Source organism: Enterobacter sp. WCHEn045836 (assembly GCF_003965585.1).
Classification (GTDB): domain Bacteria; phylum Pseudomonadota; class Gammaproteobacteria; order Enterobacterales; family Enterobacteriaceae; genus Enterobacter; species Enterobacter dissolvens.
The window spans coordinates 169,130-226,800 of sequence record NZ_RXPT01000010.1; the positions used below are offsets into that span (position 1 = coordinate 169,130).

The 57,671-nt window shown below is 52.5% G+C and carries 51 protein-coding genes, 1 pseudogene and 1 riboswitch (2 of these 53 running past the window's edge); of the genes and pseudogenes, 18 read left to right on the forward strand and 34 right to left on the reverse strand.

Annotated elements, in window-relative coordinates:
• From EKN38_RS15175 to tssB, 12 genes are all read right to left on the reverse strand, one after another.
• Positions 1-198 carry the start of a lysozyme inhibitor LprI family protein gene (locus EKN38_RS15175; protein WP_260480561.1) on the reverse strand. The gene continues 204 nt to the left of window position 1, outside the view, so 198 of the gene's 402 nt are visible here — the first part of the coding sequence; the start codon lies at positions 196-198; its stop codon lies beyond the left edge, outside the window.
• Positions 199-312: 114 nt separating this feature from the next.
• Entirely contained in the window at positions 313-741 is a 429-nt protein-coding gene (locus EKN38_RS15180; RefSeq protein WP_126522357.1) for a hypothetical protein, read from the reverse strand.
• Between the two features lies 1 nt (position 742).
• Entirely contained in the window at positions 743-1,099 is a 357-nt protein-coding gene (locus EKN38_RS15185) for a hypothetical protein (RefSeq protein WP_126522359.1), read from the reverse strand.
• Positions 1,089-3,437, reverse strand: a complete 2,349-nt coding sequence (locus EKN38_RS15190) for a hypothetical protein (protein WP_126522362.1) — start codon at positions 3,435-3,437, stop codon at positions 1,089-1,091. Before EKN38_RS15190 ends, EKN38_RS15185 begins: the two co-directional genes overlap by 11 nt.
• Before the next feature lie 15 nt (positions 3,438-3,452).
• Positions 3,453-5,810: a type VI secretion system Vgr family protein gene (locus EKN38_RS15195; RefSeq protein ID WP_126522365.1), complete on the reverse strand. Its 2,358-nt coding sequence runs from the start codon at positions 5,808-5,810 to the stop codon at positions 3,453-3,455.
• The gene (gene tssH / locus EKN38_RS15200; protein ID WP_126522367.1) at positions 5,807-8,479 is read right to left on the reverse strand and encodes a type VI secretion system ATPase TssH; all 2,673 of its coding nucleotides are present in this window, start codon (positions 8,477-8,479) and stop codon (positions 5,807-5,809) included. Before tssH ends, EKN38_RS15195 begins: the two co-directional genes overlap by 4 nt.
• A gap of 163 nt (positions 8,480-8,642) precedes the next feature.
• Positions 8,643-9,134: an Hcp family type VI secretion system effector gene (locus tag EKN38_RS15205; RefSeq protein WP_021241774.1), complete on the reverse strand. Its 492-nt coding sequence runs from the start codon at positions 9,132-9,134 to the stop codon at positions 8,643-8,645.
• A 3-nt stretch (positions 9,135-9,137) separates the two neighbouring features.
• Positions 9,138-10,817, reverse strand: a complete 1,680-nt coding sequence (locus EKN38_RS15210) for an OmpA family protein (RefSeq protein WP_126522370.1) — start codon at positions 10,815-10,817, stop codon at positions 9,138-9,140.
• Positions 10,817-11,506 carry a type VI secretion system protein TssL, short form gene (gene tssL, locus EKN38_RS15215; protein WP_126522372.1) on the reverse strand — a complete coding sequence of 230 codons (690 nt, stop codon included), beginning with the start codon at positions 11,504-11,506 and terminating at the stop codon, positions 10,817-10,819. The genes EKN38_RS15210 and tssL overlap by 1 nt, the downstream gene beginning before the upstream one ends.
• Positions 11,503-12,852 (reverse strand): type VI secretion system baseplate subunit TssK, encoded by a 1,350-nt coding sequence (gene tssK, locus EKN38_RS15220; protein WP_126522374.1) that lies wholly within the window; start codon positions 12,850-12,852, stop codon positions 11,503-11,505. The genes tssL and tssK overlap by 4 nt, the downstream gene beginning before the upstream one ends.
• A 12-nt stretch (positions 12,853-12,864) precedes the next feature.
• Positions 12,865-14,412, reverse strand: a complete 1,548-nt coding sequence (gene tssC / locus EKN38_RS15225) for a type VI secretion system contractile sheath large subunit (protein ID WP_180344331.1) — start codon at positions 14,410-14,412, stop codon at positions 12,865-12,867.
• Positions 14,413-14,447: 35 nt separating this feature from the next.
• A complete protein-coding gene (tssB, locus tag EKN38_RS15230) occupies positions 14,448-14,945 on the reverse strand; it encodes a type VI secretion system contractile sheath small subunit (protein ID WP_126522376.1) in 498 nt (165 codons plus the stop codon).
• A 526-nt stretch (positions 14,946-15,471) separates the two neighbouring features.
• On the opposite strand from tssB, the pseudogene EKN38_RS15235 reads away from it, so the two are divergent.
• Positions 15,472-15,806 (forward strand): annotated as a pseudogene (locus EKN38_RS15235) (transposase); the annotation flags it as partial.
• Between the two features lie 98 nt (positions 15,807-15,904).
• On the opposite strand, the gene EKN38_RS15240 reads toward EKN38_RS15235, so the two are convergent.
• The 8 genes from EKN38_RS15240 to EKN38_RS15275 form a co-directional block, all read right to left on the reverse strand.
• Positions 15,905-18,247, reverse strand: a complete 2,343-nt coding sequence (locus tag EKN38_RS15240; protein WP_260480562.1) for an AAA family ATPase — start codon at positions 18,245-18,247, stop codon at positions 15,905-15,907.
• Positions 18,225-18,884, reverse strand: coding sequence for an ABC-three component system middle component 1 (locus EKN38_RS15245; protein ID WP_126522378.1), 660 nt, complete (start codon positions 18,882-18,884; stop codon positions 18,225-18,227). The genes EKN38_RS15240 and EKN38_RS15245 overlap by 23 nt, the downstream gene beginning before the upstream one ends.
• Positions 18,881-20,107 (reverse strand): ABC-three component system protein, encoded by a 1,227-nt coding sequence (locus EKN38_RS15250; RefSeq protein WP_126522381.1) that lies wholly within the window; start codon positions 20,105-20,107, stop codon positions 18,881-18,883. The genes EKN38_RS15245 and EKN38_RS15250 overlap by 4 nt, the downstream gene beginning before the upstream one ends.
• 105 nt (positions 20,108-20,212) lie before the next feature.
• Positions 20,213-21,445, reverse strand: a complete 1,233-nt coding sequence (locus EKN38_RS15255) for a type II restriction endonuclease (protein WP_007374361.1) — start codon at positions 21,443-21,445, stop codon at positions 20,213-20,215.
• Positions 21,446-21,538: 93 nt separating this feature from the next.
• Complete coding sequence (locus EKN38_RS15260) at positions 21,539-22,975, reverse strand: DNA cytosine methyltransferase (RefSeq protein WP_126522384.1); 1,437 nt, start codon at positions 22,973-22,975, stop codon at positions 21,539-21,541.
• Between the two features lie 281 nt (positions 22,976-23,256).
• Complete coding sequence (locus EKN38_RS15265) at positions 23,257-23,622, reverse strand: plasmid partitioning/stability family protein (RefSeq protein ID WP_125311891.1); 366 nt, start codon at positions 23,620-23,622, stop codon at positions 23,257-23,259.
• A gap of 5 nt (positions 23,623-23,627) precedes the next feature.
• Complete coding sequence (gene parM / locus EKN38_RS15270; RefSeq protein WP_125311889.1) at positions 23,628-24,584, reverse strand: plasmid segregation protein ParM domain-containing protein; 957 nt, start codon at positions 24,582-24,584, stop codon at positions 23,628-23,630.
• Between the two features lie 471 nt (positions 24,585-25,055).
• Positions 25,056-25,274 carry an AlpA family phage regulatory protein gene (locus tag EKN38_RS15275; protein WP_125310828.1) on the reverse strand — a complete coding sequence of 73 codons (219 nt, stop codon included), beginning with the start codon at positions 25,272-25,274 and terminating at the stop codon, positions 25,056-25,058.
• Positions 25,275-25,434: 160 nt separating this feature from the next.
• Between EKN38_RS15275 and EKN38_RS15280 the strand changes: the two genes are divergently transcribed.
• On the forward strand, positions 25,435-26,667 hold the full coding sequence (locus EKN38_RS15280; RefSeq protein WP_126522386.1) for a hypothetical protein: 1,233 nt from the start codon (positions 25,435-25,437) through the stop codon (positions 26,665-26,667).
• Between the two features lie 157 nt (positions 26,668-26,824).
• Here EKN38_RS15280 and EKN38_RS15285 read toward each other — a convergent pair whose 3' ends face one another.
• The 6 genes from EKN38_RS15285 to efeU form a co-directional block, all read right to left on the reverse strand.
• A complete protein-coding gene (locus tag EKN38_RS15285) occupies positions 26,825-28,027 on the reverse strand; it encodes a phage integrase central domain-containing protein (protein WP_126522389.1) in 1,203 nt (400 codons plus the stop codon).
• Positions 28,028-28,414: 387 nt separating this feature from the next.
• On the reverse strand, positions 28,415-29,920 hold the full coding sequence (locus EKN38_RS15290) for an alanine/glycine:cation symporter family protein (RefSeq protein ID WP_014831398.1): 1,506 nt from the start codon (positions 29,918-29,920) through the stop codon (positions 28,415-28,417).
• A gap of 406 nt (positions 29,921-30,326) precedes the next feature.
• The gene (phoH, locus tag EKN38_RS15295; RefSeq protein WP_014831397.1) at positions 30,327-31,118 is read right to left on the reverse strand and encodes a phosphate starvation-inducible protein PhoH; all 792 of its coding nucleotides are present in this window, start codon (positions 31,116-31,118) and stop codon (positions 30,327-30,329) included.
• Positions 31,119-31,618: 500 nt separating this feature from the next.
• Positions 31,619-32,902 carry an iron uptake transporter deferrochelatase/peroxidase subunit gene (gene efeB / locus EKN38_RS15300; protein ID WP_014831396.1) on the reverse strand — a complete coding sequence of 428 codons (1,284 nt, stop codon included), beginning with the start codon at positions 32,900-32,902 and terminating at the stop codon, positions 31,619-31,621.
• 5 nt (positions 32,903-32,907) lie between these two features.
• Positions 32,908-34,035: an iron uptake system protein EfeO gene (efeO, locus tag EKN38_RS15305; protein ID WP_014831395.1), complete on the reverse strand. Its 1,128-nt coding sequence runs from the start codon at positions 34,033-34,035 to the stop codon at positions 32,908-32,910.
• Between the two features lie 43 nt (positions 34,036-34,078).
• The gene (gene efeU, locus EKN38_RS15310; RefSeq protein WP_013097186.1) at positions 34,079-34,912 is read right to left on the reverse strand and encodes an iron uptake transporter permease EfeU; all 834 of its coding nucleotides are present in this window, start codon (positions 34,910-34,912) and stop codon (positions 34,079-34,081) included.
• Positions 34,913-35,163: 251 nt separating this feature from the next.
• On the opposite strand from efeU, the gene EKN38_RS15320 reads away from it, so the two are divergent.
• The gene (locus EKN38_RS15320; RefSeq protein ID WP_014831394.1) at positions 35,164-36,348 is read left to right on the forward strand and encodes a NupC/NupG family nucleoside CNT transporter; all 1,185 of its coding nucleotides are present in this window, start codon (positions 35,164-35,166) and stop codon (positions 36,346-36,348) included.
• Between the two features lie 70 nt (positions 36,349-36,418).
• Here EKN38_RS15320 and EKN38_RS15325 read toward each other — a convergent pair whose 3' ends face one another.
• The gene (locus tag EKN38_RS15325) at positions 36,419-36,838 is read right to left on the reverse strand and encodes a DUF3574 domain-containing protein (RefSeq protein WP_014831393.1); all 420 of its coding nucleotides are present in this window, start codon (positions 36,836-36,838) and stop codon (positions 36,419-36,421) included.
• A 117-nt stretch (positions 36,839-36,955) separates the two neighbouring features.
• Complete coding sequence (putP, locus tag EKN38_RS15330) at positions 36,956-38,464, reverse strand: sodium/proline symporter PutP (protein ID WP_126522391.1); 1,509 nt, start codon at positions 38,462-38,464, stop codon at positions 36,956-36,958.
• A gap of 423 nt (positions 38,465-38,887) precedes the next feature.
• Between putP and putA the strand changes: the two genes are divergently transcribed.
• Entirely contained in the window at positions 38,888-42,850 is a 3,963-nt protein-coding gene (putA, locus tag EKN38_RS15335; RefSeq protein ID WP_014831391.1) for a trifunctional transcriptional regulator/proline dehydrogenase/L-glutamate gamma-semialdehyde dehydrogenase, read from the forward strand.
• Positions 42,851-42,901: 51 nt separating this feature from the next.
• Complete coding sequence (locus tag EKN38_RS15340; RefSeq protein WP_014831390.1) at positions 42,902-43,294, forward strand: lysozyme inhibitor LprI family protein; 393 nt, start codon at positions 42,902-42,904, stop codon at positions 43,292-43,294.
• 53 nt (positions 43,295-43,347) lie between these two features.
• Here the strand turns inward: EKN38_RS15340 and rutR are convergent, their stop codons facing one another.
• On the reverse strand, positions 43,348-43,986 hold the full coding sequence (gene rutR / locus EKN38_RS15345) for an HTH-type transcriptional regulator RutR (protein ID WP_014831389.1): 639 nt from the start codon (positions 43,984-43,986) through the stop codon (positions 43,348-43,350).
• A 242-nt stretch (positions 43,987-44,228) separates the two neighbouring features.
• Here rutR and rutA point away from each other — a divergent pair, with 242 nt between their 5' ends.
• From rutA to rutG, 7 genes are read left to right on the forward strand one after another with little or no spacing between them, the layout of a single operon-like run.
• On the forward strand, positions 44,229-45,320 hold the full coding sequence (rutA, locus tag EKN38_RS15350; RefSeq protein WP_014831388.1) for a pyrimidine utilization protein A: 1,092 nt from the start codon (positions 44,229-44,231) through the stop codon (positions 45,318-45,320).
• On the forward strand, positions 45,320-46,009 hold the full coding sequence (gene rutB / locus EKN38_RS15355; protein WP_014831387.1) for a pyrimidine utilization protein B: 690 nt from the start codon (positions 45,320-45,322) through the stop codon (positions 46,007-46,009). Before rutA ends, rutB begins: the two co-directional genes overlap by 1 nt.
• Positions 46,010-46,020: 11 nt before the next feature.
• Positions 46,021-46,407, forward strand: a complete 387-nt coding sequence (rutC, locus tag EKN38_RS15360; RefSeq protein ID WP_013097195.1) for a pyrimidine utilization protein C — start codon at positions 46,021-46,023, stop codon at positions 46,405-46,407.
• A gap of 7 nt (positions 46,408-46,414) precedes the next feature.
• Positions 46,415-47,215 (forward strand): pyrimidine utilization protein D, encoded by an 801-nt coding sequence (rutD, locus tag EKN38_RS15365; RefSeq protein ID WP_014831386.1) that lies wholly within the window; start codon positions 46,415-46,417, stop codon positions 47,213-47,215.
• 9 nt (positions 47,216-47,224) lie between these two features.
• A complete protein-coding gene (locus EKN38_RS15370) occupies positions 47,225-47,815 on the forward strand; it encodes a malonic semialdehyde reductase (RefSeq protein WP_014831385.1) in 591 nt (196 codons plus the stop codon).
• 9 nt (positions 47,816-47,824) lie between these two features.
• A complete protein-coding gene (gene rutF, locus EKN38_RS15375) occupies positions 47,825-48,319 on the forward strand; it encodes an NADH-dependent FMN reductase RutF (protein WP_014831384.1) in 495 nt (164 codons plus the stop codon).
• A gap of 21 nt (positions 48,320-48,340) precedes the next feature.
• Positions 48,341-49,669, forward strand: a complete 1,329-nt coding sequence (gene rutG / locus EKN38_RS15380) for a pyrimidine utilization transport protein G (RefSeq protein ID WP_014831383.1) — start codon at positions 48,341-48,343, stop codon at positions 49,667-49,669.
• A gap of 35 nt (positions 49,670-49,704) precedes the next feature.
• On the opposite strand, the gene EKN38_RS15385 is transcribed toward rutG, so the two are convergent.
• Positions 49,705-50,598 (reverse strand): DMT family transporter, encoded by an 894-nt coding sequence (locus EKN38_RS15385; RefSeq protein ID WP_014831382.1) that lies wholly within the window; start codon positions 50,596-50,598, stop codon positions 49,705-49,707.
• Positions 50,599-50,715: 117 nt separating this feature from the next.
• The gene (locus tag EKN38_RS15390) at positions 50,716-50,886 is read right to left on the reverse strand and encodes a general stress protein (protein WP_013097201.1); all 171 of its coding nucleotides are present in this window, start codon (positions 50,884-50,886) and stop codon (positions 50,716-50,718) included.
• A gap of 390 nt (positions 50,887-51,276) precedes the next feature.
• Here EKN38_RS15390 and wrbA point away from each other — a divergent pair, with 390 nt between their 5' ends.
• Both wrbA and EKN38_RS15400 read left to right on the forward strand, forming a co-directional pair.
• Positions 51,277-51,873, forward strand: a complete 597-nt coding sequence (gene wrbA / locus EKN38_RS15395; RefSeq protein WP_013097202.1) for an NAD(P)H:quinone oxidoreductase — start codon at positions 51,277-51,279, stop codon at positions 51,871-51,873.
• Positions 51,874-51,891: 18 nt separating this feature from the next.
• Entirely contained in the window at positions 51,892-52,119 is a 228-nt protein-coding gene (locus EKN38_RS15400; RefSeq protein ID WP_008499832.1) for a YccJ family protein, read from the forward strand.
• A gap of 32 nt (positions 52,120-52,151) precedes the next feature.
• On the opposite strand, the gene agp is transcribed toward EKN38_RS15400, so the two are convergent.
• On the reverse strand, positions 52,152-53,393 hold the full coding sequence (gene agp, locus EKN38_RS15405; protein WP_126522394.1) for a bifunctional glucose-1-phosphatase/inositol phosphatase: 1,242 nt from the start codon (positions 53,391-53,393) through the stop codon (positions 52,152-52,154).
• 152 nt (positions 53,394-53,545) lie between these two features.
• On the opposite strand from agp, the gene EKN38_RS15410 reads away from it, so the two are divergent.
• Positions 53,546-53,989 carry a winged helix-turn-helix transcriptional regulator gene (locus tag EKN38_RS15410; RefSeq protein ID WP_013097204.1) on the forward strand — a complete coding sequence of 148 codons (444 nt, stop codon included), beginning with the start codon at positions 53,546-53,548 and terminating at the stop codon, positions 53,987-53,989.
• Positions 53,990-54,114: 125 nt separating this feature from the next.
• Positions 54,115-54,909 (forward strand): SDR family NAD(P)-dependent oxidoreductase, encoded by a 795-nt coding sequence (locus EKN38_RS15415; protein WP_014831380.1) that lies wholly within the window; start codon positions 54,115-54,117, stop codon positions 54,907-54,909.
• A 1-nt stretch (position 54,910) separates the two neighbouring features.
• Here the strand turns inward: EKN38_RS15415 and EKN38_RS15420 are convergent, their stop codons facing one another.
• Positions 54,911-55,270, reverse strand: a complete 360-nt coding sequence (locus EKN38_RS15420) for a winged helix-turn-helix transcriptional regulator (RefSeq protein ID WP_014831379.1) — start codon at positions 55,268-55,270, stop codon at positions 54,911-54,913.
• Positions 55,271-55,370: 100 nt separating this feature from the next.
• On the opposite strand from EKN38_RS15420, the gene EKN38_RS15425 reads away from it, so the two are divergent.
• Complete coding sequence (locus EKN38_RS15425) at positions 55,371-56,120, forward strand: SDR family oxidoreductase (protein WP_014831378.1); 750 nt, start codon at positions 55,371-55,373, stop codon at positions 56,118-56,120.
• Position 56,121: 1 nt separating this feature from the next.
• Here the strand turns inward: EKN38_RS15425 and EKN38_RS15430 are convergent, their stop codons facing one another.
• Complete coding sequence (locus EKN38_RS15430; RefSeq protein ID WP_014831377.1) at positions 56,122-56,625, reverse strand: DedA family protein; 504 nt, start codon at positions 56,623-56,625, stop codon at positions 56,122-56,124.
• Between the two features lie 156 nt (positions 56,626-56,781).
• A riboswitch (M-box (ykoK) riboswitch) is annotated at positions 56,782-56,951 on the forward strand.
• A 59-nt stretch (positions 56,952-57,010) separates the two neighbouring features.
• Here EKN38_RS15430 and EKN38_RS15435 point away from each other — a divergent pair.
• Positions 57,011-57,671 carry the 5' portion of a magnesium transporter gene (locus EKN38_RS15435; protein WP_014831376.1) on the forward strand. 341 nt of this gene lie beyond the right edge of the window, so the window shows 661 of its 1,002 coding nt (coding positions 1-661); the start codon lies at positions 57,011-57,013; its stop codon lies beyond the right edge, outside the window.

A 57,671-nucleotide genomic window follows, 5' to 3' on the forward strand; every position in this document is an offset into this window, starting at 1 on the left:
TATTTTCTGGTAAACAATGTTCATGTCTTTTTTTGCGGCATCTGACGCTAGGTCGGCACAACCCATTACAACAGAGTTATTTATATCTTGATTCATTTTGCGACAATCAATTTCAATCCTGGAATAGTCGTTTAGTGCAGCATGTGAAATAAAAGGGAGTATTAGAAGTAAAGTCAGTGTTTTGTTCTTAATCTTCATTTTATTTGAACAATCCAGTGGAGGTACTGGTAATTTAACTTACCTATATGTGCCTGATTCTACAATTTAAAAGACCCATTCTGGACTCAATGGCATGTAAATGCTTTTGAATATTCATTCTGTATCATACTCCTCACCATTCCATCGCAAGATATATTTAGGTCCGCAAAAAATATCCTTTAGCCCTTTGTGAGATTTTTTTGATATTCCAATGGATGTACACATATATGCTGCATCTATTGATTTCCCATCATGCATTGTGATTTCGAATGTTAAAGTAGGAGAGTTGTCGAGATTAGACATACAGTCCGATTGATCACAAGTGCCTGGTGGTGTTGAACTCAGAAACGTATACTCGATGATATCTTTTTTACCGTCACCATTTGAGTCAGTAGTAACGCGACCTATTTGCCCATCGACAAAGCCAGAGTTTTTCAGCTTACTTGCCGTTACCAGCATATCAATATCTTTGGTTTGAGAACATTGCGCATATGTTGCCGATGCCATTATAATTAACATAGCCAAAGAGAGTTTTATGTTCATTTTAATAATTATCAACCGTCTTCATATAGGTTTTAATAAAATCATTTAGTTGCTCTACACCATCATATTCGCATTGGTTTTCTATCAAATCTGTTCGTTGACCTTCCATCGAGTTATATAAGCTGCATCGTTCAGAAATAGACTTCCGTTGACTATTATAAAACGCCATATCAATTGAATACTCCTTGCCAGATTTGGTAATAATCTCTTTAATGGAGTCCTCTGTTTTTTTTGTGCTGGTTTGTATGCAATCGATCATATCCGGATGAGATTGCATCGAGGAATTGCAAGTTTGTGGTTCTTTTGCAAAAGAAACAACAGGCAAACAAATAAGTAATGCAAGTAATTTAATCTTCATTTTTTAACTCCAGATTCAACTCATTTAACTTTAATAAATCTTTCTTCTCTGTCAGAGCTCGTGTTTTTAGATCGTCCCACCAAGTCGGGGATGAAGGGAAAAGATCTTCAACATGATTTATTTTATAGTCCTGAACAATAGTTATCACATCTGCATCTGTTAATGTTTCAAAATCCTTCCCTTTCAACGCTCTCGAAATTAAACCAGTTGTAGGGCCATATTGAACGGAAGTCGACCAAATCATATCATTGATTGCGGCACGAGAATGTGAGAAATTTAGCCCTTTAGATGCTAACAAGTCTATTTGTACTTGATAGTGTGTTTTTTCAATGAAAAGATGCTGATCCTGTGCAAATTCTTCTTTGTGATCGACCGCAATTTTTTTCCATACTTTATTGAATTCAGGTGTGGCAGGTACTTTACCTTCGAATAAATCTTGGTATTTTGACACAGCAATATATTTATTAACCGTTCCCATTTTAGAAGATAATTGATACATCCCATATGACACACCACCATGATCACCTTTTCCAGATGAAATTACACCAGGCCCCCTTCCTCCAGATTCATAACGCTCTGAAGTTTTCCCAAGCGGCCATGTTCCTGATGATTTTTTCATAAAGCCTAAGAACATAATCGGATGCATATGCCACAGTGAAGGTCCTAGTTTTTCGGATGTAACATCCTGCATCCATGCCATTTTATCGATAAAATCTTCACTGTATTTCTTCCATTCTGGCGCATCTTTTTTCAGCGCATTGAGGAAAGGTTGCCAGATAGCATCACCTTTTTTGAAGTACCAATCGCTGGGATGTTTTACGATTGTTTTCTGAATAACGTCACGATAGTCGGGATTATGAAGTGCTCTCCAGTACTCCATTGGCGAATATCGGTCACTTCCGCTGTCAATTTTATCCAGCAGGCGCTGATAATTATGCTTCACGAGAGCATGACTGGTTCGTGTATCATCTATCGCGGCCTGGTAGAGCGAATCGATGAGGTTACGGAAGAATCCAGTGGGCTGGTTTTTTCCATCCAGGTAATCAAAGCTGGCTGGTTCTGCGGTTTCAGTTCTGAAGCCCAGCTTTGCCAGATCATACTGCGACAAAAGTTGAGGTTCCGCCTGGCCTTTGGGGACGTAAGCATTTTCTGGTCGCAGCTGCCAGTATTCCTGTTTGGTCGACTTATCGACTTCCATTTGCACCTGACTCAGTGGAAGGGTCCCCGCTCTGGTTGTTACCCTTGTATCCTTTGTGAATGTTCCTGTTGCAACATCTTTTTTGTACAACGCAAGGCCCGGAGAGTACTTCAGCCAGATTGGATTTTTTTCTTCCACCTGCTCAGGGTTGGTCAGGAACTTTTCCAGATTATCATCCATACTCGTGCATTCGATATGAACCTGGTATCGCGCTTCATATCCTCCGTCCTTAGGTGCCTGATAATATCCCATATGGCCAACAGGATCACCGGCGCTGATAGCATAGGGCGTCGGGCATACTACCTGGTCAAATTTCATCGCTTCTTTTGCTGGTGGCATAAGTTTCTGCCACCAGGAAGGTTGTACCACCCCATCAGTGCCAGGAGACAGGTTGTTTTTGTCCACAAGCATCCAGTATTTCTGCCCTGGCTTCAGGGATGTTTTCTTACCCTTTTGCATTGCCTGTTCTGAGAGGCTGACAAATGTAACAAGGCCATACTCTCGCTTATTAAATGCAACGGTATGGAGGCCGCTGTCTGTTTTATCCCACTCAACAATAGATCCTTTTGGGATCGTGCCCTTGCGATAGCTTTCACTGGTACTTTTATTGTTGGTACTGGCGGTCATGACCCATTCTGGATCGTAGGCAGTAAGCGTATCCTGGACTGTCCACTTTGTTTCCGCCGGATTGACACTATAGGCTGAATAGGGAGCAAGGTGCATATACAGGGTATAGAAATGCAGCCCGCTGGATTCTTTTTCCCCCGGTTGAATAAAGTGTTTAACCAGAACAAACGAACCGGAAAAGCTAAGCGGGCCGGATTCCCACCCAAGCGTGAGATAATCCTTGCAGACACGATAAGCAACCACTTCACCGTCAGCCATGCATCGCACGGCCTGCTCACCTTTAAAGGGGACCGGGAAATCCAGTGCTTCAAGAGGAGACTTCCCACTAAGGGCACACCAAGGGGTCGTGGCTTCGGTGATATGGATCCCGCCATGCCACATGCCACTGCGGCCAATCATATACTGCCCGGTGGATTCCCCCCCGATATGAGAGAGGATCTCTTCCTGATTTTTGAACTCACTTCCCCGGTTATTGGAAGGGATCGGCCAGACAATTTTGGGTAAAACAGACACGATTCACACTCCCTGTCAGTCGTTAAATGACTTGCTGCTGATTTTGCTTTCCTGAGTGATATCCGTCAGGCTGAAATTGGGTGTTTCGTTGGGGAGATTTGCGCCTGAGCCTGGTACCAGATAGTCAGACGTCTTCATAATGAACTCACCAGATGAGCCGTGTTCAATGCCGTTCTTACTCAGCCTAAGGTAAGACCCGCCACCGTTCAGCGTCAGCGTTTCCGGGGTGCTGATAATAATTTCGTCTTCACTGCTCGTCACCGTCAGCTGCTTTTCAGAAAACAGGGCCATTGTGTTGTGCTGAGCCTGAATCTCGATGTCTCCCTGGTTGGCAACCAGCTTAGCCCCTTCTTTATGGACAAACATCCCCAGGGCTTTTTCTACCGTTACAGACAGATTCTTCATCGCGCCGATATCAAGATGTTGACCGGCATTGATCATGGTGTTGCGGGCGCTGCTGAGCTGAAGATGTTCACCTGAGGTAAATGCCACCCCGTGCGGCGCGCTACCCAGCAGCACCGCAGACTGGAGGTCCCTGATTTTGTCGGTCACAAAACTAATCTGGGTGTTGATGTCACTGACCAGGGCTCCGGCGGCTTCAGTTGCGCTGTTCAGCGCCTGCATCTGGCTGTTGGCCTGGTTAATCTGATTGATGGCAGGCGCCATTTCCAGTACCGGTCCCTGGGCTTTGGCCTGGGCATCAGCCGTCAGGAACAGCCCTTTTGCCGCACGTACTGCGCCATGCTCATCCGTTCGCAGTTCAAAACCAGCCCCGCGCTTTTCACGCTGGCTGTTGACGAGGTGTCCCAGGTTCAGCTGCGTTTTGCCGTATTCCGTCGCGAGCTTGATATGCTCTTCCTGGCGCTTATCCTCCATCCGCAGCTTATTGTTCGCCGGGGTACGCCACACGTTCCGCGTATGATTGTCACTGGTGACATGGTCCGGATGTTCTGAATCATGCAGGGCATAAGCGATGTAAGGACGATCCGGGTCTCCGCCGTCAAAAACGACGGCCACTTCCGTTCCGTCGATAAGTGGAGAGTGGAATCCGTACGTATCACCGGCATAGGGTTTAGCCAGTCGCAGCCATAAATAGGCATAACCCTGTTCAGGACTGTTGCGGTCAAAGTCCAGTTTTACCCGGTAGCGCCCGTCCGGGTCGAGCCAGGAATAGGTGTCGCCTTTCTGTGTGCTTTCCACCCGGGCTGGAAGCGATCCGGATATCACCGGGCGATTGAGCAGTGCCGGACGATAACAGACGGTTTCACTGTAGGGGATACCCTCGAACGTCAGCGTAAAGCTACTTTTGCGCGAACCGCTGGTGCGCACCGTGGTGATGACGATGCCTTCCCTGACGGCATCGGGAAGCGTTTCGTCCGTTTCCAGTACCTGACCCGGAGCCAGATGAGGGCTGGAGGAATGCCCGGTGACCTGATATTGCGCATTCAGAATGCGTTCGTGACGCAGACGGGCGAAGTATGCTCCGGTCTCTGTGCTTTCAGTATCACCTTCAGACAGGAAGGGTTCCGCATAATGGTACGTTTCTCCGGCGGTGATCCCTTCTTTGCTAAAAATGCTTTCAGTACTGTCCTGAGGTTTCAGCGCTTCGCGGTAGTTGTAGTCACGGGTGGCCACACTTCCGCTCACCACATTGTATGCGGTCTGAATATCCCAGATGCTCTCCTGCCCGCTGTCACTCATCCCGGCCTGGTTGCGTAACGGCAGCGTGACGCCAAACTCATACTGCTCCTGGCTGTCCTGAAAAATCACAACGTCCTGTTCAAGACGGCCGTCCATTTCATAGCGCCAGTAAATGCCCACCTCCGCCAGCAGACGCTGAACAAACTCAAGATCGGTTTCCCGCCACTGGGTGATGAGTTCCCGGGATGGATACTCCCGGGAGAGACGGAACTCAAAATCAGGCCCTTCCAGACCGTGTTTACGCAGCACCTGTTCAACCACCTCAATAACCGACTGATTGAGGTAGATCTCGCTCCCTTTCGTATAGCCCAGTAGAGCAATACGTGGAACGATAGTCAGCGCGTAATGGGTATCATCATTCGACGTAGATACGCGGCGGAACGACGCCACTACGCCAAAAACTGTCCGGACCGGCAGTGCCGGTGCCCCGTCAAACATTGGGGTCTGGAAGGTAAATGACGCGGGTTTCAGCAGTAACGTGTCACAGGCGATATCCTTAGAGGAGCAGGTGACCGCCACGTCATAGCGCCATGGCTGGCTAAGTGATTCAACCGCGCTGTAACGCAGAACATCAAGGAAATCGCTGCATTCATGCACATCAACCCGATAACGTGACTGCCCTAACAGCTGTTGCACCGCGTCGGTGGCCTTCCTGATAAGTGTTCCGCTCATGACGCCTCTCCTTCTGCCTCTTCATCAAATGCCAGCACAATGCCCTGTTCGTCATCCCAGGTCAGCTGTAGTGAAGACGGCTTTTGTTTTGCCGCCATATGGCTCAATAACTGCTGGCTCAGAACCGGCAGGATCTGCTGGTTAAGCAGACTGTCGACGTTACGGGCACCGGTATCCGGCAGCAGACAGGCTGTCGTCAGGGTGTCGATGAGACTTTCGCCAATGTGAGTTGAAATGCCGTAGTGGCGTTGCAGACGCTTGCTCACCTGTGCGAGCTTCATGCCGACGATGGTGCGCATGGCATCCATTGCCAGCGGCCGGTATATCACCGTCTGGAAGCGGGCCAGCAGCGCTGGCTGGAAATGATCGCGCAGGGTCGGACGTAACAATTCATGCAGATCGCTCTCCGTGGCTTCTGGTTGCTCGTCCAGCAGCTGCATCAACTGATCGCTGCCCAAGTTGGACGTCATCAGGATCACGGTATTGCGGAAATCGATTTCACGCCCTTCCCCGTCCCGCATAAAGCCCCGGTCAAAGACCTGATAAAACAGGTTCATCACATCCCGGTGGGCCTTCTCCACTTCATCGAGCAGCACCACGCTGTACGGCCGCTTACGGACCGCCTCGGTGAGAATACCGCCCTGACCATATCCGACATAGCCCGGAGGGGAGCCTTTCAACTGCGAGACCGTGTGCGGCTCCTGGTATTCAGACAGGTTGATGGTAATGAGCGATTTCTCGCCACCGTACATGACGTCAGCAAGTGCCAGCGCGGTCTCTGTTTTGCCCACCCCGCTTGGCCCCACCAGTAAAAACACGCCCTGTGGCCCGTTTTCCGGCGTGAGACCGGTTTTTGACGCTCTCAGTCGTTGCGCTATGGCATTCAGGGCAGGGCTCTGTCCGACGACACGGGTTGCCAGTTGTTCTTCCAGCGTCAGTAATTCGGTTTGCTCATCCTTCATCAGCGACGAGAGAGGAACCCCTGTCCAGTCGGCGATAACGGTCGCAACGGTGCGGACATCAACATCCAGACCCAGTAATGGGCTGTTATTCTGAATTTGGGAGAGCTCCTGCTGGAAACCGGAGACCTCCTTCTGGCGGCTGATATCTTCCCGGCAGGCTTTCAGCGAGTCGGTGAGCTGCTTTTCGATTTCATACTGTGACTGAAGGGCAGCTTTCTGCTGGTTGAGATCCAGAGTCAGTTGTTCGATCTGCGGCAGGCGGCTGGCATCAACGGTGTTACCCAGGGAAATATCTTCCAGTAACTCCTGCTGTTCCATGGCAAGCGCAGTCAGTTGCGCCTGCAACCGGGTCAGTTGTTCAGGCAGCGTATCCAGGCTCATCCGTACCCGGGCCGCTGCGGTATCCAGTAAGTCCACCGCTTTATCAGGTAACTGGCGATCGGTCAGATAGCGACGGGAAAGCGTCACCGCTGCACGGACGGCCTCGCCGGTAATATGCACACCATGGTGTTCGGCATAGCGGGATTTAAGGCCACGCAGCATCAGGCAGGCCGTATCATCATCAGGCTCATCAACCTTAACCATCTGGAAGCGGCGTTCAAGGGCTGCATCACGTTCGAAATATTGCTTGTATTCGCTCCACGTGGTGGCCGCAATGGTGCGCAGTTCGCCGCGTGCCAGAGCCGGTTTCAGCAGGTTGGCAGCATCCGCCCCGCCCGCCTGATTACCGGCCCCGATGATGGTATGAGCTTCATCGATAAAGAGCAGCACCGGCACAGGGGATTGCTGGACGGCGTCGATGATATTTTTCAGACGCTGCTCGAACTCCCCCTTTACACCGGCACCCGCCTGAAGCAAACCCAGATCCAGTGTCCTGACGATGACGGGCTTAAGACTTTCGGGCACATTGCCCTCAGCAATACGTAGCGCCAGGCCTTCAACCAGGGCCGTTTTGCCGACGCCTGGCTCACCTACCAGAATGGGGTTGTTCTTACGACGTCGGGAGAGAATATCCACCATCTGACGGATTTCGTTATCGCGACCAAAGACCGGGTCAATTTTTCCTCCCCGGGCACGGGCAGTCACATCAACCGTAAAACGATTGAGAACGGACTCTTCCTGCGAAACGGCAGGTTGTGGGCTTCCACCGTCACCAGGGTTTTGTGCTTCCTGCTTCAACGGCGCCGCCCGACCAATTATGGCGGCATTGCCAGTCTGTTCGCTGAGTGCAAGCTCATGCCGTTCATCTGACTGGGTTTCCAGTAAGGGGCGTAGCCTCTCAAGCTGGCTAGCGGTCAGGGTCATCAACGGCCAGAGGCCATCGCAGCGCGTCAGCCCTGACGTTTCAATCATGGCCGTAAGCAAATGTATGCTTCGGATCTGCTCATCTCCCGCGAGCGTGGCGGCAAGCCAGGCCTGTTTCAGAAGGGTCTGGAGGGAAGCAGAAAGCTCCGGGCGTGTGCGAACTGAACGAGGCTGTGCATCCAGCCAGCTCAGAAGTGACTGCCAGACGGCATCCATATCCCATTCATAGCGTCGGGCAAGAACGGTCAGGTCACCTTCCCCCTGCTCCAGCAGTTTCAGCAGCCAGTGCTCAGGCGTGATTTCTGCATGCGCACGGGTCTGACATAAAGAAGCCGCCCCCTCCAGTGCTCTGGCGCAATAAGGGTTAAGTCGTCGTAGCAGGACTGCTGAATGATGTTCCATGTCGTTCCCTCTTGTTCAGGCACGCTACCGCCCCTGGCCGTCAACCGATGCCCATAAGGTTCATGCCGATAAATTGTGAAACTGCTCTGCAAAGCGTCCGTCTGACAGGCGCTGTGCGGAGCAAAACAAAAAGGCGGACAGAAGGGATCTGCCCGCCAGAGTCTTATGCTGTGGTGCGTTCGTTCCAGGAATCGGAATGAATGATGTTGCCGTCTTTGTAGGTCCAGGTGATTTTTTCGTAGCGCAGCTCGATTTGCTCAAGGTGGTTATGCTTCTCGAAGGAGGCATCCTTGATGTCGTGCATTTTTGGTGCAACTTTCACCAGCTTGACGTTTTCCAGTTTGGTGTTGAAATACTCAACTTCCTGGCCTGCGTCGTTGATTTTGTACCACTTAAATTCAGCAGACTTCAGGGTCTGGCCCGTGGTCACGGCTTTGTAAAGGTACGGGCTGGAAGAGTCGATTTCTTTGGTAAACAGGAACGGTGTATGAATACGGGTGCCGGTCAGTTTGCCAGTATTGTTATCGGTCGGGATGTACAGGTTGTGTTCCTGAGCAACAACTTCGATGCTCCCTTCGCGATCTTTCACATCTACGGAACCCTTGATGTCAGCGCCGCCATCGTCTTTCAGCCACAGATAAACTGGGATTGCCATGTTTTACTTCTCCATTTCTTGAGTTGAAACGTCACGTACATCCTGTGACGCGTGTTTTGCGCCTGGCAGACGACAGGCGTCAGCCTGCGGTACCAGACTGATCTCGACACGCCGGTTATGCGCACGGCCATCAGGCGTGTCGTTTGATGCAATCGGTCGGCTGTCACCGTAACCCTGCACGGCAAAGCAACTTTCCGGTACGTCCCCGGTATCACGCATCCAGTTACGGACGGCCTCAGCTCGTTGTAAAGACAGGGTCTGGTTGAGCTGAACGCTACCGGTATTGTCTGTGTGGCCGCTGACCACGATGAGCCAGCCTGGTCTGGCTTTGATTCCGACCAGCGAGTTGACCAGCATTTTGGTGGAGCCCGGTTTCAGCACGGACTTACCGGAATCAAACAGCGACATGCTGTCGAGACGAACAATTTTCGGTACTGGTTTTGGTTTAGGTGCAGGTGGAGGCGTCCAGGTATCAATAGCCTGTTGCAAGGCCAGCCACAGTCGTTGGCCCGGATAATAGCCCAGGCTGTAACGCAAAGGCTCACCCTGGCGCTGCCAGCGTTCAAGCAGGAGGGCATCCTGCTTCAGGGCGGCCAGTGATTCTGCCTTAGGGCGATAGTGGTTCATCGGGATTGCATTCCAGCGCTGTAAATCGGTACTCACCTGACGGATAAGGTCACGGTTATTGAGCGCAGAAATACCCAATGCGGTCAGTGCACACAGCCACATCAGCAGGATCAGGCGACGGGTACGCTGGCCCCCCTGCACAGTTGAAGCAAAAGGTGCCAGCAGCGGCAGAACCGCATCCGGAAACAAACTTGCCGGGGCTGTCTGCCCTGGTTTTCTGAAAAACTGCAAACAGGTGCGGGTATATAGCCAGTCGGCCCAGACTGACTCAGTACCGGGAAGGACGGTACCGAGGCGCATTGCCACAGAGAATGCTCGTTCTGGAGGCGTTAACCGATCAGGCTTATCCAGCTCTTCAGCCAGCGTATTACGGATAAAGGAAAATGCCTCGCTGACGGCTGGCAGTGCCAGGATATTGTCTTCCGACTGCTGCCAGTCGATAAAAGCCTGCGGCGAATCATTTACCGGACAGACAATCGGTTTATCACCCCGAACGATTATCCAGGGCGTTTCTGGCCCGGAAAATTCTGCACTCAACACAACCGGCAGGGTGAAACCCGTCAGGGATTTAATCTGCTTACACTGCTGGCGGAGCGTTTTCAGTGCGGAACGAAGAACGGCTTCATCCTGATGATGGTCTGGAAGGCAGCGGTACATCACCGAAAGCTGACCAACCTGGCGCGGGAACTGCGTCTGGATACTGCGGACAACGTCAGTTAACCGGTTGACGTCACCCGCCCGCAGCCACCATCCCTGGGCTGTTTTACGCAGAGGACTCCCCTGAAATAACGCGTCCAGCATGTCACCGCACACCAGTACAACGGGACCCCGGGCGTCGGGTAAAGGCAGTTCAGCGGCCGGGAGGGTAACGTCGGATGTGAGCTCTTCGCTCCGACAGTTTTTAAAAACATACCAGCCTGCCAGAACGAGGATCAGCAGCGTGGACAGACCGTTAAAAACGTTGCCTGTCGGGATGAAATACCACAGCAACCATAACAACGTGGCAACGGCTGCCAGGGCGTGCAGGACTACCGGAATGATGACTGATCTACGCATTAGCCATGCAGCTCCGGTATTTGTGCTGACAAGAGTGCCTGGAGCCAGAGATGGCCCCCCCACCAGGTAACGCCCGTAAGAATGATGGCGAGCACTATCCAGAACCAGACTGAGCGCATCAGACTCCAGCGATGTTTACCCATCCGGTGAACAACCAGAGACAGGCCAGCATCAGGCGGAGAAACACGTTCAGAAAGGGTTTTCATTACCTCATCACGTTGCGACTGGCTGACCGCTTTCAGGCTGTATAACCCCTGAAAGCCCAGCGCTATCACCCGGTGATAGCAGGTTAAAACGGCCGGGTTTGGTGAGGGCTGACGCAGAACTTCTGCAATGCGATCCCATAGTGCTTCACCAGCCCGAAGTGAGCCAAAAAAACGGGCCTGAAGCGGCGCTTTACGCCAGGCCACCTGGCCTTCATCAACTTTCGGTTCCTCTCCTTCTTCGCTTTTTTCAGACTTACGGCTCATCACCGTTTCGTCCAGCAGGGCACATTGTGCGTAGGAAATATGCTCCACACTGGCGTCGTCATAACCGGCACGCTCTAGCGCTTCCCGCACAGTTTCAACCTGTTTAACGCATTTGTTGTAAAGCGCAGTGCCATCAAGCGTGACGGCACCTTTTTTAAGCATGGTGACGGTAAGCCAGGTCTCCGCCATCAGCTGGTCGATATCAATATCCTGTCTCATGAGCGCAATACCGCAAACAGTTCAAGTTCCAAGGCGCCAAGTAGCTCAGGCACATAGAACATACACACCCCCTGCTCCTGCATTTCATGTGCAGCGGGACTTTCCATATCAAGGGCGAAGTACTGGTTTTCCATGCGTACAGGCAATGCTGCCGGGACTCTGCTCACCGGGATCAAAGGGATCCCCTTGAGTGCCGCACCATAGATCTCGCGGACATCATCAGGTGAACCCGCCTGACAGAGTGCAGGGAATTTCTCGGCGACCTGCCAGGCCGGGATATCCGAGCGCACAGAGAGATAAAGGTCGGCCTCTTCACGCAGGCGGATATCGTGGAGGTTGGCCTTCCAGGTCTGTCCGTCCGGTCGGGACATTTCCAGAGCAATGACCCGGGATGGCAGACTTGCTTCCAGCAAACCCGTTATCAGGTCGAACAGCGGAGGAAATGCGTTGGCCGGTTCCTCGTGGTCATAGCCCGGTATGGCGTCAAGATCATGGTCCAGCGAAAAGGTCAGCATACTGCCTGCCAGACGAGCGAGCTCCGCCCACACCTGTTCTGGCGGACGGGAAGGAAAAAGTTCGTATTCCGTCAGCACCCTGGCGTGGGAATTCAGCGCATTCAGCAACCAGAAAAGGGATACATCGGCGACGGCAAAATCGGCGAGTCTTTCGTTACTTTCACGACGCATTGTCATCAGTCGCTGGCGTCGGGAGCGAAGCTGGCGATTGAGCAGCACCAGACGTTCGCGAAGGACCGGACTTGCCCCAAAAGATGCCACTGGAGGAATAAAAGACGGATCCTGTCTCCACGCATTTTGTCCATCCCGGATAAGCCTTGCTACCGGGCAGACTTTCCAGGAATCATTACTTTCATGAGCAAACCGGATAGTGAAGTTAAACCGGGCAACGGCCATAGATTCTTCTTCAGAGCCAAAGGCATCCTGCAAAGTCACCCATTCTTCACGATAGCGGAGCGGACGGTCTGGAGTGACGCCTTCCTGTTCCACGTTGGCAACACCTGGCTGCATGTGAGGCAGTGCGATAACGACGGTTACCGCATCACGACCTGCCAGCAGGCTGGCATCTAACTCACGTGGTGCCGGAGGCAGATCGCTCCTTTGTGCGTCAATCAGCGAACCATCTTCCAGCCAGAGACGTAACTGCGTAATCTGAATCAGACCGGACGACAGAAGACTGTCATTAAACTCAATCTTTTCCACGCCCCAAGGGAATGGGGATGCCAGTGCTGATGCACCGGCACTGCGAAAAGACTCCCATTCAGCCTGCTGCTGGAACTGTTGAGGGGACAGTAAAGCCCCCTCGTTCCACAGTGGACGATAAATTTTCATCCCTGCCCTGCCTTATGCTTTTGCTTTAGGCATCTGGGATACCAGCGACAGGTTGACGTCCATGCCTTCAACCTGGAAGTGAGGGACGGCAAAGAGTTTCACGCGGAAGAAACCCGGGTTATCCTCGATGTCTTCAACGATGACTTTGGCATCGCGAAGCGGGTGTGAAGCCTGGAGATCATCGCCCGGATCGGTCATCTCGGTCACAAGACCTTTCACCCAGGTATTGAGCTCCAGCTCAAGCAGGCGACGGTCTTTGGTGGTACCGATATTTTCACGCTGGATGAGCTTCAGGTAGTGCGCAATACGCGACAGCAGGAAGATATACGGCAGACGGGCATTGATGCGGCTGTTGGCGGTCGCATCCGCAGTGTCGTACAACGCAGGCTTCTGGGCGGAGTTTGCGCTAAAGAAACAGGAATAATCTCTGTTTTTATAATAGCTTAGCGGAATGAATCCCAGATTCGAGAATTCAAACTCGCGGGTTTCCGGGATCATCACTTCGGACGGGATTTTCACCTGGTTACCGGTGCCGAGATCGTACAGATGAATTGGCAGGTCCTGGACGGCACCGCCCGCCTGCGGGCCACGGATTTGTACGCACCAGCCATTATTGATAAAACTTTTCACCATATTGGCAGCAAAGGCAAAGGATGCATTCGTCCATAAATACTTCTCGTGATCAGGTCCCTTCACTTCCTCCACATAATTGAAACTGCGCACCGGGACGGTATCCGGACCATACGGCAGACGGCCCAACACACGTGGCATAGTCAGCCCTATGTAGCGGGAGTCCTCAGAGTCACGGAACGCTTTCCATTTGATATATTCAGCTCTGTCAAAATAGTTACCGATGTCTTTGATGGCCGCGACTTCTTCCATGCTGGATTTATGGAAGAATTTTGGTCCTACAGAACCAATAAACGGCATATGAGCGGCAGCTGAAACTTTTGATATATTACGGAGTAACGCTACATCCTGAGCGGAGGAATCGAACTCATACGACGAAATGATTGCGGCAATGGGCTCTCCGCCCGGTTGATCGTATTCCATCGAATAAGTATGGTGATAAAGACCACTCTGGATAATCTCCGGAGCGTCTTCAAAATCCTGACGCAAATCGTCTTTAGAAACATCAAGTATTTCTATTTTTACATTCTGGCGGAAATCTGTGCGATCAACCGTGTGCTTAAGCCCGCGCCAGAGTGACTCTACGCGTTGAAACTCCGGGTGGTGCATAACTTCATCGAGCTGGCGACTAATTTGATAATCAAGCTCTGCGATATGCGAATCAAGCAATGATTTATCAAGTTTCTCAACTTTTTGGCCTGATTTTGAAATAACCTGCATAAAAACCTGAATGGCTGCGGTCACTCGCTCATCTGCCGAGGCATCGGCCATGACGCTGTCGTCCTGATATTCAGTAATGTCACCCAGGCGAGAAACTGGATTCAGATTAATTTTTTCAAACAGCGAGGCATACACGCTGTCTGGGTTATTCTCAAGTACAGTAGTGTTCCCCTGCACCGATTGTGTTTCAGTATTCACAGACATCAGCATCCTCTCTGTTAATCCATTAAAAAAACATTTTGCTGTTATTCGGCAGGTGCAAGGGCATTCAGCTCTTGTCTTAATTCTTCGCTCAGAGCCGGGTCTTTCAGTATGGTTTCAAGAGATCTGCGGAACTCGGCGTTATCCAGGAGGTTTGACTTGAGGTCTCTGAGGAGATTGCGCATGGCTAACATGGCACGAAGTTGAGGAATTTGCTTTGCTATTGCTTCAGGCTCGAAATCTTTCATTTCAGAAAAGCTGAGTTTGATATTTTCTTCAGAACCATCACCTCTCAGGGTGTTAGCAACATCAATGCTGACCTCTGGGTTAAGCTCGGACAAAACGCTATTAAAGTTGTTTTTGGAAATATTTAATTTATTGCGTTCAGAAAGCGGGAGTGTTTCTTTGCCGTTACTGAAGTCTCCCACCGCGAGAAGTTTTAAGGGCAACTCGACTTTCTTTTGGGCGGAGCCCGTGTGCAGGTCAAGCTGGATGTTGACACGTGCTTTTGGCACTTCATTCTGGAAGCTGGAATCTGCCATATCATTCCCTTTGTTGGTCAGTGGTGATAGTTACCATGAGGTATCTTTACAAAACGATGATAGAACATATTGCTCACATAGATCAACTTTGCAGATCAAAGATCTGCAATTAGAATTTTCTTAAGAATTTTCCTCTGTTTTGTAACAGAGTGCATCTCTAGGTATTGGGGAAAAAGTTGTTTTGTTAACTGCTTATGTCGTCATTTGCAGGGCTATTAACTATAAGTAACTGCCCTGATGGTTGAATGTTGCATATGTGATCTTTTATTGATTTAGATCAATGCAATTGGTGTGGTTCCCGCCTGGTGCTGATGTGTACCTTTGAACTGATAACTCACTGTAACAGTTACATTTTTTGTTACATGTCGTTGTGATGAAAAATCCGAAAACGGACTTATTGGAAAAACATTTTAAGTAATGGAGAGAGTTTTGTTTTAAAGATAATTATTAGACGTCAACTAGTTTTGCCGACTGGTGCCAACTACGCTGGCCGCATCCTTTAGTGCGACGTTAAGCCGCCTTGGTTAACAGCGCCGAAGAAATTCAAAACTACGCTGGTATTGCACCGGTGACTGAGCGAGGTGGCCAGAAATTCTGGGTTCACTGGCGATGGCAGTGTGCCAAGTTCGTCAGGCAAACCTTTGTCGAATGGGCTACCAAGACGGTTAACTCATCATACTGGGCCAGAATTTATTATCAGGGACTGCGAGAAAAAGGAAAATCTCACCAATCTGCAATCCGGGCTCTGGCATTCAAATGGATAAGGACCATTTACCGCTGCTGGAAGACCAAAACCGGTACGACGAAGCGAAATACTTGCTGGCACTGGAGGCGCGAAAGTCGCCCTTACTGAAGCCATAAAAAGCTTGTCGAATGTCTCAGGGCTGAAGCGACATTTCACACCTCTATCTCAGTCCATAGACCTGTGGGCACGCTCCATATGCCCCTATCATGATGACTCAGCCTGCAGCGACAAGAGCTTCCTTAGCTAAGCGTTGCATGTTTAGCGATCGGGTGCTCAAACCGGCCTTGGTAAACCGGTAGCGCATATATGAGGAAATGTCATCCTCGTGTGAGGAAACGATCAACTGACGATTGCTGAACTCGCAGCGAAGAAGATCAGTCAAAGAGGCAATATTCACCTCATCCAGCGACTGGGATGGATCATCGATCAGGATCAGCGGTACGTTTGAGTAAACTCTATTCAGCGAGAGGAAAAATCCCAGGCTGAGCGCCGATACCTGCCCGGAACTCATCGACAGAATTGCGTCATATTCAGATTTCTCGGCTGTAAGAAACCTGAGCTCTTTACCATCTTTGCTTTCAATAAACAGACCCAAACCACGCTGATAGTTTTGGATAAGCCTTCCGCTATAAATATGGAAAATCAACTCAATTTCAGCAATCGTTTGTTCCGAGTAGCGGCGTTCTGTTTTCTCCAATGTAGCCTTTAGGTTAGTAACCTTACCTTTAGCAATCTGCGCTGCTTTGGTTTCACGCTGAATAACCTGTAGCTCATCAAGGCACTGCTTGAGTCTTACGCTCTGGGCCTCGTTTGCTTTAGCTGCGATATACAGCTCTTTGTCTTTCAGATTCTGAAGTTCAACGATATAAAAGTCCTGCAACTCTTTAAAAGCAAAGGTGATGACATTTCTCCAATCTTGCGGCAAAGGCTCTGTCTCTGCTATTTTCTGGTTTCTGATGAACGCTATCAAAGACTGAGTTCGAGTATCCACTTCTTCATCATTTTCGGAGAACGAATAGTTTAGCTCTCCCCCTAAGGCTTGAAGTCTGGAGGCTAGTTGGTTAATTGCTGGTAACCGTGTTTTATCACGGAGCAGAAAGCTGTGTAGGGCTTGGTTATAACCAACGGATAGTTGCGTTATCCGGCCTTGTATCTGAGAGCCAATTTGAGCAAGTTCCGCAGCCATCAGCCCAGTGAGATTTATTAGGGTCTGACCATCGGTGTTTAGCACGTCATTAATCTGCGTGGTTCGGATCTCAATCTTTTGCAGCATAATATCATGGGAATGCCATTCTGCCCCACACAGTGGGCAATGCTGATCATTGGGATAAAGTTTAGCGTGCTCAGTCACCAGCTCTTTTTTTAGACGATTCAGCTCGGCTGCAGCGTTGGTATTAGAAGCGCTCTGTTGCTGAAGCAAATCACGAGTAACTATTTGTTCAAGAAACAATTTTAAGCGCTCTTGGGGCCATCCAATAAGGCTCTTGGCCTCATCGGCTTTGATGACTGTAGCGCCACGCTTGATAATCCCTCCTTGCTTGAACAGCTGGTTCAATTCTTTTTTGGTGGATTCGAGACCATCCAGTTTGTTCAAATCGTTGCCAAAACGCGCTAGGCTTTTTATGGAGTCCTTGTTAAGTTCAATAAAATTTTCGATCGAGTCATTTTTATCTCTGGTCTGTATTGCACTCTTTAGCAGAACCAATCTTTGAAGACTCTGGATATTCTCAATGTATTCTCTATGAATTTCCGCAGAATAGGTGGGAAATGGGCTCTCTTTATCCCAGCCAGGTTGTAGCACTGCGGTAGAAATTTTTTTATATTCAATTGCTCCTAGGTCAGCTTGAATCATTTCCTTGAGTGAACTGGCCTCTGTTTCTAACCTTGATAAATCTGCAGCACGCTTTGGATCACCAATGAACTTTGTAAGCCGCAAAGCAATAGCTTTACAGCTATCAGTTTCTGCTTTTACATCACTAATATTGAAGAGGTTGTTTAATGCCTCTTTACGTTTGTCTACTCGTGTGTGCAGGAGCTGGTTTTGGCCTTGTTCCAAATAATTCAAATAAGAAAAATTTTCTTTGAAGTTTTTGCCAAAAATCTCCTCAATGATGTTTTCGTTGCGAAGGTTTTCTGCTACATAATCGTTGGACGCGAATTCGGGCAACTCGTAAAGCTTAAGGTGGATAAATTGGTCTGCTCGATTGTTTGATTTCTCGTCAAAGTTTGCTGCAGGAGTATGTCTGGCTAGGGTAAGCTTGTGCAAGCCACTAATAAACTCTATTTTTATAGTCAGGTCATTATTGCCTGAACGGTTATTCCAAAGCAAGTTGTCTTCATAATTCGTTCTTTTACCCATCATTAAAGTTGTAAATAGGTGACAAATTCTTTTTATTCTACCGGTTAGCAATAGTTCAATAGCATCGAATATGCTAGTTTTGCCAAATCCATTGGGTCCATCTAATGTCAAAAGTGATGAACCACCGAAATCCAGATGAATTTTTTTGAAAGCTTTAAAGCTTGAAATCTCAATTTTAGAAATTTGCCAGTTCATCATTAATCAGTTCCTTGATCAAATCCTCTGCATTTAATTGGCCGTTTTTTTGTACCGTTTCATACGTCTTAGTAAGGTCTGCTTCTGCCACAGCCTCTTCAATTTGTAAACGGAGTGGAACTAGTTCCGCTTTGTTAATACTAAGCTCCAAAAAAGGCAGCTTAATGAATATCTTAGCAGCCGCACTGTACTTAGTCGCTGATGTGGGTTCTTTTTTGTAAGCATCGAATTGTTTTTTATCTGAAATCAATTCGTTTAACTTGGTGAAGTTTAGTCCTTTAATGGCTTCAACTTCTGCATCACTATAGTAAAGTACGTATTTTTTGTAGAAATGTGGGTCTTCTTCGATTTCAAAAATCTGCTCTTCATAATTTTTGAATTCGGCCAGCTTGTCAAGGTGATGAATGCAGATTAAATCGCAATTCTTTTTAAATGCTGGATCAGATGTAAATGCCACTGGCGCGGACTGGTTGATGGTTGCGTTAAGATCGCCAGGCTTCATCAAATTATCCAACCTGTGCAAGACTGCAAATCGTACAGCCGTACCGTTCTCTCTAACATAGAAGCTGGTTGTGTCATTCTCATGTATTTTGGAGAAATTGTGTGCATCCAGAGCTTGATGTATGAGGTCAATAATCATTTAAGTCGAGCCTCTGCGTCGTCTTTCGTTAAAATGCTGATGCATAAACTTTTGGTGATGTTGCTGTCGATGCGATTTTGATCGTCAGTGGAGATTATATCGAAGCAGTTTGTATACTTGGTGTCAATTATGAAACTCTCATTAGCCTTGGCTGCAATGAGATTGTTAAATTCGAACAACAGCCTGCCTAGATCATCATTATTTTTTATTTCAGCGATAATTTCGGAGGTACAGTATTTTTTGTCTGTTGGTTCTGGTAAATACAATGCCGTCGGTGCGTAAAACTTATTGTTGCTGTCTAAATAGTGCGGTAGTCGTTTTAAAATTGGTTCAACATTAATGGTGTGCACGAGGTCCGTGTACCGACGTATATCAGAGTTCTGAATGCGTGAAAACTTTTCTGAGGGCTTCATCAGTTGGCAGAGTGTTTTGAAATCGCCACCCTCAGAGCTTCTTATAAGCTCGTAGATATGTCTTGCTCTTTCGTAGGCCGCGTCCGACATACCTAGAAGTGATTCAGCTAGCCTTTCTTCCAAGTGAGTGTATAGGCGCGCCTTTAGCTCGATCGCGTAGTAGTCCTTTCTTTCGTATGGACTCGAATCCGTTATGTCTGCAAGAATACTTTCTGCCGATATGCGGTATTCATAAGCTGCTTTACGTTGAGCATCACCATCATTTTGTATTTTTTTGTGAATTGCTAGCGCATGTGAGCTAATTTTATCTGATAGTAAACAGTAGTTTGCATTTATAAGGTTATCATCAAAAAATATGGCCTGACGGACATAGATTTCTTTAATAAAATCTTTCGTTAGATCTTCTATCCTGTCAAGTTCACAGTGCCGGTGTTCACCATATGGATAGAATTCAACTCGTTCGCGATTCGCATCTATGTAATCACTATGATCGTTTATGGGTTGTGATATATGAAAATATCTTTTGATCCCTGCTATTCTATCCAGTTCTATTGCGGCCGATTTTTCTAAAGCATCCTTATAGTTACTGCGATAATCACCAATTTTTGCTTTAACCTGATGGGCGCTGATGAGTTTATCATCTTTGTAAATTGCGAAATCATCTGTGCTATCCAGTTGTAACTCGAATCCACTATCACCTGCACTAATTAATTTGAGACAATGATAGAGCGCCACTTTACCCTGGTAGACAAATCCGCTCCAGGTGGAAATAGCGCTATGCGGATACTTGCTTACTTCCTCGTCGCTCATGTTGACTCCTTTCACCATACTGTTTGCTGTATTTGGTACAGAAATGATATCACAGCGATATTAACTTTTGGGTTGTCGATAATCGTGCGTCAATGTTCAGCCATGCTAAGTTGATGCCACTAATTCTATAAATTCTTTTACCGACATCAGTTCCTGATGAACATCATGGGGATAGGTTTCCCATAATGGAAAGGGGACTATGAGATTTAGGTGTTTATCTCTCATTTCAGTCAGTTGGGCTTTACTTATGCCGGGTTGTATTGTCACCAGATACTTCGTCTTAAGACGGTCGCCTTCAGCCAGTACCTGACGCCAGCGATCTTTACATGTTGTTTTGGCACCAAGCAGAATTAATTTTTCTGCATCATAATTTTTATCGTGATAAGCATCGAACGAAGGAAAAAGAAAATCTGGTTTTGACTTATTCTCAGTTGTCTTTTTCGATGAACCTTTCTCAAACTTAAGTCCATGTAAATTAAAAAGATGCCCAAGGTGGTTTTCAAATGAGAAACCCATGCGTGATTTTCTGCGATTGTGTACACTTAACGAAAAATCGATGAAGGTATCGACATCACTGCCATCATCTCCAAATCCATGACGCAGACGGTTACTGACGAGATAGCGCTCGTAGGTTCGAAAAATATGTTCTTCTTCGGTGAGCCATTCCATAAGTGCTTCGTCTGGATCCTTCCTGGGATTTGCAGGTTTACGTTTCCGCGCAAGTTCGGAGAATACATGGGATTTAGGGAGACCTTCAGGATAGTGCTCAAGAAGAAAAGCCAACAGTTCCTTGTCGGTTTTTTGTTCAGACTCGAAGCTTATTCCCAATTGTTCAAACAGAGTCTGCACAGGCAGGAGAAGTTTTTTATCGCCTGTGTCAGCCCGGTGGAATGTTTCGTCAAGCTGGCCCGACAATCCAAACAGTTCGCGTAGTTGTGCTTCAATGACAGAGTCAGCCGGAGTGAAACACATCAGGAGTGAGCCGTTAGCCAGCCTTGTAATGAGGAGAAAATCACCTTCATTGATGGATTCAGTAACTGAATTCTCGCGGTAGTAAAGCCGGTACTCGGGAGCGCGGGTCTTTGATTTTCGGCGGACATCGTACCAGGTGACGAGATCATCAGCAATCAATGGCTCACCTGTTTCATCGGTGATATAAACCATTTTGCACATGAGCTCCAGCGTTTCATCTTTCCCAGGGCGTCCCAGTACATCGCCAAACCCCACTTTTACGAGCCCGCCAATTTCATGCTGATGAGAGCGCGTGACTTCGGCATCGACAGCGCTCAGGTACTTTCCGGCAGCGGCCTGAAAGATATCTCTTAGGTTCTGATTCATAAGGGACAATCCTTTATCGAAGAGATACCAATCTACAGGGTTAAGAGAAAAAATAAAACATTAAGGGCAGGTGTTCGCCAGCCCTTAATCATATCAGCCTGCCTTTTGTATTAGCTCATCAGTGCTACTAACCGCTTTCTGAATGTACGGCTTCAGTAGCTTTGCAACGGCCTCAAAGACGGGCACTACAACCGAATTACCAAACTGGCGGTAAGCCTGCGTATCAGAAACAGGAATACGGAATTTGCATTCACCAGGTTTTTCAAAACCCATGAGACGCGCACATTCTCGCGGGGTCAGACGACGGGGACGGTGTTCAAGATTTGTCGCATCGCCAAAATCTTTTTCGCCCTTATCCTTATCCCATCCCCTGTCAATGAGGATCTCTGAGCCGTCTTTGTGATAGCGTGCCGAAAGTGTTCTTGCCACAGCATGACTGTCATCGGGTGACACCAGTCCAAATCCAAAACCATTACCCTTAGCCTGATGTTTTTTCGCGTAATTGTAGAGATATTCCCAGAGCTTGACGGTTAGTATGTATTTTTCATCTACCTCATCATCAAGTAGCTCTCTAAATGCAGGACGAACTGCGGGATAGTATTTCTGAATATCCTGCAGTGAGAAATTTTCTGCCAGTTTGAGATCACGTCGAAAACCAACAAGAACGATACGTTCGCGGTGTTGGGGCAAAAAGTGTTTACCATCGATGATTTTAGGATCTGATGCTCCTGAGCTGTCAACATCGGCGACATCATATCCAAGTTCATCAAGGGTCTGTTGAATCACTTTGAATGTTTTCCCTTTATCGTGGCTCTTCAGGTTTTTCACGTTTTCGAGTACGAAAATTGATGGTTTTTTCACCGCGATGATCCTTGCTACATCAAAGAAGAGTGTTCCCTGAGTTTCGCACTCAAACCCATGTGCCCTGCCGAGTGAATTCTTTTTGCTGACCCCTGCCAGACTGAAAGGCTGACAGGGGAATCCCGCTAGCAGGACATCATGCTGTGGAATATGTTTGTCTATGTTTGCGTAGGCTTCGGACTCCGGGATGTCAGGCTTATCACTTAAGGTGATTTCGCGGATGTCGGAGTTGAATGTATGCTCATTCGGGTCGCTATACCAGTTTGCTTTGTAGGTTCTGACCGCTTGCTCGTTCCATTCGCTGGTGAATACACACTGTCCGCCAATCGCTTCGAAACCACTACGAATACCGCCAATGCCTGCAAAAAGATCGACGAAGCGGAATTCATAATGAGGATGGTGGGCTGGTGGTTCAGGCAAAAGGTTATGAAGCATTTTTACTTCGACTTCAACAAGCTGTTTGGGGGCAGTTTTACCATTTATCCATCGATTAATGGATTCCCTTGTCCAGTCATTATTGCTGACAGAACGTAAGCATTCTGCGACAGTTTTTTGATCATAAATTTCGAGAACCTGCTTCAGAAGGGCAAGGTCTTCGGCCAGACGTAGCTGGGCTGCCTGTTGTGATTCTTCCATTAATTTTCTGACGATAGGCTGCAATTCTTTCATGACATTTATCTTCTGGGTTAAATTAGTGACAGATTAGCACAAAACAATTCCCTGTATATACATCCATAGTGCCATTCGCGAAGCTTTTTCTGAGTAATGAGATGCATAACTATGATGTGCGTGAGGAGACCTTGTGTGATGGAGGGAAACATAATTAATCCATGTATTCATGGTGTTATAGAATATTGAACAGAATGAAATAAACAAAGGACGCCCGACCACAAAGGCTGAGCGTCTTGTTTTTTATCTGAATTATGTAATGATATAACATCAAAAACAAATCACTCTGGCAGAGCACCCGCCAGATTCTTTGCCGAAACACTGCTGGTGGGTTGTTCCGTTGCCGCAGGGGATGGCACCGTAGCCGTCACCATTACAGACGGAGCAGAACCCGGTTGAATGTTTAGAAACGACGACAGCATGATACGTAATGTTTCCGGGCTCGTATTGTCAGCTAACAGAGCCGCCAGCACCGACGGCAACCGACTGTCAATTTCCCCCAGCGCTATACCTGCCAGCAATGCTGTCCGCGATAGTTCACCGCGATCACCCCGATGACGCGTCTCTATCCTTGTATCAGCAAAGCGCTCGCTGGCATGTGTTTCAGGCCGTAGATAAATCAATACTTTTCTGCGAGTCATGACCACCTCCGTTAACCAATGGCTTTCAGTCCGTGCACCAGCGCGAACTGCGGCTCCTGTGCTACAAAGAAACGATCTTCGCGCAGGTTAACATGAGTACGAATGTCATCAGCCAGCAGGCAGGCCCCTCCGCCAACAACCGCAACATGGGTATAGCCTTTGAAGCGATCCATCGCTTCCAGTACCCTCGCACGGTAACGTGCAATACCGCTGTGGATTGCCTGCTTTATGCCATCGACAGCACGCGGATCGTTGATATTGTTCGCTAAGTACGTATCGTCGAAACGATTGATAATCAACCGGTCCACGTTGTAGCGGGACAGCGCCATACCGACTTTACGTAATGCCTGTTGTACCTCGTCGGTCACCAGCGATACACCCAACGCCGGATCGCCATAAATACGCGATACTGAAGACATCTGGCCTGCGACCTGCGAGATATCCAGCGTCGTTCCGCCAAGGTCAATAATCAGTACCGAGTTGGAGGACGAGAGTTGATCGCACAGCGCAATCCCGGCAGGAATGGACTCCGGGCGCACGGTGACGCGGGTGATGGTAAAGACGTGACCGTTATTCAGTACCACAGGTTGCAGCAGGTTCCGTTTCTTACGCTCAATGTTATCAAGCCGGTACTGGGCGTCTTCATCATAGAACTCTGCCAGCGGTAGCGTCACTACGATATCCACGCACTGCGGCGGAAGTCCACTGGTCAGCAGCGCATGCTGCACAGCTACGGCATTGAGCGGGCTGTACTGCCACTCGATATTGCTGGTGGTAAGTGAATCCGGGGAAATCAGGTCAAACGAGTATTTCTCTTCGCCTGCGGTGTAGTTAAACGGCGTACCGTTGCCAAACGTGGCTGACCACCCGCGTTTGAAGCTGTTGGGGCTGATGTGAGTAAATGTTTTGCCGTGCTGCACCCACAGCATTTTGATATGAGTCGAACCGTCGTCGATATAAATGCGCATTTTGCACCTTAGTTGAGTCTTATGTGAGTTGATATTGAGCCCTCCGGCGTTGCCGGACGAGTAAAAGGTGATTATTGAGCCAGAGCTGAGAGCACGATGAGATGAATCAGTGCCAGCAAGTGCTCAATGAGAAAAGTCAGCATTGCCAGTAAGACAAATATGAGAAATCGGTTTATCTGGTTTGTTAGCGAAAACTTTATCAATAGCAGAAATCGGTAAAAAACGGATATATTGGTTATTAGCCAGGTGCATTAGTTAATTTCCTTTTCAGTAATAATCAGGCACTCAATCAGGTAATATATGCCTGAAATGTTTTTCAATTAAATAACCATATATAAATAGCCGTACTGCAATAGATTTATTGCCTCCCCCCGGATAAAATTAATACGTAACAGGCTGAATTAGCATTCATCCCGACTGTATTTCAGCATTTATTTCCTGAACAGGAGCGATATATCTGCCAGTCAGGCTTCAAATGACTGGTGTTTCACGTTCCATCAGCCATTGATCCAGTTCGGCTTCCACCCAGCCTACAGACTGTTGCCCCAGTCGCCGCTGCTTTGGAAAAGTAGCATCGTAGCGTGGTGACTTCGGATCGAGCCAGTCGTAAATAGTCGAACGAGCGATGCCGAGTTTGGCTGTAACTGCACGCATGCGAAGAATCTTCACGGTCGGGGTATGGACGATCATCTTTCTACCTCATTAAACTGTTCGAAATTAAGTTACCTGTTGAATAACGATTCGCCGTTATTCTCCACCTAAGCCAACTGGCTGGTATGCGATGGATTGTAATGAGGTCTAATAGTGTCTAAAATTGGCAGTTATCACTTACTTTTTTTGACACTAACTTATGCCAGCAACAACCCCCTTGCAGAAAGCAGCGTTTGATGCCATCGACAGCCTTCACTTCAGTCAGGTTGTAATGAGTTTCATCTACGGAGAACCCGCTGCAGAGTGGTATCCGCGTATACTTGGCAGAATCAACGGTCTGCTTCAGAAAACAGGGATAACCGGAAAACAGGCTGAGATAACCCGGCACTATCTGCTGGCTGCTCTTGAAATTTACCTGTCTGTTGACAGCAACTATTTTTCTAATATGGATGAACACCATAAAAAAACTGATGCTGGCGGTACGCCTTATAACAGAGCTATGCATGAACAATTTGCTGAACACGCACGAAATTTTAGTATTGCCATGCTGAGCAAGCTTGCTCGCGAAAATGGTGTGGACAGTGATTTCCTTGTTGGGGCAACGGAAGAGTTGATGAATGATAAGGCGCTGGCATTATCAACCATGCCGTATCTAATCAGATACCGCCTAACTGAATGTTGCTTTGCACTGGAATACCCTGATGCGCCTCTAGGTTTTTATCGCGAACTGGCGAGATCTGATGTTATTCCAACTGCAAAATACTCACCTACTGTAGACAAGACCGATAAGGAATCTAACTCGGAACTATCGTTGCTGTTCGTCCGTGTCGGATTGCTGTTTGAGTTTAAAATGCTGCAAAGATCACTGTCAGTAATGATTTCGCTTCAGGAGAACGGCTCTATTGTTTTTCCTGCTCTTGACTCCAGAATGCCTCGTACAGATCGCAAGAATATTGCCGATTACTACAAGAGGATTGTTGATATTTGGTTGCTGGAGGCACAGCCGAATTCTTCTGCATCTTTTAAGTGTAAAGACCGGGTTTCAACAACAGATGCTGAACAGCTCCTTAAAAACATGAGCCGATTTTATTTTCATAAACGAATGTTTGGTGGCACACAGGGAAGCTGGCTGGGTACACTGGGGGCATTTGATATCGAGGTCAGCCGTTGGGAAGAACCAGGGATAGCGATTTATTACGAGATGAATAATAAAAATACAATCTCAGATAAAATAAGCTCAAAGTTTAAGGGATCTGGCTTTAGTATATCAGCAAGAAATTTATATTTACGGCATAAAGTGATAAGAAAAGATAGTTACTCTAAAGTTAGATATTATTGTGGTCTTTTAATGAATCAGCCATGCATGATCCCCTGGCATCTAAATGACAACAGCTATTACGACATGGCTCTGAAATTTGAAGAGGGAGAATAACTACAACGCATTCATGAACCTACCTGTTAATATAACCTTAGTAGGATTTTCATGGTAGTTGTGGTGAACCGGTAATACCCGTAGTTCTGTACCAGTCAAATACGGATGATCAGTAAAGTCAAAAAAAGAAAAGCGCCCCGAAAGGCGCAGAGCGAGTTTATTTTACCGCTGAAAACACGTAATCAGCCCATGCCTGCATCACCGGAATACGCTGCTCCAGTAAATCAGTACGATGGTACGCAGCCTCTACTTTGTTTTTCAGCGTATGCGCCAGTGCCCGTTCGGCTACATCCCGCGATACTCCCTGCTCACTGCACCAGTCCCTGAAACTGGAACGAAATCCATGAGCGGTTGCGAGTCGTCCGGGCGTATCGCTGACAGCCCCTGTTTTACGCAGGAAAGTGGTCATCACCATATCAGACAATACGATCTGTTTTCGCGGTGAGGGGAAGACCAGCTCATCGTGCAAACCCTGCATTTTTTCAAGCACAGCAACAGCCTGCAATGATAATGGGACACGATGCTGAATCCCCGCCTTCATTCTTTCCGGTGGAACAATCCATATTCGCTTGTCCAAATCAACTTCCTGCCAGCGCATACCTCGGGCTTCTCCTGACCTCGCCCCGGTAAGGATCACAATCAGCAACAACGCACGGGTCACGTTATAGCGCTCGTCACTGTAGACTTTCGTCGCCACGTAAAGTGGAACATTTCGCCAGGGCATCGCCGGTTGGTGCTCGGTTCTTACATTAATACCCGCCTGTACCGGCAGTAAATGGTCAACCACATCAACAGGATTGGCAACACAATGCCCGTGAGCCCATCCCCATTGCATCACCGCATGGATTCGCTGTTTTACGCGACTGGCTGTTTCTGCCAGCGTGAGCCACACAGGGCGCAATGTTTCTGCCACATCAGCAGGCGTGATGCGGTCGAGTGGTTTAGTTCCTAATGACGGAAACGCATACTGCTCCAGTGTTGATAGCCACTGCTTTATGTGCTTCTGGTTTTTCCATCCCGGCGAGAGTTCAGCGTGAACCTGACGCGCTGCTGCTTCAAATGTCGGAATAATAACCTTCTCAGCTTCGGCTTTTTTCAACTCAAGCGGATCATCACCAGTCGCCAGTTGTTCGCGCATGGCCTGCGCCATACGTGCTGCTTCCGCGATACCGATTTCGGGATAAGTCCCCAGTCCGGCATTTCGTCTTTTTTGAGTAACAGGACTTACATAGCGTAAAACCCACTTTCCCCTCCCCTTTACTGATGAAGGATGAAGCGTAAGTCCCGTAATTCCGCCATGAGGCAACGGCCTGTCATCAGGTTTAATGTGCCTGGCTTTAGTGTCAGTAAGTAGTGCCATAAAAGGGAAAATCCTGCTGTTTTCAGTATGCCATCCAGTATGCCATGAAAAATTCTTGCACATTTCTGGTATGCCATTCAGTATGCCATCTGTGGTGTGTTTCGTCAGGGTTATATTGGTTTCAATCGGACAGGCATCAAGAAAAAACGCTTAATTTTATTAGGTTACAGGATTAGATTGAACATCTTTGTATTCATATTTAGCGGTCCCCCTCACCGCCATATTCAAGACAAGAGCTCGTACGAAAGTACGGGCTTTTTTCTTTTATAGTCGCCTTATCTCGCCGACAAGCCTCGTAGGCCCGTGCAAGCGTAGCGCCACTGGGCGAAACCAACAAAGCGCACATTGCCAGCAGTCTGAGCCCGTATAGCAATACGGGCTCCCCCCTTAATTGTTCACTTTTCCTGCGCTCTGCTCTCTCACGACAGAAGTCGTCTGTTCTGGATTCGCAGCAGGTTCATCTTTACGCTCTTCCAGCCAGTAATCGGCATTTTTAATCCCCAGGCGAATCGGGTCAAAATGCGGATCCAGTCCCTGCGCATTCTGAATTTCATAATCTTTCAGACTGACGAACGCTTTTTTATGCAAAAGCACAATGGCAATAATGTTGAGCCATGCCATCAGCCCTACCCCAATATCTCCCAGCCCCCATGCCAGATCCGCGGTGCGGACGGTGCCGTAAACCGTGGAAGCCATCAGACATAATTTGAGCAAGAATGTCAGCCACGGACGGTGAATTTTACGGTTGATGTAGGCGATATTGGTTTCAGCAATATAGTAATAGGCAATAATGGTGGTGAAGGCGAAGAAGAACAGCGCAATAGCCACAAAGTAATTACCAAAGCCTGGCATCATACTTTCCATTGCCGTCTGCACATAGCCTGGCCCTGCCGCCACGCCTGAAATACCGGTGTAGAGGGCTGCGCCATCGACACCCTGAACATTGTAAAGACCGGTGATCAACAGCATAAATCCGGTCGCGGAGCAGACAAACAGCGTATCGATATAGACCGAGAAAGCCTGAACCAGCCCCTGTTTCACCGGATGGCTCACTGCCGCCGCGGATGATGCATGCGGGCCGGTACCTTGCGCCGCCTCGTTGGAATAGACGCCGCGCTTAACGCCCCACATGATAGCCTGACCCAGGATAGCACCAAAGCCAGCTTCAAGACCAAAAGCACTTTTCCAGATCAACAGAATCACACCAGGAAGCTCGGTAATATTAATCGCGATAATAACGCAAGCCACAATAATATAGCCGAGCGCCATAAACGGAACGACCATGCTGCTAAAACTGGCGATCCTTTTCACGCCACCGAAAATAATAAAGCTTAACAGTACGGCCAGTAATGCCGCCGTGACATTGGGATCAAGTCCAAAAGCAATATCCAGACTGGCACCAATCGAGTTTGCTTGTACCCCTGGCATTAATAGACCGCAGGAGAAAATGGTGACGACGGCAAATAACCATGCATACCATTTTACCCCTAATCCTTTTTCGATATAAAAGGCAGGACCTCCACGATATTCACCGTTAATTTTTTCTTTATAAACCTGGCCCAACGTAGATTCCACAAACGCTGAACTGGCACCTAAAAACGCCACCATCCACATCCAGAAAAGTGCGCCCGGTCCCCCGAAGGTGATGGCGGTGGCGACACCAGCAATGTTTCCGGTCCCTACTCGCCCTGCCAGCGTCATCGTCAGTGCCTGGAACGACGATACCCCGGCATCGGTAGGACGCCCCTGGAACATCAAGGTAATCATATGTTTTATATGACGTAACTGCAAAAAACGACTACGTAATGAGAAATAGAGACCGACACCCAGACATAAGAATATTAACGCCGGGCTCCAGATAACACCGTTAATTGCACCAACCAGTTCGTTCATGTATGACCCTCAACGTGATGTTCCAGGGAAACGGTTCCCCATGGGATTTTCTTGTTAGAATGTTGTTTGAATCAGTACGAAACATAGATAATTACCCACAAGACACCAACTTAATTTTTACAACTTAGTAACATTATGTGACAACATTCACGTTTAAATTTGAACGAACAATTAGCGCGATCATGATATTCATGGGTATTTTGTGGATATTATAAATACGCGTCACATTTCGCTGAGAGGGATAAAAACCCACCGCTGAAATCAATACCGAAATGATGAATTCCGCACGACAGGTGCTTTATTAAAAGATAACCACGCGCGAGGTGAGAGCAGGAATAAACGAAGCTTCCCGGCATTACGCCGGGAAGGGATTACTGAAGAGAGGTAAAACGGTAATGTTTTACCTTCAGTCGGAATAGACTTGCAGCGTGCGCTGACACAACGCCGATCGCACACAGTCATCTTTGGTGAAGCGAACCACCCCAATCATCTCATCTTCCTCAAAACGTGACATGGCGTCGCTCAATCCGGATTTCACGCCGGATGGCAGGTCACATTGGGTAATATCGCCATTGACGATAACCGTCACGTTCTCCCCGAGGCGCGTTAAGAACATCTTCATTTGCGCAGCGGTCACGTTCTGAGCCTCGTCAAGAATGACGACCGCATTTTCAAATGTACGTCCGCGCATATAGGCGAACGGCGCGATTTCCACCTTGCCAATCTCTGGTCGCAGGCAGTACTGCATAAAGGATGCACCCAGTCGCTTCACCAGCACGTCATAAACGGGCCTGAAGTAAGGGGCAAACTTTTCCGATATATCTCCGGGCAAGAAGCCGAGATCTTCATCAGCTTGCAGTACCGGACGGGTAACAATAATTCTCTCCACGTCCTTATGGATCAGGGCTTCCGCTGCTTTGGCTGCACTGATCCAGGTTTTCCCGCATCCGGCTTCACCGGTTGCAAAGATGAGCTGTTTACTCTCGATAGCATTCAGGTAGTGCGCCTGAGCCTCATTGCGCGCCACAATTGGGGAATTATCACGGCTGTCCCGCGCCATGCCAATTGCTTCTACGCCACTCATCTGCACAAGCGAGGTGACCGATTCTTCTTCACGCTGTTTATGACTACGTGAATCCCGTCTCAGCACACGTTTTGCTTCGCGACGAGCTTTGATCACTGCTTTTTGTCTTCCCATGGATAGCACCTTGAGTTGTTGGTATTCATCACACGCGCCAGCTTCGGCACGATTATGCGCACGAACATCAGAGGGTTGGCTTCCTTGTAAGCCATTGCTTGCCTTTCCGGATGACGAAACAGAATAGCTACGCGCACCATTCTGCACGTCGGTAGAATCAGGTTTCTGAGTAGAAGGGGAGAATTTAGTGGTGAGGAAATCGCTGCCGGAGTCTGAGCCTCCGCGCCGGGTGCTGCGGTTGTTGTGTTTACCTTGTCCAGTACAGGACGCAACCATTCGCGATCTCCATAGTGATTCAGCATCACTGCCGGGAACTACCGCTGTCTTATCTTAAGTACATCAGGAGTTATCATAAATGCAACATTTATTTTACCTGACTGCAACTTTTAAGACTGCTCCTGCAGTTGAAATCAGTCTCATACAGGAATATTACAGAAATATAACAGAGAGATAGTCATAGGAAAAAATAATGTCCCCGCGAACTATCGCAGGGACAATTATCAGGCTTCGATCAGCCCTTGTGCGAGATACGTGTTCGAATCGCGTACCCCTGGCAGCGCGAAGAAATAGCCGCCACCGATAGGTTTAATATACTCTTCAAGCGCTTCACCGTTTAACCGCTTCTGCACGGTGAGGAAGCCTTTCTCCAGATCGTGCTGGTAGCAGACAAACAGCAGCCCCATATCGAGCTGACCCGAGTTGGTCACCCCCAGCGAGTAGCTATAGCCCCGGCGCATCATCAGGCTGGACTGCGTCTCTTTGGTGCGCGGGTTCGCCAGACGGATATGGCTATCCAGCGCAATGGTATCGCCATTGGGATCGCTGGCGTAATCCGGCACATCATGTTCGTGTTTCATGCCAAGCGGTGCCCCGCTCTGCTTGTCACGGCCAAAGATCGTCTGCTGCTCTTTGAGCGGCGTGCGATCCCAGAATTCCACATGGAACTGAATCACCCGCACCGCCTGATAGCTCCCGCCCACGGCCCATGCTGGCTCGCCCTGATCGGCTGTCACCCACACCACCTCTTTCATTAGCGCGCTATTGCTGCTGTCCGGGTTGGCAGTGCCGTCCTTAAAGCCCAGCAGGTTAACCGGCGTCTCTTTGCCTTTGCTGCGGGCAGCATGGTCAGAGATAAACCCTTCCCGCTTCCAGCGCACACTCAGCAGATCCGGCGTGTGCTTGATAATATCCCGCAGGGCGTGGATCACCGTGTCCTGCGTATTGGCACAGATCTGCAGGAGCAGATCGCCGTGGCACAGAGCCGCGTCCAGCGAGTCATTCGGGAAACGCGTCATTTTTTGCAGCGCTTTCGGCTTCTGTTTTGCCAGCCCGTAGCGCGCATCAAACAGCGATTCGCCCAGCGACACCGTAATGGTCAGGTTATCCGGAGCGATAAACGGCCCTAAGATCCCCGAGTCCATGGGCGGCAGACGCGGGTTAGGCGTTTCCGGTGCCGGCCCCCCGGCAGTCAGAAACGCGATGCGGGTGGTCAGCAGGCGGAACAGACGCTCCAGGTCAGCTTTATCACTTGCCAGCGAATCAAAGGCCACCAGCATCATGGCGGCCTGCTGTGGCGTCAGAATGCCCGCCTGATGCTCACCATAGAACGGCTGCGTCTCCATACGGGCATTCGGTGACAGCGTGCCGGGTGCACTTTGCGGTTTTGCCGCATGCGCCACCGGACACCCTCCGGCCAGGGCAAATGCGCCCCCCAGCGCCCCTACCCCTTTCAACAACCGACGACGTGAAGGTTCCGCCACGTCGTATTCGTCATGCTTGTTCATCGTGCTTAGTCCAGACCCAGTACGCCACGCAGCAGGGAGAGATCTTCCGCCAGGGTGGTAATCGGGCCTTTCAGCGCATTACGATCGGCGTCGGTCAGTTTATCGTAGGTTTCAAACCCGTCTTTGGTGCGGTACTTCGCCAGAATGGTGTCGACTTTCTTAAAGTTGGCATCCACTTTTGCCAGCAACTCGCTGTTCTCTTTCTGCAGCTGAGGGCGCAGCAGGTTAACAATTTTCTGCGCGCCATCGACGTTCGCCTGGAAATCCCACAGGTCAGTGTGGCTGTAGCGATCTTCTTCACCGCTGATTTTGCTGGCGGCCACTTCTTCAATCAGTCCGGCCGCGCCGCCCACCACTTTTGACGGCGGGAAGGCGAGCTCGCTGATGCGCTTTTGCAGCTCCAGCACGTCGCTGTTGAGCTGATCGGCATACTTCTCCATCCCTTTGGTGGAGTTATCGCCAAACAGGGCTTTCTCCAGACGGTGGAAGCCGGTGAATTTTGGATCGGCCGCTTTCTGCTCGTAATCGTCTTCACGGGCATCAATGCTGCCATCAAGATCGGAGAACAACTCCGCAATCGGCTCAATGCGCTCATAGTGCTGACGGGTTGGCGCATACAGGGATTTCGCTTTTTCGAGATCGCCCGCTTTCACCGCATCCGTAAAGGCTTTGGTTCCCGCCGCCAGGTCTGCCGTCTCTTTGGTGACATACGCTTTATAGGCGGTGATGGCATCGCCCAGGCTCAGCAGAGCCGTGCCTTTTGCGGCATCCGCTGTGGCATTTCCCTTGACGATGAGCTTACCCTTAGGGTTGGTCAGCAGACCGCAGGTCATGTCATATTCGCCCGGCTGCAGGTTAGCCGTCATTTTCTGGCTAAAGCCCGGCGCGATATTTTCGCGCTCTTCCACGACCATCACGCCTTTGAGAATTTCCCACTCCAGCGCTTTCTGGCTGTGGTTCTGAATAATAAATTGTGTCTTACCGCTGTTGACCGTAATGGTCATCGGCTCACACTGCTTATCATTCACTGTCACCTTAACCTGTGGAATATCAGCAGCCTGAGCGGCGAAGGCAGAAGCAACAAGCGCTGCCACACCAACCTGTAACGCACTACGACGAAATTGAATTGCCATGACCCTTCCCTTTTAAAAGTATGTTGTAACTACAGTAAGCACATCAGGGCGCAGTCCGCGACGGCTGAGCGCTGGGGCGCGATGGCATAAAGAACAGCGCCAGCGCCGGAATGAGATAGATAAAGTACATCGCCACTTCGCTGACGCTTGGCGTTTCCTGGTAGCCGAAGATCCCTTCGAGCAGCGTGCCGGTCAGTGAATGGGTAGAAAGAACGTTACTGAGATCGAACGCCACATCCTGGAAGTGGTTCCACAGACCCGCCTCATGGAAAGCGCGGATCGCCCCTGCTGCCAGCCCTGCGGCCACCAGCAAAATGAACAGGCTGGTCCATTTAAAGAACGCCCCCAGGTTCAGGCGAATGCCGCCCCAGTAGAGCAGGAAGCCGAGCACCACGGCCGTTGCCAGCCCCAGCATCGCCCCCAGCGGTGGCCAGATCCCCACATCCTGCTGAAAGGCGGCCAGCAGAAAGAAAACGGATTCCAGGCCTTCACGCGCCACGGCGAAAAAGACCATCATGATCAGCGCCCAGCCGTGATGATTTCCCTTCTGCAGGGCGTTATCTACCGCCTGCTCCAGCTGCACCTTCACGTTACGCGAGACTTTACGCATCCAGAACACCATCCAGGTGAGGATCACGACCGCAATCACGGCAACGATACCTTCGAACAGCTCCTGTTCTTTCTGCGGGAATTCACCGGTGGTTTCATTGATCAGAATCCCCAGGCCCAGACAGAGCGCCGCGGCGAGGAAAACCCCTATCCACATCACGCCAATCCAGCGTCCACGCTGGGTTCGCTTCAGATAACTGGCGATGAGGCTAACAATGAGGGCCGCTTCGAGGCCTTCCCGTAACATTATGAGAAATGGAACAAACATGCCGACACCTTAAATGTTTATCGCGGTCAACTGATGCAAAGAAAGGTAAATTCTTGTGATAGTGATTATCATTACGGCGATAAGAAAAACAAGCGAAATGTGTGGTGTTTTGATGACGAGTTGTAAACGCATCGCGGGGTAATAGTTACGCTCGTAACGTTCAGGTTTATAAGTTATAACGAAAATGCCCATTTACGGTTAATCAGCGCTGTGGCTAAATATCCGCCTCGCAAACTAACCGAAAATAAACCATGTTTAAGATTGTCCATTTCCTGCTGGCGCTGGTGATTATTCTTGCGCTTGCCTGGCTTACGAGTTTTGACCGCCGAAAAATTCGCATTCGCTTTGTTTTACAGCTGATCGTTATTGAAATCGCACTGGCATTCTTTTTCCTGCATGCCGAAAGCGGGTTATTCCTGATTAAATACGTATCCGGTTTCTTTGAATCGCTGCTGAAATTTGCCAGCGAAGGGACCAATTTCGTCTTTGGCGGAATGGGTGAAAAAGGACTGGCGTTCATTTTCCTCGGCGTACTGTGCCCGATTATCTTTATTTCCGCACTGATTGGTATTCTTCAGCACTGGCGCATTCTGCCGATTTTTATTCGGGTGATCGGGACACTGCTGTCGAAACTGAACGGTATGGGCAAGCTGGAATCCTTTAACGCGGTAAGCTCGCTGATCCTCGGACAGTCTGAAAACTTCATTGCCTACAAGGGCGTACTGGGCGATCTCTCGTCACGTCGTCTGTTCACCATGGCGGCCACGGCCATGTCGACCGTCTCCCTGTCGATTGTCGGTGCCTATATGACCATGCTCGACGCTAAATTTGTGGTAGCGGCGCTCGTTCTCAACATGTTCAGCACCTTCATTATTCTCTCCGTCATCAACCCGGTGCGCCCGGAAGCGGAGCCGGATATTAAGCTCGAAAAACTGCACGAATCCCAGAGCTTCTTCGAAATGCTGGGCGAGTATATTCTGGCTGGTTTTAAAGTGGCGATGATTATTCTGGCGATGCTGATTGGCTTCATTGCCCTTATTAGCGCCATCAACGCCCTTTTCTCCAGCATATTTGGCATGAGCTTCCAGCAGATCCTGGGCTATGTGTTTTATCCGCTGGCGTGGCTGGTGGGTATTCCGCTGAGTGATGCCTTAAATGCCGGCAGTATTATGGCAACCAAACTGGTAGCGAATGAATTTGTGGCAATGATTGAGCTGCAAAAAATTGCGCATCAGATGTCACCGCGCGGACTGGGGATTTTATCCGTGTTCCTGGTGTCGTTTGCTAACTTCGCCTCCATCGGTATTGTCGCTGGCGCAATCAAGGGCCTGAACGAGCAGCAGGGGAACGTGGTCTCGCGGTTTGGTCTGCGTCTGGTGTATGGCGCGACGCTGGTGAGTTTGCTGTCGGCGAGCTTTGCGGGCCTGGTATTGTGATGTGATGCCGGGTGGCGCGCAGCGATCCCGGCCTACGATACAACAACGGCGGGTTATCCCGCCGTTTTCATTAAAACTGCACGCACACCGGCTGATCGACCCGCATCACCGATTCCTGCGCGAAGCGGGATTTATAAATCCCACGTAACGCTTCAATGTTTTTCTCGCTCTGCGCATCTTTTCCGTGGATCAGCATCAACGCCTTGCTCGGTTCGCGTGCCACTTTCCCGTCGTTGCCCAGCCACTGTCCACGCGCATCAAACACCGTTAAGCCATCGCGAAAACGCGGCGTGACGTCCTGGTCAACAAACTGCTGCCACTCGTTGGGGGTGATCTGCGCTCCGGCAGGACGATTTAAGCCGAAATAGAGCGTGGTCTGCTGCATCTGGTTGTCCGCTTTGCAGGTCTCTGACGCCGTAGGCTGCGACGGCGCCGTGCAGCCCACCAGCATCATTAATGCCGCTACCATTAACCCTGTTTTGATTGTCATGCTTCGCTATCCTCATTGTTATAAGTGCAGCGATATCACCGTAAATTACGGATTTTGGCAAGAAAAAAGCCGGGTGGCGCTGACGCTCACCCGGCTTACAGTGTGCAGGAAGAAAAATTACTCAGCCTGGAGCTTCGTCGGCGGCGCAGTGTGGTAATGGGCATCCGCTTCTGCAAAGCGTTTCTGCATGGAGGCAGACGGCGCTTTACCCAGCAGGCTGAAGACCACAATACCGATACTGCCGAAGATGAAGCCCGGGATGATTTCGTACAGGCCCAGCCACGCGAACTGTTTCCAGACGATAACGGTCACTGCACCAATAATCATCCCCGCCAGCGCGCCGTTACGGGTCATACGTGACCACATCACGGAGAACAGCACCACCGGCCCAAACGCCGCACCAAAGCCCGCCCACGCGTAGCTCACCAGACCCAGCACGCGGTTTTCCGGGTTAGACGCCAGCGCAATCGCCACCAGCGCCACCAGCAGCACCATAAAGCGCCCTACCCACACCAGCTCTTTCTGGCTCGCGCCTTTACGCAGGAAAGCCTTGTAGAGGTCTTCTGTGATCGCACTGGAGCAGACCAGCAGCTGGCAGCTCAGGGTCGACATTACCGCCGCCAGATTGGCAGAGAGCAGAATACCGGCAATCCACGGGTTAAACAGGATTTGTGCCAGCTCGATAAACACGCGCTCGGCGTTTTGGTTTACCGCGCCCGCCTGCGCCGGGTTATTGCTGAAGTATGCGATGCCAAAGAAGCCCACCGCGCACGCCCCTGCCAGACAGAGGATCATCCACGTCATACTGATGCGACGCGCATGAACGATGGTGTGGTGAGAATCGGCCGCCATAAAGCGCGCCAGGATGTGCGGCTGACCGAAGTAGCCCAGACCCCAGCCCATCAGGGAGACGATGGCAACAAAGTTCAGCCCTTTGAGCATATCGACGTTTTCAATGCTCTTCTGCTTGATCACTTCCAGCGAATCGCCAAGACCGCCGACGGTGAAAATCACAATTACCGGGGTCAGGATCAGGGCGAAGATCATCAGGCTCGCCTGCACGGTGTCGGTCCAGCTTACCGCCAGGAACCCACCCACGAAGGTATAGAGGATGGTTGCCGCCGCACCGGCCCACAGGGCGGTTTCATAGCTCATGCCGAAGGTGCTTTCGAACAGACGCGCACCGGCCACAATGCCGGAGGCACAATAGATCGTGAAGAACAGCAGGATCACCACCGCCGAGATAATGCGCAGGATGCGGCTGTTATCTTCGAAACGGCCGGTGAAGTAATCCGGCAGCGTCAGGGCGTTGTTGTTCGCTTCGGTATGCACGCGCAGACGGCCCGCCACCAGCTTCCAGTTAATCCACGCCCCAACGGTCAGGCCAATAGCGATCCAGCTTTCAGAAATACCGGAGATGAAAATCGCCCCCGGCAGCCCCATCAACAGCCAGCCACTCATGTCCGATGCCCCCGCAGAGAGCGCGGTCACCATCGGGCCTAAACTGCGGCCACCCAGAATGTAGTCATCAAAGTTCTTTGTTGAACGCCATGCCAAAAACCCTATCAGGATCATGCCAAATATATAAACGAGAAATGTCACCAGCATCGGTGTGCTAATTGCCATTCAAATTCTCCAAAAGTCGAGCGACAACCGTCCGGGTTGCCTTTGTTATGTCATCACCGGAACGGGGTGATGTGTGTATGTGTTTCTGTTGGCCGCGCGTATCCTGCCGTAAGCAGTGCTCGCACACAAACGATTTAACACTGCATTTACATCAAATTCATCCCTGGTTTTATATGTCTTTCCTATAGGTTGCACTCGCTCACATTTATACGGGTTGCACCTTTTAAAAGTGTTAAGTACCGCATAAAAACAGGCTTCCCATGCAGAAGCCAGCGCTTTTTTCCAGCTAACCATCGGTTAACAATCCATTCATTTTTCAGCTTGCAAGCCGGGTCACATTTAACACGGTTGCACAAAGTTGCAACATGGTGGATATTTCAGGCTAACCACCGAACATCATGAAAGAACAACAGGAGTTTTGGCATGGGCATGACCACCATGGGGGTTAAGCTGGATGACGCAACCCGCGAACGGATTAAGACCGCAGCAACCCGCATTGACCGCACGCCGCACTGGCTAATCAAGCAGGCGATTTTTAACTATCTCGAACGGCTTGAGAGCGACGAGGGTCTGCCTGAGCTGCCCGCCCTGCTGGCGGGTGCCGCCAATGAAAGCGATGACGCCACCGTCGCGGCCGAGGAGAATCACCAACCGTTCCTCGAGTTCGCCGAGCAGATCCTGCCGCAATCCGTCAGCCGTGCCGCCATTACCGGCGCGTACCGCCGTGCTGAAACCGACGCTGTGCCAATGCTGCTGGAACAGGCTCGCCTGCCAGAAGCCGTCGCCGCGCAGGCGCACAGCCTGGCGTATCAACTGGCCGACAAGCTGCGTAATCAAAAAACCGCCAGCGGCCGGGCCGGTATGGTGCAGAGCCTGCTGCAGGAGTTTTCCCTCTCTTCGCAGGAGGGCGTGGCGCTGATGTGTCTGGCGGAAGCGCTGCTGCGTATTCCGGATAAAGCCACCCGCGATGCGCTGATCCGCGACAAAATCAGCAACGGCAACTGGCAGTCACACATTGGCCGCAGCCCGTCGCTGTTCGTTAACGCCGCCACCTGGGGTCTGCTGTTTACCGGCAAACTGGTCTCGACCCACAATGAAGCCAACCTCTCCCGCTCCCTGAACCGTATCATCGGTAAGAGCGGCGAGCCGCTGATCCGCAAAGGCGTGGATATGGCGATGCGTCTGATGGGCGAGCAGTTTGTTACCGGGGAAACCATCGCCGAAGCGCTGGCCAACGCCCGCAAGCTGGAAGATAAAGGGTTCCGCTACTCTTACGACATGCTGGGTGAAGCGGCCCTGACCGCTGCCGACGCGCAGGCCTACATGGTCTCTTACCAGCAGGCGATCCACGCCATCGGTAAAGCCTCTAACGGCCGCGGTATTTATGAAGGTCCGGGCATCTCAATCAAGCTCTCCGCCCTGCACCCGCGCTACAGCCGCGCGCAGTACGACCGGGTGATGGAAGAGCTATACCCGCGCCTGAAATCCCTGACCCTGCTGGCGCGTCAGTATGACATTGGCATCAACATTGACGCCGAAGAGGCAGACCGCCTGGAGATCTCGCTCGATCTGCTGGAAAAACTGTGCTTCGAGCCGGAGCTGGCAGGCTGGAACGGAATTGGCTTTGTTATTCAGGCCTACCAGAAACGTTGCCCGTTCGTTATTGATTACCTGATTGACCTGGCCAGCCGCAGCCGTCGTCGTCTGATGATCCGTCTGGTCAAAGGTGCCTACTGGGACAGCGAGATCAAACGCGCCCAGATGGAAGGTCTGGAAGGCTATCCGGTTTACACCCGCAAGGTTTATACCGATGTCTCTTACCTCGCCTGTGCGAAAAAGCTGCTCGGCGTACCGAACCTGATCTACCCGCAGTTCGCTACCCACAACGCCCACACCCTGGCGGCGATCTACACCCTGGCCGGACAGAACTACTATCCGGGCCAGTACGAATTCCAGTGCCTGCACGGCATGGGTGAACCGCTGTACGAGCAGGTCACCGGTAAAGTGGCCGAGGGCAAACTGAACCGTCCGTGCCGTATTTATGCCCCGGTGGGTACCCATGAAACCCTGCTGGCGTACCTGGTGCGTCGTCTGCTGGAGAACGGAGCGAACACCTCCTTCGTTAACCGTATTGCCGATACCACCCTGCCGCTGGACGAACTGGTTGCCGATCCGGTGCAGGCCGTTGAGAAAATGGCGGCTCAGGAAGGCCAGATTGGTCTGCCGCATCCGAAGATTGCCCTGCCGCGCGAGCTGTACGGCAAAGGCCGCATCAACTCGGCGGGCCTGGATCTCGCTAACGAACACCGCCTGGCGTCCCTCTCTTCTGCCCTGCTCAACAGCGCACTGCAGAAATGGCAGGCCAAACCGATGCTGGAACAGCCGGTCGCAGACGGCGAGATGCAGCCGGTGATCAACCCGGCAGAGCCAAAAGATATTGTTGGCTACGTGCGTGAAGCCACGGAAGCGGAAGTGGATCAGGCGCTGGAGAGCGCGGTAAACAACGCGCCAATCTGGTTCGCCACCCCGCCGCAGGAGCGTGCCGCCATTCTGGAACGCGCCGCGGTGCTGATGGAAGATCAGATGCAGTCGCTCATCGGTATCCTGGTGCGTGAAGCGGGGAAAACCTTCAGTAACGCTATCGCCGAAGTCCGCGAGGCCGTGGACTTCCTGCACTACTACGCAGGCCAGGTGCGCGACGATTTCGATAACGAAACGCACCGTCCGCTTGGCCCGGTGGTCTGTATCAGCCCGTGGAACTTCCCGCTGGCGATCTTCACCGGCCAGATTGCCGCCGCGCTTGCCGCAGGCAACAGCGTGCTGGCCAAACCGGCGGAGCAAACCCCGCTGATTGCCGCTCAGGGCATTAACATCCTGCTGGAAGCGGGCGTACCGGCGGGCGTGGTGCAGTTGCTGCCAGGCCGGGGTGAAACGGTGGGTGCGAAGCTCACCGCGGATAACCGCGTGCGTGGCGTGATGTTTACCGGCTCCACCGAAGTGGCCTCCCTGCTGCAGCGTAACATCGCCACCCGTCTGGATGCCCAGGGCCGCCCAACACCGCTCATCGCGGAAACCGGCGGCATGAACGCCATGATTGTTGACTCCTCTGCCCTCACCGAGCAGGTGGTGGTTGACGTGCTGGCCTCGGCCTTCGATAGCGCCGGCCAGCGCTGCTCCGCCCTGCGCGTGCTGTGCCTGCAGGACGACGTGGCCGACCACACGCTGAAGATGCTGCGTGGTGCCATGGCCGAGTGCCGCATGGGTAACCCGGGCCGTCTCACCACCGATATCGGGCCGGTGATCGACGCGGAAGCCAAAGCCAACATTGAAAACCACATTCAGGCCATGCGTGCCAAGGGCCGTCCAGTGTTCCAGGCCGTGCGTGAAAATAGCGAAGATGCCCGCGAGTGGCAGACCGGCACCTTTGTGCCGCCAACGCTGATTGAACTGGCAAGCTTCGACGAGCTGAAAAAAGAGGTCTTCGGTCCGGTGCTGCACGTGGTGCGTTACAACCGTAACAACCTGAACGCGCTGATCGAGCAGATCAACGCCTCCGGCTATGGCCTGACGCTCGGCGTGCATACCCGCATCGACGAAACCATCGCCCAGGTCACCGGCAGCGCCAAAGTGGGCAACCTGTACGTCAACCGCAACATGGTGGGTGCGGTCGTGGGCGTACAGCCGTTCGGCGGCGAGGGGCTCTCCGGCACCGGTCCAAAAGCGGGCGGTCCGCTCTACCTGTACCGTCTGCTGGCAAACCGTCCGGAGAACGCGCTGGGCGTAACGCTGGCACGCCAGGATGCAGACTATCCGGTGGACGCGCAGTTGAAAACCGTGCTGACGCAGCCGCTGGAAGCCCTCATCACCTGGGCGGAAAAACGTCCTGAGCTGCGCGCTGTCGCACAGCAGTACGGCGAGCTGGCGCAGGCTGGCACGCAGCGTCTGCTGCCGGGGCCTACCGGCGAACGCAACACCTGGACGCTAATGCCGCGCGAGCGCGTGCTGTGCGTGGCGGATAACGAACAGGATGCGCTGGTTCAGCTGGCCGCCGCGATGGCAACGGGTTGCGAAGTGCTGTGGCCGGAAGAGGGTCTGCACCGCGATCTGGCGAAGCAGTTGCCGAAAGCGGTTTCTGCCCGCATTCACTTTGCCAAGCCTGATGCCCTGCTTGCGCAGCCATTTGACGCGGTTATCTACCACGGTGATTCCGATCAGCTGCGCGAACTGTGCGAGCAGGTTGCGGCCCGCAGCGGTGCCATCGTTTCCGTGCAGGGCTTCGCCCGCGGTGAAACCAACCTGCTGCTGGAGCGCCTGTACGTGGAGCGCTCGCTCAGCGTCAACACCGCGGCGGCGGGGGGTAACGCCAGCCTGATGACAATCGGCTAACGCTGTGCTAATAAGGCTCCGGAGACGGAGCCTTATTTTATTGGGGAGTGTATGAAACGATTTATTATCGCAGGTGCAGCACTGCTGCTCAGCGCCAGCGCGCTGGCCGACGAGTGCGACAAAGCGACCACCCAGCTTGAACTGAATACCTGTAGCGCGCAGCAGTACCAGGCTGCCGATAAAAAGCTCAACCAGACTTATCAGGCCGCCATTAAACGTGCGGCGGCCCCACAGCGTGACCTGCTGAAAAAGGCGCAGCAGGCGTGGATTGCCCTGCGCGATGCAGACTGCAACTTTATCGGTTCCGGTACCGAGGGGGGCAGCGTGCAGCCTATGATCATTAGTCAGTGCCTGACAGAGAAAACCGTGGAACGCGAGGCGTTTCTGGCCTCGCTGATGCAGTGTGAAGAGGGCGACTTAAGCTGTCCTCTCCCGCCGGGCTGACGAGGCACGGAACTATTCCCTCTCCCTGTGGGAGAGGGTTGGGGTGAGGGAAACTAGCGCACGCGGATCCCTTCAATAATCATCCGCTGCACGTTTTCGAGGGTGCTCTGGAAGAACGTTTCGTCCTGAAGGGTTTTCCCGGTCACCGCTTCCACCTGGGCCGCAAAGTCAGCGTAGTGCTGAGTGGCGGCCCAAATCATAAAGATCAGATGCTGCGGATCGACAGGTGCCAGTTTGCCGCTGGCGACCCATCCGGCGATGATCGCGGATTTATCGTCCACCAGCTGTTTCAAATCACCCGTCAATTCGGCCTTCAGCAGCGGCGCACCCTGCAGCATCTCCAGACAGAACAGCCTGGATGCCTGCGGATAATCACGGGAGACCTCCAGCTTCAGGCGAATGTACTCTTTGATCGCCACCAGCGGGGTGAACTCCTGACGAAAGGCTTTCAGCGGCGCCAGCCAGATATCCAGGATCTGCTGCATCACCGCCACGTACAGCGCCTCTTTCGACGGGTAGTAATAGAGCAGATTGGTTTTGGATACCCCGGCCTGCTCCGCCACCTGCTCCAGGCGCGTGCCGTGAATGCCAAACTGCGAAAAGGTCTCCAGCGCCGCACTGAGGATGGCGTGTTTTTTGGCGCTCACCGCCTGCGAACGTTTACCTGCTGTTTTCACTGCGCCTTGTGTCATCCCGCTCTCCTTATTCTGCGTTGCCATCAGCATAGCAAAACCCCCGCCTCGCCACGACATTCTGCACTCCCATCGCGCATGAATGCCTGTTTTGTGTGCAATGTTTTTGACCAGTTAGTCCACTTTTGTCGCGCTCAATTCACCAACCATTGATTAACACGTTAATAACAAAGCCATTTTAAAAACTGGCACCGCCTTTGCAAAACCCTGTTCACCTGCAACGTAGTGAAGAGAGGTTCGTGATGAAAATTGGCGTATTTGTACCCATCGGCAACAACGGCTGGCTTATCTCGACCACTGCCCCGCAATACATGCCGACCTTTGAGCTGAACAAGGCCATCGTGCAAAAAGCGGAGCACTACCATTTCGACTTTGCACTTTCGATGATCAAGCTGCGCGGCTTTGGCGGCAAAACCGAATTCTGGGATCACAATCTGGAGTCCTTCACCCTGATGGCTGGCCTGGCGGCGGTGACGTCACGGATTCAGATTTACGCGACCGCCGCCACGCTCACTCTGCCGCCGGCCATCGTCGCGAGGATGGCCTCTACGATCGACTCCATCTCCGGGGGGCGCTTTGGCGTTAACCTGGTCACCGGCTGGCAAAAGCCGGAGTACGACCAGATGGGGCTCTGGCCGGGAGATGAGTACTTCTCGCGCCGTTATGAGTACCTCACCGAATACGTGCAGGTGCTGCGCGATCTGTGGGGCACCGGTAAGAGCGATTTCAAAGGCGACTACTTCACGATGAACGACTGTCGCGTCAGCCCGCAGCCGTCGGTGCCCATGAAGGTGATCTGCGCCGGACAGAGCGACGCGGGAATGGCATTCTCGGCAAAATACGCCGACTTCAACTTCTGTTTCGGTAAAGGGGTCAACACCCCCGCCGCTTTTGCCCCAACCGCCGCACGTATGAAAGAGGCCGCCGAAAAAACCGGGCGCGATGTGGGATCTTACGTGCTGTTTATGGTCATTGCCGACGAAACTGACGAGGCCGCGCGCGCCAAATGGGAGTGTTATAAGGACGGGGCCGACGACGACGCCCTGAGCTGGCTCACCGAGCAGAGCCAGAAAGACACCCGTTCAGGTGCAGACACCAACGTGCGCCAGATGGCCGACCCGACCTCTGCCGTCAATATCAACATGGGCACGCTCGTCGGCTCGTATGCCAGCGTCGCCAGAATGCTTGACGAAGTAGCCGCCGTTCCCGGCGCGGAAGGCGTGCTGCTGACCTTCGACGATTTCCTCACCGGCGTGGAGACCTTCGGCGAGCGCATTCAGCCGCTGATGCAGTGCCGCGCCCACATTCCTGCCATCACCAGGGAGGTGGCGTAATGACAACCCTTAACGCTCGTCCGGAAGCCATCACTTTTTCGCCACAGCAGAGCGCGCTGATTGTGGTGGATATGCAAAACGCCTACGCCAGCCCCGGCGGTTATCTGGATCTGGCAGGGTTTGACGTCTCCGCCACCCGGCCGGTGATTGAGAACATCAAAACCGCCGTTGCCGCCGCACGCGCCGCCGGGATGCTCATCATCTGGTTCCAGAACGGCTGGGACGATCAGTACGTGGAAGCCGGTGGCCCCGGCTCGCCCAATTTCCACAAATCGAACGCCCTGAAAACCATGCGCAAACGGCCCGAACTGCAGGGCAAGCTGCTGGCGAAAGGCGGCTGGGATTATCAGCTGGTGGATGAACTGGTGCCAGAGGCGGGCGATATCGTGCTGCCCAAACCGCGCTACAGCGGCTTTTTCAACACCCCGCTCGACAGCCTGCTGCGCAGCCGCGGCATTCGTCATCTGGTCTTTACCGGCATTGCCACCAACGTCTGCGTGGAGTCGACCCTGCGCGACGGCTTCTTCCTGGAGTATTTCGGCGTGGTGCTGGAAGACGCCACCCATCAGGCGGGGCCGGAATTTGCCCAGAAAGCGGCGCTGTTCAATATCGAAACCTTTTTTGGCTGGGTCAGTAACGTCGCCGATTTTTGTGACGCCCTGACGCCACCGTTAGCCCGTATCGCCTGAGGAGAGAGACCATGCCGAAATCCGTGATTATTCCACCGGGCACCAGCACGCCGATTGCGCCGTTTGTCCCCGGTACGCTCGCCGATGGCGTGGTGTACGTCTCCGGCACCCTGCCGTTTGATAAAGACAACAACGTGGTGTTTATCAACGACCCAAAGGCGCAAACGCGCCACGTGCTGGAGACGATCAAGACCGTGATCGAAACCGCGGGTGGCACGATGGAGGATGTGACGTTCAACAGCATCTTTATCACCGACTGGAAAAACTACGCCGCGATTAACGAGATCTACGCGGAGTTTTTCCCCGGCGATAAACCGGCCCGCTTCTGCATTCAGTGCGGGCTGGTGAAGCCGGACGCGCTGGTTGAAATCGCCACCGTTGCGCACATTGGAAAGTGAGGCTGCCATGAAGCTCTCCGTCTCACCGCCCCCGTTTGACGGCGCGCCCGTCGTGGTGCTGATTGCCGGACTCGGCGGGGGCGGCAGCTACTGGTTACCCCAGTTAGCCGCGCTGGAACAGGAGTACCAGGTGGTCTGTTACGACCAGCGTGGCACCGGCAATAACCCTGACACCCTGCCGGAAGATTACACCCTGGCGCAAATGGCCGGTGAGCTGGCACAAGCCCTGGCCGCGTTCGGCATCACCCGCTACTGCGTGGTCGGCCATGCGCTGGGGGCGCTGATCGGCCTGCAGCTGGCGATCGACAACGCCGATGCCCTCACAGCGCTGGTGTGCGTCAACGGCTGGCTGACGCTGAATGCTCATACCCGACGCTGCTTTCAGATCCGCGAACGGCTGCTGCATGCCGGTGGCGCGCAGGCGTGGGTAGAGGCACAGCCGCTGTTTCTCTATCCGGCAGACTGGATGGCCGCCCGCGCGCCGCGTCTGGAGGCGGAAGAAGCGCTGGGGCTGGCGCACTTTCAGGGTAAAACCAACCTGCTGCGCAGGCTGAACGCGCTGAAAAAGGCCGACTTCAGCCGCCATGCCGCCCGCATTACCTGCCCGGTTCACATTATCTGTTCCGCCGACGACATGCTGGTGCCCTCTGTTTGCTCGTCCGAGCTGCAGGACGCGATCCCGCACAGCCGCAGCGCGGTGATGCGCCAGGGAGGGCATGCCTGCAACGTCACCGAGCCTGAGACCTTTAACACCTTGCTGCTGAACGGGCTTGCCAGCCTGCTGCACAGCCATGAACCCGCTTTATAAGGAGTTTCGATGAGCGAAGCCATTACCCCTGCCGCGCTGGAATCACTGTTCACCGGCGCACGCACCCACAACGGCTGGCTGGACAGACCGGTCAGCGACGAGACGCTGCGCGAGATCTACGACCTGATGAAATGGGGGCCCACCTCCGCCAACTGCTCCCCGGCCCGTATTGTGTTTGTGCGCAGCGCAGAGGGAAAAGAGAAGCTGCGCCCGGCGCTCTCCAGCGGCAACCTGGAGAAAACCCTCACCGCACCGGTCACCGCGATTGTGGCGTGGGACACGGAATTCTATGAGCGTCTGCCTGAACTGTTCCCGCACGGGGATGCGAAGAGCTGGTTTACCACCAGCCCCGCGCACGCTGAAGAGACCGCCTTTCGCAACAGCTCTATGCAGGCCGCTTATCTCATCTTTGCCTGTCGTGCACTGGGGCTGGACACCGGCCCGATGTCCGGCTTTGACCGGCAAAAAGTCGATGAGGCCTTTTTCACCGGCACGCTGCTGAAAAGCAATCTGCTGATCAATATCGGCTATGGCGATGTGGGCAAACTCTACGGCCGCCTGCCGCGCCTGACCTTTGAAGACGCCTGCGGGCTGGCGTAAGGAGCCACCATGACGACACCCGATAAACAAACCTTTCGCGATGCCATGGCCTGTGTGGGCGCGGCGGTCAATATCATCACCACCGACGGCCCTGCTGGCAGAGCGGGCTTCACCGCCAGCGCCGTATGCAGCGTCACCGACTCACCCCCGACGCTATTGGTGTGTCTCAACCGCGGCGCGTCCGTCTGGCCGACGTTTAGCGAAAACCGCACCCTGTGCGTCAACACCCTGAGCGCAGGACAGGAGCCGCTCTCCAACCTGTTTGGCGGCAAAACGCCGATGGAAGATCGCTTTTCCGCTGCCCGCTGGCAGACGGGCGAGACGGGCTGCCCGCGTCTGGAGGAGGCGCTGGCCTCGTTTGATTGCCGTATCAGCCAGGTGGTCAGCGTCGGCACCCACGACATTCTGTTTTGCGACATCGTGTCCATTATCCGCCACCCCGCCCCGCAAGGGCTGGTGTGGTTTGACCGCGGCTACCACGCGCTTATGCGACCCGCCTGTTAACCCTTCTTAAGGAAGCAGCTCATGGCAATGTTCGGATTTCCCCACTGGCAGTTGAAATCGACCTCTACAGAACCTGGCGTGGTCGCGCCGGACGAACGACTCCCGCTCGGGCAAACCCTGGTGATGGGCGTTCAGCATGCGGTCGCCATGTTTGGCGCAACGGTGCTGATGCCGATGCTGATGGGGCTTGATCCCAATCTCTCCATCCTGATGTCGGGCATTGGTACCCTGCTGTTCTTTTTTGTCACCGGCGGGCGCGTGCCCAGCTATCTGGGATCCAGCGCCGCCTTTGTCGGCGTGGTCATCGCCACCACCGGATTTAACGGTCAGGGGATCAACCCCAACCTGAGCGTCGCCCTTGGCGGCATTATCGCCTGTGGTCTGGTCTATACCCTGATCGGCATCGTGGTGATGAAGATCGGGACCCGCTGGATCGAGCGCATGATGCCGCCGGTGGTTACCGGCGCGGTGGTAATGGCGATCGGTCTGAATCTGGCGCCAATTGCCGTGAAGAGTGTCTCCGGCTCGCCGTTTGAAAGCTGGATGGCGGTGATCACCGTGCTGTGTATCGGTCTGGTGGCGGTATTCACCCGCGGCATGGTCCAGCGCCTGCTGATTCTGGTCGGGCTGATTGTGGCCTGTCTGATCTACGCCCTGCTGGCCAATGTCTTTGGCTTCGGCAAGCCTGTCGACTTTACCCTGCTCCATCAGGCTGCCTGGTTCGGTCTGCCGCAGATCACGTCGCCAACCTTTAACACGCAGGCGATGATGCTTATCGCCCCTGTCGCGGTGATCCTGGTGGCGGAGAATTTAGGGCATCTGAAGGCCGTGGCGGGCATGACCGGGCGCAGTATGGATCCGTATATGGGGCGCGCGTTTGTCGGGGATGGCCTGGCGACGATGCTCTCCGGGTCGGTGGGCGGCAGCGGTGTCACCACCTACGCCGAGAACATTGGCGTGATGGCGGTAACGAAAGTCTACTCCACGCTGGTGTTCGTGGCGGCGGCGGTCATGGCGATGCTGCTCGGCTTCTCACCAAAATTTGGTGCGCTGATCCACACTATTCCCTCGCCGGTCATCGGCGGCGCATCGATTGTGGTGTTCGGGTTGATTGCCGTGGCGGGAGCGCGCATCTGGGTGCAGCATCGCGTCGATCTCAGCCAGAACAGTAACCTGATTATGGTGGCGGTCACGCTGGTGCTGGGTGCAGGTGATTTTGCCCTGACGCTGGGCGGATTTACGGTTGGCGGGATTGGTACGGCGACCTTTGGGGCGATCCTGCTTAATGCCCTGCTGAGCCGCCGGAAGGGGGATGAAGCGCAAGGGGAAGCCATCACCCCCTCCACCTGATATAAAGGCCCCTTTCTTGCCGGGTGACGCTGCGCTTACCCGGCAATCGCCTTACGTCGTTTTTTGAGCTTTAGCTCACTCACCAGCACCCCAACAACGATAAACGCCGCGCCGACCAGCGCCAGCAGCGGTAAGCGTTCTCCGGCAATGCGTCCAAAAATCCCCGCCCAGACCGGTTCACCGGTGTAGATCACCGTCGCCCGCGTCGGCGACACGCTGCGCTGCGCCCAGTTCATGGTCACCTGAATAATGGCGCTGAAAATACCCAGCCCCAGCGCCACCACCACCAGCCCGGTAGACATCGGCGGAACCGACTCCCCTGCCGGAACCATCGTCGCGAACGCCACCAGCGACGCCGTGGCAAGCTGTACCACCGTGACGCGCTTTACGTCGACTTTCCCGGCCCAGGCACTGATGAGGATAATTTCTGCGGCAATCGCAATGGCTCCCACCAGGGTAATGATCTCGCCCGGCCCCAGCGCCAGCAGGTTATTTTCCGGCCCGGCCAGCAAAATCAGGCCGATAAACGCCAGCACAATACCAATGCAGGACATCACACCCGGCAGGCGTCCCAGACACAGCCATTGCAGTAACGGCACCAGCGGCACATACATGGCGGTGATAAAGGCCGACTTACTGCTGGAGATTGACTGTAACCCCCACGTCTGCAGGCTATACCCCATGGCAATCGCCACGCCAATCGCCACCCCGGCCTTGAGCTCCTGCAGGGTCAGCCCGCGCAGGGTTTTCAACGAGATCAACCCCACGGCAATCGCTGCCGTCGCAAAGCGCAGGCCGACAAAGAAGAACGGATCGCTCAGGGTGACCGCATACTGGACGGCGAGAAAGGTTCCGCCCCAGAACATGGTGATCAGAATGAGGATCGCTTCCTGAGGTTTGACAGAGAAGGTAAAACGCGAAACGGACATGAGGCACCAGAGCAAAGGGTCAGAAGTGTAGTGTGCGATGCCTTTGGTTACAGTTCAATGTTGCAAAAATAAAAAAACCGCCGGGAAACCCGGCGGCAGGGAGATCAACCCGGCGAATTACTTATTGCCGCCATGGCTGTTTTTACCCCCTTTTTTGCCAGCCTCAGATGCGCGCTGAGGGTCATTTTTAAAATTACCCCCGCTATGCTGGCCACCTTTACGGCCTGCTTCTGATGCTCTTTCACGATCTTCGGCGAAATTACCTGAACCACCACGATGGTTTGCCATCTCTAACCTCCAGTGTGTGAAACATTAGACATCATATTGCATTCAGTAAAAGAGGATTCTTTCACCTCGCGGCTCAAGGCATTGCCTTTATCTGTGCCGCGTGAAACTAAGCTTAGTGGACTGAGGGTATCCGGCAAGCTGTAGTTAATATTCTGCAACATGATCTCAGTCTTTCGGGTGAGAATACGTGACGGTCACTCATAAGCCTTTCTTATCATTTTAAAAATCGTCGCGCGGAAAAATGTTTCATTTTGCTACAAAGCGCTTTTGTCAGCATATTGTTATAAATCAAAGAAATGCCGTTCATTTTTGCAGTCTGGCTGTGATGTCATATCTTTAAATGAACGCAGCGATTCGCTGTCAGAAAAAACAAACGAGGAGTGATGCAAAATGGCTAAAGTTCTGGTGCTCTATTATTCCATGTATGGACACATTGAAACCATGGCTCACGCGGTAGCAGAAGGTGCAAACAAAGTGGACGGCGTCGAGGTTGTGGTAAAACGCGTACCGGAAACCATGCAGGCAGAAGCGTTCGCCAAAGCCGGGGGCAAAACCCAGAATGCGCCGGTCGCCACGCCTCAGGAGCTGGCGGATTACGACGCCATTATCTTCGGCACCCCCACCCGTTTCGGCAATATGTCAGGTCAGATGCGCACCTTCCTCGATCAGACGGGCGGGCTGTGGGCCTCTGGCGCGCTGTACGGCAAACTGGCCAGCGTGTTCAGCTCCACCGGAACCGGCGGAGGCCAGGAACAGACGATTACCTCAACCTGGACTACCCTTGCTCATCATGGGATGGTGATTGTACCGATTGGCTATGGCGCGCAGGAACTGTTTGATGTCTCTCAGGTACGTGGCGGAACACCTTACGGTGCAACCACCATTGCCGGTGGCGATGGATCCCGACAGCCGAGCAACGAAGAGCTCGCTATCGCCCGCTATCAGGGTGAATACGTCGCGGGTCTGGCCAAAAAACTGAACGGCTAACTCAACAGGAGGACAAGCATGCCAACTCAAGAATCCAAAGCTCACCACGTGGGCGAATGGGCAAGTTTACGCAATACCTCTCCGGAGATCGCCGAAGCCATTTTTGAAGTCGCGAAATATGACGAAAAACTGGCAGAGCAGATTTGGGAAGAAGGCAATGATGAAGTGCTGGTACGCGCCTTCGAAAAAACGGACAAAGACTCGCTCTTCTGGGGTGAGCAAACCATCGAACGTAAAAACGTCTGAACGTTTCCCCCCGCCTGCGCGGGGGGATTATCTTATTTCGCCGCGTCGTTCATCACCGTATTAAATTTATCGATCGGGCAAAAACCGTTCGCATCCACCGGACACCCCTTCAGTTCCAGCGTCACGCGCTGCGCCGGAGACTGCAGCGACAGCACGCTGGCGTTACGCAGCTGCTCTGAACTCTGATACACATACTCAATTTTCATCAGCTCGCGGTTGGCGTTTTTGTCATGCCAGCGCTGGAAGACAATTTTCCCGCCGATTGGGGTGCGCTCCTGCTGGTCATGCAGCTGGTACGGCTTGAAGTCCAGCGCCGTCAGCAGCGAGGCGATGTTGGAGTCATGCCCCACCAGCAGGGTGATTTTCGGCGCTTTCGCCTGATCGGTTACCAGGGCGTTATCGATATACTTCACCAGCGGTTTGGCGACGTTTTGCGCCACCTCGGTAGAGGTAAACAGCGAGTCCTGATATCCGTTTTTCAGCTTCGACAATACGCGCCATTGCTGGTCGGTTTTGATCTCTCCCCAGGCCACCTGGTCGGCCGGGAAGCCTTCGTAATACTGCAGCGTGAACGCATCCACCAGCGAGTTGCCCACTTTCAGCGGCCCGGAGACGCCCGGTTCTTTTTCATAGTCGGCGCTGAAGGTATCTTTCACGTCAGCCAGCGAGCAGACTTTTTTCTCTTTGCACGACGGTGAATCGGCGTAGTTCGTCATCTGCTCCAGCAGCTTATAGCTTTCGCCAAGCTGCATTTTCTGCCGCTCGGACTCCATCGCCTTAAGCGCTTTTTCGCGGAATTCCGGCGAGTTATCGGTAATTACCGGATTAAAGGTTGGGTCCATGGTGCCCATTTTGTCCTGATGATGCACAGGAACATCGCACCCCGGGAACGCGCCGGTAATGAAGAACTGCGCGGTGGCGACGGTGCGCTGCAGACTGTTGGCGTAAGCATAAACACTCTCCGCCGGCGGACATTCTCCCGTCTTCACCATCCCCTGCTGCGCCAGCCACTCGCGCATGTAGTGCCCCATATAAACCTCCAGCACGTCACCTTTGGTAGTGAGCTGACCGCCCGGCACTTCCCATTCAGGCCATTGCTTTGGCGTGGATTGCTCCAGCACGCTGCCGTTATTGGCGAGCGGCGCGCGCAGGTTGTGACGGCTCATGATTAAAACTTGCTCCAGCTGATACCCTTCCGGCGTCTCTTGCGCCTGCACCCCGGAGGCTGCTGAAAAGAGACCGGCCACGGCCACCGCAAGTAGTGCTTTTCTCATCCCTAATTCCTCACTCGTTTTAAAATGTCGCGTTCAGTGTGACAGACTGGTGACAATTTTCCGGGAAGCATTTCTCAAACTGATGAATAACACGCTTACCCGGTGAGCAAATTAGTTTTATAATAAAACCACACCCTCCCGGAGATTTGCCTGTGAAACGTACCCGCCTTGAAGAGAGCACCTGCCCTGTCGCCCGTTCGCTGGATATCATCGGCGACTGGTGGTCGCTGCTGATTGTGCGTGACGCACTGCGCGGGATTAAACGCTTCGGCGAGTTCCAGAAAAGCCTCGGTATCGCGAAAAACATGCTGACCGCGCGGCTAAAACTGCTGGTCGATGAAGGCATCCTCCGCCTCCAGCCCGCCTCCGACGGCAGCGCCTGGCAGGAATACGTTCTGACCGACAAGGGACGCGCGCTCCAGACGGTGCTGGTTGCCCTGTCCCAGTGGGGCAATGAATTCCTGTTTGCCGAAAACGAATGCGGCACCGTTCTCGTTGATAGCGAACAGCGCAAACCGCTGCGTAAACTGCTGCTTATCGCCGACGATGGCCGCGAACTTACCCCGGAAGAGATCGTGGCCAAACTCCCCTCCTGATCGTTCCCGACAGCAAAAGCACAAAATGATCACCAATATGGTTGCATTATAAAACCAAATAGCAGACAGTAAATTCAGTTTCATATTGAAACCAAATAACTCACTTTGCTTTGAGGTAACACACGATGACTACGCAAATCACTACCGCCCTGATTACGGGTGCTTCTTCCGGGATTGGTGCCGTCTATGCCGATCGCCTTGCCGCGCGCGGTGCTAACCTGGTCCTGGTCGCTCGCCGCGAGGATCGCCTGAAAACCCTCGCCGCCGACCTGCGTGCGCGCTATGGTGTAGCCGTCGATATTCTGGTGGCCGACCTCACCGATGAAGCCGGGATCCGCGCGGTGGAAGACGAACTGCGCAGCAATACCGCTATTGATACGCTGGTCAACAACGCCGGTACCGCGCAGATGGCGCCGTTCCTCGCGGGCGATGTGGCGCAGCATCAGGCCATTAACACCCTGAATACCACGGCGCTGATGCGCCTGACCTATGCGATCCTGCCGCGCCTGGCGCAGAATAACCACGGTACGCTTATCAATATCGCCTCGGTGTTGTCCCTGCACGTGCGTGCCGGCAGCGCGCTGTACAGTGCCACCAAAGCCTGGGTGCTCAGCTTTACCCGTGGGTTACAGGAGGAGTTTGCCGACAGCAACCTGCGTATTCAGGCCGTGTTACCCGCCGCGACGGCAACAGAAATCTGGCAGCATTCCGGTGTGACGGTGAACGATCTGCCGGAAGGCTCGGTGATGACCACTGACGATATGGTGGATGCTTCGCTGGCGGGTCTGGATCAGAGCGAGCTAATTACCATTCCGCCAATGCATGATGCCAGCCTGTGGGATCGCTACGAAACGGCACGTCTGGAACTGTTTAACAGCGCACGCACCGGCATCCCGGCGCCGCGCTACGTAAAACAGTAGGCTAACGCTCAAGCTGGTCGCCGTACTCACTCATCCAGGCGGCCAGCGGAGAGAGCGCCCCTTGCAGGGTTAACCCCAGCCCCGTTATCTGGTACTCCACGCGCGGCGGGATTTCCGGGTAGACCGTTCGCGTCACCAGCCCGCGCTGTTCGAACAGCCTGAGTTGCTTCGTTAACTCTTTTTGCGTGATGGGAGCGGTAGCGCGCAGCAGATCGCCAAAGCGTACCGGCGCATTGAGGATAATCAGGCGATAAAGAACAGGGATCGCCCACTTACCGGAAATCAGGTTCACAAACTGCGTCATCGGGCAGACATAAACCTCAGAATTTTTTTCACAACGGATATTGAGTAATTCCGCCATAGCACACCTCTTGCCGCATTAGTATCCAATTGGTACCTGGTTTCCTTTCGATACTAACGTTTCTATAGTGCTTTCTCCAGAGACATTTCAGGAGAAGAACATGGGTCGTTTAGCAGATAAATATACGCTGATTACCGGCGGGACCAGCGGCATTGGCCTTGCCACTGCGCAGGTGTTTCTCGCCGAAGGGGCGCACGTCGCCGTCACCGGTCGTAACCCGGAAACGCTCGCCGAAGCAGCGCGCATTCTGGGCGATAAGGCCTGGGTGATCCCGACCGATGCGGGAGATATTGCTTCGCAAAAAGCGCTGGCGGAGACGCTTGCCGCCCGCTGGCCACGCCTGGACGCGGTGTTTCTCAACGCCGGCGACGTGACGCACGCGCCGCTGGAAGCATGGCAGGAAGAGGCCTGGGATCGTCTGATGGGCATCAACCTGAAGGGACCGTTCTTTTTAATTCAGGCGCTGCTGCCTCTGCTGAATAATCCGTCCTCGGTGATCCTGTGCGGCTCCGTAAGCGCGCGCATCGGCCTGCCCACCAGCAGCGTGTATGCCGCGAGCAAGGCCGCCCTGCTGTCGCTGGCACGCACACTGTCGGCAGAGCTGTTGCCGCGCGGCATTCGCGTTAACGGTCTGAGCCCCGGCCCGGTAGAAACCCCGGCCTTTACGAAAACGGGCTTAAGCGAAGAAACGCTTAACGCGATGATGGCGGAGATCATCAAGCTTGTGCCGCTGGGCAGAATGGGCTCGACGACGGAGCTGGCAAAAGCCGCGCTCTATCTGGCCTCCGACGAATCCAGCTACACGGTAGGAACGGAACTGCTGGTCGACGGCGGAATGGGAAGTTTGTAACTCAAAAGGCGCTGATGCCGGTGACAATGCCGACATACAGCGCCGCCCAGACGGCGGCTGAGGCGAGACTGACCGCGTAAACCTTCAACATGTTGAGCCTGAGCATGCCCGCTGCCAGTGGCACGATATAGCGCAGTACCGCCAGAAAACGGGCGGTGAACAGCACCAGCACGCCGTTTTTCTGCAACTGATGCTGCACCCGCAAAAATGTATCGGCATGTTTTGAGGTCATACGCGTCACCAGTCGCGTATGCCCCATCAACTGACCGATATGATAGTTCAGCAGCGAGCCGAGCGTGGCCCCCATCACCACCGCCAGCCACGTCAATGCCGGATGCAGGCTCGCCTGGCTGACGGTGATCCCGGTCAGCAACATCACCGAGGCGGGCGGCAGCACGGAGGAGATCAGCACCGTGGATTTACTCAAAGCCAGCACGAAGAGCAGCGCAAAGAGATGCGCCGGATAATGCGCAAAATGATTGAGCAGATTGTCAAACCACGCCACATTGCTCTCCTCGTGAATATTTACCCTGCCATTAAAGTCGAGCAAGTTTAAATAAAGGCTCAACGCGTCATGAATAATGACTACATAAACATTCCCTAAACATTTTTTAAATTCCAGAGCGGGAAAATAAAATAAGCGTATTATCCCGCTGGTTTACAACGATCTCGTTATGGCGAGGCTCCTGTACAAATACACGTTATCGCTCTGGCAGGTTCGAGAGAACCCGCACAGGGTAAAACAGGCACTGTCGAATCAAGGCTTTGTCAGTATAACTTCCCTTACGGGATACGGTGTACAGTGCTGAACCCAGGACGTGGGGATCTCCTCTTCGACATGCCCTGTCTTGCTCGCCCCTGAGAGATTTTTTATTCAAAGGGAATTCACTATGTCTTACGCTATTCACAACCAGAACCCGGTATTCAATGACAGCGCCATCGCGCAATATATGAATACCGATTTTATCGTCCTCGATATTTCATTATGCGTAGCGCTGGCGCGCGAGCAGTTTTTTGAAAAATTAAAAGACGATGATATTCCGTCGCATATTTTCATTGAAGATAACGGTCGCCTCGCGGGCATGATTGCGGTACGCAAATTGCTGCAAACCACCGATACCGTACAGCCGGTGAAATCGCTGATGCTGTCGCAATTTCTGCAGGTCAAACCGGAAGATGAGCGGGCCGATGTCGCCGGACTGCTGGCCCACGGCGGTGCGGATGTGGTGCCCGTGGTCACCCACGGCAAGCTGGTTGGCTGCCTCACCGAGCGCGAAATTGCTCACCTGCTGGAAGACGATGTCACCGAAGATGCCCAACGCCAGGGGGCAACGTTACCGCTGGAAAAACCCTATCTGGAGACCAGCGCTTTTAGTCTGTGGAAAAAACGCTCCGTCTGGCTGCTGCTGCTGTTTGTCGCGGAAGCCTACACCAGCTCGGTGATCCAGCACTTTGAAGAGGCGCTGGAATCCGCCATCGCGCTGGCGTTCTTTATCCCGCTGCTGATTGGTACCGGCGGCAACAGCGGAACGCAGATCACCTCCACGCTGG

Bases quoted from the DNA above. Each gene is read 5' to 3' on its own strand.
- tssH (WP_126522367.1), bottom strand. From the start codon at position 8,479: ATGGAACATCATTCAGCAGTCCTGCTACGACGACTTAACCCTTATTGC.
- phoH (WP_014831397.1), bottom strand. From the start codon at position 31,118: ATGGGAAGACAAAAAGCAGTGATCAAAGCTCGTCGCGAAGCAAAACGT.
- EKN38_RS15370 (WP_014831385.1), top strand. From the start codon at position 47,225: ATGAGCGAAGCCATTACCCCTGCCGCGCTGGAATCACTGTTCACCGGC.
- EKN38_RS15280 (WP_126522386.1), top strand. From the start codon at position 25,435: ATGCCAGCAACAACCCCCTTGCAGAAAGCAGCGTTTGATGCCATCGAC.
- tssB (WP_126522376.1), bottom strand. From the start codon at position 14,945: ATGGCAGATTCCAGCTTCCAGAATGAAGTGCCAAAAGCACGTGTCAAC.
- rutR (WP_014831389.1), bottom strand. From the start codon at position 43,986: ATGACACAAGGCGCAGTGAAAACAGCAGGTAAACGTTCGCAGGCGGTG.
- EKN38_RS15285 (WP_126522389.1), bottom strand. From the start codon at position 28,027: ATGGCACTACTTACTGACACTAAAGCCAGGCACATTAAACCTGATGAC.
- EKN38_RS15255 (WP_007374361.1), bottom strand. From the start codon at position 21,445: ATGAATCAGAACCTAAGAGATATCTTTCAGGCCGCTGCCGGAAAGTAC.
- EKN38_RS15290 (WP_014831398.1), bottom strand. From the start codon at position 29,920: ATGAACGAACTGGTTGGTGCAATTAACGGTGTTATCTGGAGCCCGGCG.
- rutC (WP_013097195.1), top strand. From the start codon at position 46,021: ATGCCGAAATCCGTGATTATTCCACCGGGCACCAGCACGCCGATTGCG.
- efeU (WP_013097186.1), bottom strand. From the start codon at position 34,912: ATGTTTGTTCCATTTCTCATAATGTTACGGGAAGGCCTCGAAGCGGCC.
- EKN38_RS15250 (WP_126522381.1), bottom strand. From the start codon at position 20,107: ATGAGCGACGAGGAAGTAAGCAAGTATCCGCATAGCGCTATTTCCACC.
- tssL (WP_126522372.1), bottom strand. From the start codon at position 11,506: ATGAGACAGGATATTGATATCGACCAGCTGATGGCGGAGACCTGGCTT.
- EKN38_RS15245 (WP_126522378.1), bottom strand. From the start codon at position 18,884: ATGATTATTGACCTCATACATCAAGCTCTGGATGCACACAATTTCTCC.
- wrbA (WP_013097202.1), top strand. From the start codon at position 51,277: ATGGCTAAAGTTCTGGTGCTCTATTATTCCATGTATGGACACATTGAA.
- rutB (WP_014831387.1), top strand. From the start codon at position 45,320: ATGACAACCCTTAACGCTCGTCCGGAAGCCATCACTTTTTCGCCACAG.
- EKN38_RS15185 (WP_126522359.1), bottom strand. From the start codon at position 1,099: ATGAAGATTAAATTACTTGCATTACTTATTTGTTTGCCTGTTGTTTCT.
- EKN38_RS15325 (WP_014831393.1), bottom strand. From the start codon at position 36,838: ATGACAATCAAAACAGGGTTAATGGTAGCGGCATTAATGATGCTGGTG.
- EKN38_RS15390 (WP_013097201.1), bottom strand. From the start codon at position 50,886: ATGGCAAACCATCGTGGTGGTTCAGGTAATTTCGCCGAAGATCGTGAA.
- EKN38_RS15205 (WP_021241774.1), bottom strand. From the start codon at position 9,134: ATGGCAATCCCAGTTTATCTGTGGCTGAAAGACGATGGCGGCGCTGAC.
- EKN38_RS15180 (WP_126522357.1), bottom strand. From the start codon at position 741: ATGAACATAAAACTCTCTTTGGCTATGTTAATTATAATGGCATCGGCA.
- EKN38_RS15340 (WP_014831390.1), top strand. From the start codon at position 42,902: ATGAAACGATTTATTATCGCAGGTGCAGCACTGCTGCTCAGCGCCAGC.
- agp (WP_126522394.1), bottom strand. From the start codon at position 53,393: ATGAGAAAAGCACTACTTGCGGTGGCCGTGGCCGGTCTCTTTTCAGCA.
- EKN38_RS15385 (WP_014831382.1), bottom strand. From the start codon at position 50,598: ATGTCCGTTTCGCGTTTTACCTTCTCTGTCAAACCTCAGGAAGCGATC.
- EKN38_RS15400 (WP_008499832.1), top strand. From the start codon at position 51,892: ATGCCAACTCAAGAATCCAAAGCTCACCACGTGGGCGAATGGGCAAGT.
- EKN38_RS15275 (WP_125310828.1), bottom strand. From the start codon at position 25,274: ATGATCGTCCATACCCCGACCGTGAAGATTCTTCGCATGCGTGCAGTT.
- rutG (WP_014831383.1), top strand. From the start codon at position 48,341: ATGGCAATGTTCGGATTTCCCCACTGGCAGTTGAAATCGACCTCTACA.
- rutA (WP_014831388.1), top strand. From the start codon at position 44,229: ATGAAAATTGGCGTATTTGTACCCATCGGCAACAACGGCTGGCTTATC.
- efeB (WP_014831396.1), bottom strand. From the start codon at position 32,902: ATGAACAAGCATGACGAATACGACGTGGCGGAACCTTCACGTCGTCGG.
- EKN38_RS15415 (WP_014831380.1), top strand. From the start codon at position 54,115: ATGACTACGCAAATCACTACCGCCCTGATTACGGGTGCTTCTTCCGGG.
- efeO (WP_014831395.1), bottom strand. From the start codon at position 34,035: ATGGCAATTCAATTTCGTCGTAGTGCGTTACAGGTTGGTGTGGCAGCG.
- EKN38_RS15240 (WP_260480562.1), bottom strand. From the start codon at position 18,247: ATGATGAACTGGCAAATTTCTAAAATTGAGATTTCAAGCTTTAAAGCT.
- tssC (WP_180344331.1), bottom strand. From the start codon at position 14,412: ATGCTGATGTCTGTGAATACTGAAACACAATCGGTGCAGGGGAACACT.
- putP (WP_126522391.1), bottom strand. From the start codon at position 38,464: ATGGCAATTAGCACACCGATGCTGGTGACATTTCTCGTTTATATATTT.
- rutF (WP_014831384.1), top strand. From the start codon at position 47,825: ATGACGACACCCGATAAACAAACCTTTCGCGATGCCATGGCCTGTGTG.
- rutD (WP_014831386.1), top strand. From the start codon at position 46,415: ATGAAGCTCTCCGTCTCACCGCCCCCGTTTGACGGCGCGCCCGTCGTG.
- EKN38_RS15195 (WP_126522365.1), bottom strand. From the start codon at position 5,810: ATGAGCGGAACACTTATCAGGAAGGCCACCGACGCGGTGCAACAGCTG.
- EKN38_RS15210 (WP_126522370.1), bottom strand. From the start codon at position 10,817: ATGCGTAGATCAGTCATCATTCCGGTAGTCCTGCACGCCCTGGCAGCC.
- parM (WP_125311889.1), bottom strand. From the start codon at position 24,584: ATGCGCATTTATATCGACGACGGTTCGACTCATATCAAAATGCTGTGG.
- tssK (WP_126522374.1), bottom strand. From the start codon at position 12,852: ATGAAAATTTATCGTCCACTGTGGAACGAGGGGGCTTTACTGTCCCCT.
- EKN38_RS15425 (WP_014831378.1), top strand. From the start codon at position 55,371: ATGGGTCGTTTAGCAGATAAATATACGCTGATTACCGGCGGGACCAGC.
- putA (WP_014831391.1), top strand. From the start codon at position 38,888: ATGGGCATGACCACCATGGGGGTTAAGCTGGATGACGCAACCCGCGAA.
- EKN38_RS15260 (WP_126522384.1), bottom strand. From the start codon at position 22,975: ATGAAAGAATTGCAGCCTATCGTCAGAAAATTAATGGAAGAATCACAA.
- EKN38_RS15420 (WP_014831379.1), bottom strand. From the start codon at position 55,270: ATGGCGGAATTACTCAATATCCGTTGTGAAAAAAATTCTGAGGTTTAT.
- EKN38_RS15320 (WP_014831394.1), top strand. From the start codon at position 35,164: ATGTTTAAGATTGTCCATTTCCTGCTGGCGCTGGTGATTATTCTTGCG.